Source organism: Alteromonas sp. 07-89-2, from assembly GCF_013113925.1.
GTDB lineage: Bacteria > Pseudomonadota > Gammaproteobacteria > Enterobacterales > Alteromonadaceae > Alteromonas > Alteromonas macleodii.
In genome coordinates this window covers 1-57,671 of the sequence record NZ_VTYM01000012.1, presented here as the reverse complement: position 1 = coordinate 57,671, position 57,671 = coordinate 1, and the positions used below count along the sequence as shown (strand labels likewise).

General features: G+C 45.1%; 47 protein-coding genes and 2 pseudogenes (1 of these 49 running past the window's edge). 31 read left to right on the top strand and 18 right to left on the bottom strand.

The genetic code is table 11. The features are described 5' to 3' along the window. The 3 genes and pseudogenes from gdhA to hmpA form a co-directional block, all read right to left on the bottom strand. A pseudogene (gene gdhA / locus F0261_RS09840) lies at positions 1-1,184 on the bottom strand (NADP-specific glutamate dehydrogenase) (it extends 168 nt beyond the left edge of the window). Between the two features lie 25 nt (positions 1,185-1,209). Continuing rightward, positions 1,210-1,611, bottom strand: coding sequence for a GreA/GreB family elongation factor (locus tag F0261_RS09835; protein WP_156078791.1), 402 nt, complete (start codon positions 1,609-1,611; stop codon positions 1,210-1,212). Positions 1,612-2,015: 404 nt separating this feature from the next. Continuing rightward, positions 2,016-3,206, bottom strand: a complete 1,191-nt coding sequence (gene hmpA, locus F0261_RS09830) for an NO-inducible flavohemoprotein (RefSeq protein WP_061095598.1) — start codon at positions 3,204-3,206, stop codon at positions 2,016-2,018. A 197-nt stretch (positions 3,207-3,403) separates the two neighbouring features. Here hmpA and norR point away from each other — a divergent pair, with 197 nt between their 5' ends. Together norR and F0261_RS09820 are read left to right on the top strand one after the other, a co-directional pair. After that, positions 3,404-4,984 carry a nitric oxide reductase transcriptional regulator NorR gene (gene norR, locus F0261_RS09825; RefSeq protein ID WP_171337859.1) on the top strand — a complete coding sequence of 527 codons (1,581 nt, stop codon included), beginning with the start codon at positions 3,404-3,406 and terminating at the stop codon, positions 4,982-4,984. 67 nt (positions 4,985-5,051) lie between these two features. Then, positions 5,052-5,957 carry an HPP family protein gene (locus tag F0261_RS09820; RefSeq protein WP_156078793.1) on the top strand — a complete coding sequence of 302 codons (906 nt, stop codon included), beginning with the start codon at positions 5,052-5,054 and terminating at the stop codon, positions 5,955-5,957. Between the two features lie 44 nt (positions 5,958-6,001). On the opposite strand, the pseudogene F0261_RS09815 reads toward F0261_RS09820, so the two are convergent. Further along, positions 6,002-6,341: pseudogene (locus F0261_RS09815) on the bottom strand (DDE-type integrase/transposase/recombinase); the annotation flags it as partial. Positions 6,342-6,415: 74 nt separating this feature from the next. Between F0261_RS09815 and F0261_RS09810 the strand changes: the two are divergent. The 3 genes from F0261_RS09810 to F0261_RS09800 all read left to right on the top strand — a co-directional run bounded on the left by F0261_RS09810 (position 6,416) and on the right by F0261_RS09800 (position 8,770). Beyond that, positions 6,416-6,595, top strand: a complete 180-nt coding sequence (locus F0261_RS09810; protein WP_053103825.1) for a transposase — start codon at positions 6,416-6,418, stop codon at positions 6,593-6,595. A gap of 223 nt (positions 6,596-6,818) precedes the next feature. Beyond that, on the top strand, positions 6,819-7,607 hold the full coding sequence (locus F0261_RS09805; RefSeq protein WP_171337858.1) for a lipase: 789 nt from the start codon (positions 6,819-6,821) through the stop codon (positions 7,605-7,607). An 89-nt stretch (positions 7,608-7,696) separates the two neighbouring features. Continuing rightward, positions 7,697-8,770, top strand: a complete 1,074-nt coding sequence (locus F0261_RS09800; protein ID WP_171337857.1) for an ADP-ribosylglycohydrolase family protein — start codon at positions 7,697-7,699, stop codon at positions 8,768-8,770. A gap of 84 nt (positions 8,771-8,854) precedes the next feature. On the opposite strand, the gene F0261_RS09795 is transcribed toward F0261_RS09800, so the two are convergent. Continuing rightward, positions 8,855-9,943, bottom strand: a complete 1,089-nt coding sequence (locus tag F0261_RS09795) for a Gfo/Idh/MocA family protein (RefSeq protein WP_171337856.1) — start codon at positions 9,941-9,943, stop codon at positions 8,855-8,857. A gap of 432 nt (positions 9,944-10,375) precedes the next feature. Then, complete coding sequence (locus tag F0261_RS19955; RefSeq protein ID WP_367613858.1) at positions 10,376-10,543, bottom strand: response regulator; 168 nt, start codon at positions 10,541-10,543, stop codon at positions 10,376-10,378. Positions 10,544-10,774: 231 nt separating this feature from the next. On the opposite strand from F0261_RS19955, the gene F0261_RS09785 reads away from it, so the two are divergent. The 4 genes from F0261_RS09785 (at position 10,775) to F0261_RS09770 (ending at position 16,304) form a co-directional block, all read left to right on the top strand. Then, complete coding sequence (locus tag F0261_RS09785; RefSeq protein ID WP_156086911.1) at positions 10,775-11,935, top strand: AI-2E family transporter; 1,161 nt, start codon at positions 10,775-10,777, stop codon at positions 11,933-11,935. A gap of 193 nt (positions 11,936-12,128) precedes the next feature. Further along, complete coding sequence (locus tag F0261_RS09780; RefSeq protein ID WP_171337855.1) at positions 12,129-14,297, top strand: TonB-dependent siderophore receptor; 2,169 nt, start codon at positions 12,129-12,131, stop codon at positions 14,295-14,297. A gap of 11 nt (positions 14,298-14,308) precedes the next feature. Further along, a complete protein-coding gene (locus tag F0261_RS09775) occupies positions 14,309-14,866 on the top strand; it encodes a hypothetical protein (protein WP_014950625.1) in 558 nt (185 codons plus the stop codon). 1 nt (position 14,867) lies between these two features. After that, positions 14,868-16,304: a PepSY domain-containing protein gene (locus tag F0261_RS09770; RefSeq protein ID WP_171337854.1), complete on the top strand. Its 1,437-nt coding sequence runs from the start codon at positions 14,868-14,870 to the stop codon at positions 16,302-16,304. A 227-nt stretch (positions 16,305-16,531) separates the two neighbouring features. Here F0261_RS09770 and F0261_RS09765 read toward each other — a convergent pair whose 3' ends face one another. After that, entirely contained in the window at positions 16,532-16,864 is a 333-nt protein-coding gene (locus F0261_RS09765; protein ID WP_171337853.1) for a DUF1904 family protein, read from the bottom strand. A 159-nt stretch (positions 16,865-17,023) separates the two neighbouring features. Next, positions 17,024-17,440 (bottom strand): Dabb family protein, encoded by a 417-nt coding sequence (locus tag F0261_RS09760; protein WP_171337852.1) that lies wholly within the window; start codon positions 17,438-17,440, stop codon positions 17,024-17,026. A 278-nt stretch (positions 17,441-17,718) separates the two neighbouring features. On the opposite strand from F0261_RS09760, the gene F0261_RS09755 reads away from it, so the two are divergent. From F0261_RS09755 to F0261_RS09745, 3 genes are all read left to right on the top strand, one after another. Continuing rightward, the gene (locus tag F0261_RS09755; protein ID WP_014950632.1) at positions 17,719-17,910 is read left to right on the top strand and encodes a hypothetical protein; all 192 of its coding nucleotides are present in this window, start codon (positions 17,719-17,721) and stop codon (positions 17,908-17,910) included. 324 nt (positions 17,911-18,234) lie between these two features. Next, positions 18,235-19,104, top strand: coding sequence for an MIP/aquaporin family protein (locus tag F0261_RS09750; protein WP_171337851.1), 870 nt, complete (start codon positions 18,235-18,237; stop codon positions 19,102-19,104). 71 nt (positions 19,105-19,175) lie between these two features. Then, entirely contained in the window at positions 19,176-20,039 is an 864-nt protein-coding gene (locus tag F0261_RS09745; RefSeq protein ID WP_171337850.1) for a DMT family transporter, read from the top strand. A gap of 18 nt (positions 20,040-20,057) precedes the next feature. Here the strand turns inward: F0261_RS09745 and F0261_RS09740 are convergent, their stop codons facing one another. Next, positions 20,058-20,501, bottom strand: a complete 444-nt coding sequence (locus F0261_RS09740) for a DUF6314 family protein (RefSeq protein WP_171337849.1) — start codon at positions 20,499-20,501, stop codon at positions 20,058-20,060. 10 nt (positions 20,502-20,511) lie between these two features. Beyond that, positions 20,512-22,398 carry a TonB-dependent siderophore receptor gene (locus F0261_RS09735; protein WP_171337848.1) on the bottom strand — a complete coding sequence of 629 codons (1,887 nt, stop codon included), beginning with the start codon at positions 22,396-22,398 and terminating at the stop codon, positions 20,512-20,514. Positions 22,399-22,701: 303 nt separating this feature from the next. Here F0261_RS09735 and F0261_RS09730 point away from each other — a divergent pair, with 303 nt between their 5' ends. Further along, the gene (locus tag F0261_RS09730; RefSeq protein ID WP_171337905.1) at positions 22,702-24,825 is read left to right on the top strand and encodes a TonB-dependent siderophore receptor; all 2,124 of its coding nucleotides are present in this window, start codon (positions 22,702-22,704) and stop codon (positions 24,823-24,825) included. A gap of 148 nt (positions 24,826-24,973) precedes the next feature. Here F0261_RS09730 and F0261_RS09725 read toward each other — a convergent pair whose 3' ends face one another. After that, complete coding sequence (locus F0261_RS09725; RefSeq protein ID WP_171337847.1) at positions 24,974-28,129, bottom strand: glycosyl hydrolase; 3,156 nt, start codon at positions 28,127-28,129, stop codon at positions 24,974-24,976. A gap of 244 nt (positions 28,130-28,373) precedes the next feature. On the opposite strand from F0261_RS09725, the gene F0261_RS09720 reads away from it, so the two are divergent. Both F0261_RS09720 and F0261_RS09715 read left to right on the top strand, forming a co-directional pair. Next, positions 28,374-28,931 (top strand): DUF1439 domain-containing protein, encoded by a 558-nt coding sequence (locus F0261_RS09720; RefSeq protein WP_014980232.1) that lies wholly within the window; start codon positions 28,374-28,376, stop codon positions 28,929-28,931. Between the two features lie 113 nt (positions 28,932-29,044). Continuing rightward, on the top strand, positions 29,045-30,748 hold the full coding sequence (locus F0261_RS09715; RefSeq protein WP_171337846.1) for a protein adenylyltransferase SelO family protein: 1,704 nt from the start codon (positions 29,045-29,047) through the stop codon (positions 30,746-30,748). Between the two features lie 26 nt (positions 30,749-30,774). On the opposite strand, the gene F0261_RS09710 is transcribed toward F0261_RS09715, so the two are convergent. The 4 genes from F0261_RS09710 to F0261_RS19950 form a co-directional block, all read right to left on the bottom strand. Further along, positions 30,775-31,980, bottom strand: coding sequence for a Xaa-Pro peptidase family protein (locus F0261_RS09710; RefSeq protein ID WP_171337904.1), 1,206 nt, complete (start codon positions 31,978-31,980; stop codon positions 30,775-30,777). Between the two features lie 188 nt (positions 31,981-32,168). Further along, positions 32,169-33,287 carry an adenosylhomocysteinase gene (locus tag F0261_RS09705; protein WP_171337845.1) on the bottom strand — a complete coding sequence of 373 codons (1,119 nt, stop codon included), beginning with the start codon at positions 33,285-33,287 and terminating at the stop codon, positions 32,169-32,171. A gap of 105 nt (positions 33,288-33,392) precedes the next feature. Then, positions 33,393-34,973 carry a diguanylate cyclase gene (locus F0261_RS09700; RefSeq protein ID WP_253819400.1) on the bottom strand — a complete coding sequence of 527 codons (1,581 nt, stop codon included), beginning with the start codon at positions 34,971-34,973 and terminating at the stop codon, positions 33,393-33,395. A gap of 18 nt (positions 34,974-34,991) precedes the next feature. Further along, positions 34,992-35,141, bottom strand: a complete 150-nt coding sequence (locus F0261_RS19950) for a hypothetical protein (protein WP_253819386.1) — start codon at positions 35,139-35,141, stop codon at positions 34,992-34,994. Between the two features lie 185 nt (positions 35,142-35,326). On the opposite strand from F0261_RS19950, the gene F0261_RS09695 reads away from it, so the two are divergent. Then, complete coding sequence (locus F0261_RS09695) at positions 35,327-36,259, top strand: AEC family transporter (RefSeq protein WP_014950661.1); 933 nt, start codon at positions 35,327-35,329, stop codon at positions 36,257-36,259. A gap of 144 nt (positions 36,260-36,403) precedes the next feature. On the opposite strand, the gene pedF is transcribed toward F0261_RS09695, so the two are convergent. From pedF to F0261_RS09680, 3 genes are all read right to left on the bottom strand, one after another. Continuing rightward, positions 36,404-36,901 (bottom strand): cytochrome c-550 PedF, encoded by a 498-nt coding sequence (gene pedF / locus F0261_RS09690; RefSeq protein ID WP_014980237.1) that lies wholly within the window; start codon positions 36,899-36,901, stop codon positions 36,404-36,406. Positions 36,902-37,195: 294 nt separating this feature from the next. After that, positions 37,196-38,983 (bottom strand): PQQ-dependent methanol/ethanol family dehydrogenase, encoded by a 1,788-nt coding sequence (locus tag F0261_RS09685; RefSeq protein WP_014980238.1) that lies wholly within the window; start codon positions 38,981-38,983, stop codon positions 37,196-37,198. Positions 38,984-39,283: 300 nt separating this feature from the next. Further along, positions 39,284-40,192: a transporter substrate-binding domain-containing protein gene (locus tag F0261_RS09680; protein WP_171337844.1), complete on the bottom strand. Its 909-nt coding sequence runs from the start codon at positions 40,190-40,192 to the stop codon at positions 39,284-39,286. Positions 40,193-40,376: 184 nt separating this feature from the next. Here F0261_RS09680 and F0261_RS09675 point away from each other — a divergent pair, with 184 nt between their 5' ends. From F0261_RS09675 to F0261_RS09605, 15 genes are all read left to right on the top strand, one after another. After that, entirely contained in the window at positions 40,377-41,726 is a 1,350-nt protein-coding gene (locus F0261_RS09675) for an ABC transporter substrate-binding protein (protein WP_253819381.1), read from the top strand. Further along, positions 41,723-42,706 (top strand): PQQ-dependent catabolism-associated beta-propeller protein, encoded by a 984-nt coding sequence (locus tag F0261_RS09670; RefSeq protein WP_171337843.1) that lies wholly within the window; start codon positions 41,723-41,725, stop codon positions 42,704-42,706. The genes F0261_RS09675 and F0261_RS09670 overlap by 4 nt, the downstream gene beginning before the upstream one ends. After that, positions 42,697-43,419 carry an ATP-binding cassette domain-containing protein gene (locus F0261_RS09665; protein WP_171337842.1) on the top strand — a complete coding sequence of 241 codons (723 nt, stop codon included), beginning with the start codon at positions 42,697-42,699 and terminating at the stop codon, positions 43,417-43,419. The genes F0261_RS09670 and F0261_RS09665 overlap by 10 nt, the downstream gene beginning before the upstream one ends. Next, on the top strand, positions 43,419-44,201 hold the full coding sequence (locus F0261_RS09660; protein ID WP_171337903.1) for an ABC transporter permease: 783 nt from the start codon (positions 43,419-43,421) through the stop codon (positions 44,199-44,201). The genes F0261_RS09665 and F0261_RS09660 overlap by 1 nt, the downstream gene beginning before the upstream one ends. Beyond that, positions 44,198-46,057: a leucyl aminopeptidase gene (locus F0261_RS09655; RefSeq protein WP_171337841.1), complete on the top strand. Its 1,860-nt coding sequence runs from the start codon at positions 44,198-44,200 to the stop codon at positions 46,055-46,057. Before F0261_RS09660 ends, F0261_RS09655 begins: the two co-directional genes overlap by 4 nt. A 104-nt stretch (positions 46,058-46,161) precedes the next feature. Next, positions 46,162-46,233, top strand: coding sequence for a pyrroloquinoline quinone precursor peptide PqqA (pqqA, locus tag F0261_RS20220; RefSeq protein ID WP_071953288.1), 72 nt, complete (start codon positions 46,162-46,164; stop codon positions 46,231-46,233). 72 nt (positions 46,234-46,305) lie between these two features. Further along, on the top strand, positions 46,306-47,226 hold the full coding sequence (gene pqqB / locus F0261_RS09645) for a pyrroloquinoline quinone biosynthesis protein PqqB (protein ID WP_171337840.1): 921 nt from the start codon (positions 46,306-46,308) through the stop codon (positions 47,224-47,226). Positions 47,227-47,228: 2 nt separating this feature from the next. Next, positions 47,229-47,984: a pyrroloquinoline-quinone synthase PqqC gene (pqqC, locus tag F0261_RS09640; protein WP_171337839.1), complete on the top strand. Its 756-nt coding sequence runs from the start codon at positions 47,229-47,231 to the stop codon at positions 47,982-47,984. Then, positions 47,984-48,373: a pyrroloquinoline quinone biosynthesis peptide chaperone PqqD gene (gene pqqD, locus F0261_RS09635; RefSeq protein WP_171337838.1), complete on the top strand. Its 390-nt coding sequence runs from the start codon at positions 47,984-47,986 to the stop codon at positions 48,371-48,373. Before pqqC ends, pqqD begins: the two co-directional genes overlap by 1 nt. Continuing rightward, positions 48,363-49,523 (top strand): pyrroloquinoline quinone biosynthesis protein PqqE, encoded by a 1,161-nt coding sequence (gene pqqE, locus F0261_RS09630; RefSeq protein ID WP_171337837.1) that lies wholly within the window; start codon positions 48,363-48,365, stop codon positions 49,521-49,523. The genes pqqD and pqqE overlap by 11 nt, the downstream gene beginning before the upstream one ends. An 87-nt stretch (positions 49,524-49,610) precedes the next feature. Next, positions 49,611-51,416 carry an insulinase family protein gene (locus F0261_RS09625; RefSeq protein ID WP_171337836.1) on the top strand — a complete coding sequence of 602 codons (1,806 nt, stop codon included), beginning with the start codon at positions 49,611-49,613 and terminating at the stop codon, positions 51,414-51,416. 121 nt (positions 51,417-51,537) lie between these two features. Next, positions 51,538-54,030 (top strand): TonB-dependent receptor, encoded by a 2,493-nt coding sequence (locus tag F0261_RS09620; protein ID WP_171337835.1) that lies wholly within the window; start codon positions 51,538-51,540, stop codon positions 54,028-54,030. A 282-nt stretch (positions 54,031-54,312) separates the two neighbouring features. Then, positions 54,313-55,542, top strand: coding sequence for a porin (locus F0261_RS09615; protein WP_171337834.1), 1,230 nt, complete (start codon positions 54,313-54,315; stop codon positions 55,540-55,542). A 200-nt stretch (positions 55,543-55,742) separates the two neighbouring features. Continuing rightward, positions 55,743-56,603, top strand: coding sequence for a hypothetical protein (locus tag F0261_RS09610; protein WP_171337833.1), 861 nt, complete (start codon positions 55,743-55,745; stop codon positions 56,601-56,603). A gap of 272 nt (positions 56,604-56,875) precedes the next feature. Continuing rightward, positions 56,876-57,535 (top strand): response regulator transcription factor, encoded by a 660-nt coding sequence (locus F0261_RS09605; protein ID WP_014950680.1) that lies wholly within the window; start codon positions 56,876-56,878, stop codon positions 57,533-57,535. The last annotated feature ends 136 nt before the right edge of the window (positions 57,536-57,671 follow it).

The following is a 57,671-nucleotide window of genomic DNA, read 5'->3' as shown; positions in this document are numbered from 1 at the left end:
CCATTTTTGCATACTGGCGTTTTGCGCCATTTCTAACTGACTTGTCGCTACTCCCCCGGCATTAGCGGCCTTACCCGGACCATAAGATATACCGGCTTTAAGAAAGTACTCTACCGCTCCTTGTGAAGAAGCCATATTTGCACCTTCACTAACCAATTTGCATCCATTAGAAACCAGTGCTTCGGCATCACGAGTTGTTAACTCATTTTGTGTCGCACATGGAAACGCTAAGTCTGCCTTGTATCGCCAAATAGTATGCCCTCCTGAAGGATATTCACTGATCGGAATGAACTGTGCCCTGGGGTGAGACTTTAAGTAACGTAAAAGCGAAGTACGTTCTTTTTCTTTGAGTTCCTTAATAAGAGACAGATCCAACCCTTGCGCATGATATAGCGTACCGGTTGAGTCACTACAGGCAATAGGAGTAGCACCAAGTTGATAAAGCTTCTCCATTGCATAAATAGCGACATTTCCAGCACCGGACACGAGGCAACGTTGTCCTTGTAAGTTTTCTCCTCGTGCATTAAGCATGTGATCTGCGAAATATACTGTTCCATATCCTGTTGCCTCCTTTCGCGCGTACGAACCACCCCAAAGCAAACCTTTTCCGGTAAGCACGCCCTCATATTTCCCGGTCAGTCTTTTGTATTGACCGAACATGTAGCCTATTTCTCTGGCGCCTACACCAATATCACCGGCAGGCACATCAGTATTGGGTCCAATATGACGATAGAGTTCGTTCATGAATGACTGACAAAAACGCATTATTTCGGCATCGCTTCGTCCTTTTGGATCGAAATTTGCACCTCCTTTGCCCCCCCAATTGGCAGGCCAGTTAACGCATTTTTAAATATTTGTTCAAATCCTAAGAATTTTATAATACTGGCATTGACCGAAGGATGAAAACGAAGTCCTCCTTTGTACGGACCAAGTGCCGAATTAAATTCAATGCGGTATCCCTTATTAATCTGTATATTTCCGCTGTCATCTTGCCAGGGCACCCGAAACATAATTTGTCTTTCGGGTTCAACTAATCGCTGTATAATTGAATGCTTCGCATAATAGTTGTTTTTTTCCAGAACAGGTTCCAGAGTTCGCAGGACTTCCTCTACAGCCTGATAAAATTCAGTTTGTGCCGGACTGCTTTGTTTTAGCTGAGAAATAGTAGTACTTAAATAATTCATAAATCAACCTGTAAATGATTACCTTTTAATCACAGACGAGATAACGGACTTTTCTTTTTACTTCTAATATATCAATTTGTTGTTCGCCACTTTTAGTATTCCAGCTAATTTTTTGACCAGCTCTTAAGCCTAGTAATGCCGAGCCAATTGGTGCGAAAATTGAAATGGCGTCTTCGTATTTATGCATATCCAATGGAAGGCAGAGTGTTTTAGTCAAGTATTTATCAAACTTACTTATTTTAAATGTAACCTGAGAACCTATTGCCACCACGTCTGGAGCAAGATCTTTAAGGTTAACAACTTTGGCGCGAACTAATTCTTTTTCTAATTCGTCATACCTTTCAGTCGGTAATTTAATTTTTCTTAGCTGTTCTTCAATATCACTCAAGTCTTCATATGAAATTGTGATGTTAGGTTTTCTTGACATGATAATCCTTCCTCTTTGAATTAAAAATCACGCGCAGGAGAGCCTTTCCTGTGAGGAAATATAAATTTAATCTATAGCTTTAATTTATTCCGGTACGGAATTTCTGGTTTTAGATAAATAAGAGGCGGCCGAATGCAGAACTGCATCCGGCTTAATTGGGTAAGGTGAGTAAAATGCTCTTGTTGAGATTACAGTGCTTAGTCATGATTTCCTCATTGCTGTCACTGATACTAATACTTAATAAAAAAATAACAAGAACTTTTAAGATTATAACGCTCCGTATTTATGGAATTAGCAGTGAAAAGTTCTGATTTTTTCGCCATGAGCAATATTTTATTCTTTAAAGTGTTTTTTTGGCTAATTTATCAAAGAGTTTATTGGCGTCAATCATCGTTGAAACTTGATTAAACTTCTTGATGCGGTCCGAATAATTCATAATTGATTCGCGATTGACTGACGCCCAAGGCTAATAATTCATGCTTGATAGCAAGCATAAATTGCAAAGGTCCACAGAGATAAAACTCGCCCTCTTTCAGTGGTAAAGAACCTTTAACGTCTTCTATTTTCATTCTTCCGGTAGTTTCATTTTTACTACTGCTAACGTCATTTTCATACCACGTGTGCGACTGCAGGTTGAGAGTATTCTTAACACTCTCAACATGTTCTTTGAAAGAATGCTGATTTCGATTTTTACATGCGTGAAGATAGGTCACCGGATGTGCGAAGTTCTCTTTTACTAAAGAATCTAACATCGCTTGCATAGGCGTCAGACCCACACCTGCAGAAATCAATATAACCGGAGTATCAAGTTGTTTTAGATAAAAGTCCCCGGCAGGGGGCATGACCAAGACTTCATCGCCAACATTTATTTTTAAATGAAGATAATTAGACATTACACCACACATTTCACCCAGGCCTTCCCGTTTAACACTAATGCGATAGGATTTTCCATTCGCGGCAGTTGATAGTGAATACTGCCTTATTTCATCATGCTCACTACCATGAGGATGCACCTTTATTCCTAAATACTGGCCCGGTTTATAATCGATAACACTACCGCCATCGACGGGCATTAAGGTAAAACTGGTTACGAGTTCGGATTCGGTCTCTTTTGAGACGACAGAAAAGGCTCTGAAGCCAGACCAGCCCCCCTTTACAGCAGCTCTTTGTTGATACAATTCACTTTCAACTTTAATGAAAATGTCTGCTAATTGACCATATGCAGCTGTCCATGCCTCTTCAACATCAGGAGTAAACGCGTCCGGAGCCAATTCTCTCAATGTCTCAATCAGATGATGTCCCACTATTGCGTACTGTTCGGGCTGGATATTAAAACTGGTATGCTTGTGTGCAATACGCATAACGGCATCTGTCAGTAGCTCTAACTGATCTATGTTGGCAGCGTATGCAGCTATCGCATTAAATAGAGCCGCTGGCTGACGACCTGTTTTTTGATGCGTCATGTTAAATATATTTTTAAGCTCAGGATTATGTAAGAACATTCGGGCGTAAAAATGTTCGGTAATTGCGGTTCCTCCCGAAGCAAGTAGTGGAATGGTCGCTTTGACAGTATCTATATGAGTTTGAGTAAGCATTAACATACCTTTAATGACGTTAAGTATTTGGTAGCTATGAGTAATGCGACTCGTGTGCCAAATTTTATTTCACTTAGTATCAATGTGTTACGAATAACACTTTAAGATATGTGTCAAAATGACTCATCACTTAATGAGCTAATTAGGATCGTTTGTGTCATAATGACCTATGCTTCGTGTTAATATAAAATGGTCTCATGAGTAAAATATCTCAATTTAGTTTGGTTAACTTTGCCCTTGATCTGTCCGCCGCAGTTTCGATGAATTGTTTTTATGAAAGTTTGATTTCTGCGGTTTGTGCAACTATTAAAGCAGATGCTGTAGCACTATTGATTTTTCGACACGAGACACTTGTTCCCGTTGCGCAAAGAGGGTTGTCCGATGACGTCATGGGGCGACGGTTTATTTTAGAGCAACATCCACGTTTAAAAGCAATCTGTAGCACGAGGGCGGTCACTCGCTTTTCAGCTGATTCGCCGTTACCAGACCCCTATGATGGAATGATTGCAAGTCATAACCATAATATGAACGTACATTCCTGTATGGGAATTCCTTTATATAAAGATGAAACGTTGCTAGGTGTACTTACTCTCGATAGCCTGGAACCTAATGAGTATGATGCGCTTGATGCCGCTTCAGTTGACACACTGTCCAGGCTGGCAGCCCGGCTTTTATATGCTGCGTTATATATCAGAGAGTTAAATAAACAGAAGACTCATACTCAGCATGTATTACGGACAATGAATGAGAATAGCTCTGAGCATCATCAGGGTGAAGAAATGATAGGAAATAGTGTTACGACAAAAAAATTAAAGCAGACCATTCGACTGGCAGCTTCGTCCGACCTCACAATTTTGGTGCAAGGTGAAACTGGTGTGGGCAAAGAACTTGTTGCCCGTGAGCTACATTATCAATCAAACCGGCGGAATAAACCGCTCGTATATGTAAATTGCGCTGCTATTCCTGTTCATCTGATAGAAAGTGAACTCTTCGGCCACGTGAAAGGTGCGTTTACCAGTGCCGCAAACGACCGCGATGGTAAGTTCTTACTTGCTGATGGCGGAACATTATTTCTGGACGAAATTGGAGAGCTTCCGCTTGAAGTTCAGGGTACATTGTTGAGAGTAATACAGAATCAGGAAATCCAGGTGGTCGGTCAGGATAAGAGTCGAAAAGTGGACGTTAGAATTATTGCTGCTACGAATAGAGAGTTAGAGCATGAAGTTCAAAATAAACGCTTCCGGGCCGATCTTTATCATCGTCTCATAGTGTTTCCGATATATGTCCCGCCTCTCAGAGACAGACAAAGCGATGTTCCGCTTCTGGCTGGCTATTTTGCAGAGAAAATGCGGCGAAGTCTGGGACTGCAAAAGTTGATACTGGCTAAAGAAGCAATTTATAAACTGACAGTTTATCACTGGCCGGGAAATGTAAGAGAGTTAGAGCACGTAATATCACGCGCAGCACTTTATGCTCGAGAGAAGAATCCAACCGGAAATACAATAATTGAGCCATCTGACATTACCGGTTTAACCGTGTCTTCAGACTCTTTAACAAGTAAAGACACAGATTCGTCCACCGTATGTTTCGAGACCGATAGCCATACCGACTTACGGGAAGCAACAGATAAATTTCAACGTCAACTCATTATCAAGGCATTGCATAACGCAGAAAACAACTGGTCTAAGGCAGCCAGATCTCTGTCAATGGACCGTGCAAATCTTGTCAGACTGGCGAAGCGCCTTAATATCACCCTAGTGAAAAAGATAAGAACGTAGCTTTTCGTTCACAGAAATTATAGATATTGTCTATACGTTTCCTATATCTGACCTTACAAAGGAATATATGTTAAATACACTAAAACGGTTTTGGGGTTTTCAAAACAACGTAGTTGTATCAGAAAAAGTCGTTGCCACTATCGGTGGAATGCTAGCTATATTTTTATGCTTTTTTCTTACAACATGGTTGCTAGGCACGGAGGGAGCAGCGGCAATTTTACCATCCATGGGAGCGTCAACGGTCCTTCTTTTTGCTGTTCCTCATGGCCAGCTATCGACGCCATGGGCATTCTTCGCTGGCAATGTTCTTTCTGCTATTGTCGGCGTTACAAGTGCACAATACATTGAAAATCTCTTTATTGCCGCTCCGGTAGCAGTGTCGCTTTCGATATTTATTATGCACCTATCTCGCTCATTACATCCTCCAGGTGGTGCTACCGCTTTGGCAGCTGTAATTGGTGGGTCTGCGATAACGGATTTAAGTTATTGGTACGTGCTCACTCCAACTATTATCAACTGCATGATTCTGTTTGCTGTTGCGATACTGTTCAACAATCTTTTTCACTGGCGGCGTTACCCGCAAAGTCTTATGCGATATAAGGGGATAGGCTATAACCCTGACACGAGACGTATAAAAATGCGACATATCCATGAGGCAATCAACCGGTCAGAATTGGTTATTGATGCCAGTGACGAGCAAATTAAACATATCATTGACTTAGCTGATACGATTTTACACGAAGAATTAATAGCCGGTTTTGAGCTCGAAATGGGCGCATTCTACACAAATAACCAACCTGGGCGTTTATGGTCTGTTCGTCAGGTTGTAGACGAAAGAAAACATAATTGCAAGCATAAGTACTTGCTTATATATAGGGTGGTTGAAGGTGATGGGAAGGGATTCTCCGATTGCTGTACCTATCAAGAATTTGCCGAATGGGCAAAAATGAAAATGACGCCATCGCAAGTTTAGCATGCTGGTTAATAATCAAACTGATACTTAGCTTGTAGTGGTCAAGTCATTTTGGCCACATCGTTGTAGCTATTCCAATAACGTTTCTCCGATTCATTCGGTGTTAGACCACCGTTGTATGAATGCGGTCTCAGTCGGCTGTAATAGCCATAAATGTAATCACCAATCTTCTGCTTTGCTTCAGCAAAATTCCGGTAACCAGTAGTTGGAACCCATTCGGTTTGAGACTTCTGAAAAAGCGTTCCATCGGGCTATATCCCAACAATTTCCCCTGCGACTCATACTTTGTGTTAAGCGATACCGCCAAATTAGCTGACGGAATTTTCGGCTCGTGTAATGACATCCCTGGTCGCTATGGAACATCACGTTTTTAGGCTTTCCCCGATACCCCCTGTGTCAGGATAGTTGTCGCCTCAGTTTTTCATAAAAATATAACAGGAGCGGTAAGTTAGTTATTAGTGAAGCATTATCCTGAAGACCATAAGAAAACCGTCATTAGAAAGCTGGTTGAAAGTGGCTTATCATTAAGCCAATTCGCAAAGCTAGAGAGTATCAACTTATCTATTTTGTATTCATGGCGAGATAAGTATTTACAAGCAGGTTCTAGTTTGGCAGGTAGCAATAGTTCAGAAGGTTAGTCACCAGAGCAAAAGTTCGCAATTGTTTTAGAAACAGCAGCATTGAGCGAGTTTGAGTTAAGTGAGTATTGCCGTGAAAAGGGGCTTTACTCTGAGCAAGTTAAAGAAAAATGACGCGCCCCGTCATAACACTGAAATAAACTCCCTGTAGCGTGAAGTATTCAGTGAAAGAGTCTTCAACGGCTCAGCTTCAAAAACGCTAAATGCTCCAATACGAGTTTTCATGAAGAAATTGAAACGCTATCAATATGAAAGATATGCCATTCTCTGCCAACTCGCCTACCCTGATGCCGACGAGCAATACCAAAAAATCTTAGATCCGTTTTATGAACGCCAGCTAGTCGATAAGTACGGCAGAATGAGCGTAAGAATCTTGTGGGTCGAAAATAAAAAAGAGGTCATTATCGTTTTTCGCGGCTCATTAGGAGTAAGAGATTGGCTAGCGAATTTATTCTTCATCCCAAACAAACTCAATCAGTTAAACAGAAAATTCTGGGTCCACTGGGGGTTTGCGCGGCTACTGGCTCAACCTATGTATTCCAGCACTAAGGCATCCAATGAAGCATTACCACTTAGAGAGCTACTTGTAAAAGTGCTTGAACCACTTAGGCAGCAAGGCAAGCGCTTTACATTCATTGGCCATTCGTCCGGCGGCGCAGTAGCGGTATTAATGGCTGATTACTTTGAGCGTTTATACGCAAAGTCAGTAAAAAGGGTAGTGACTTTCGGGCAGCCCGCAGTGGGCACGCGCTCTTGGTATAAGCACTACACGCTACACCAAAGAACGTATCGCATTTGCTGCGATTTAGATGTAATAACCTTTATGCCGCCCTTCCCTTTTTACTTCTGGCACGTTGGCAAGATGCTGTGGCTGCACGATGATAAAATTTACGAAAACACGCCTACCCATAAACGCTTTTTGATGTCGCTTCACAGCTGGTTGTTACGCCCAATTACCTATCACTACATGCGAAAATATATCCGCAACAAGTCGCTTTTCGATGAGCATTAGAACGATCATTTTCGACCTACAGTGCGTAATTTAAAGGTACTTGATTATTCAATCCCGCACAGTACTGCATAAGAGGTAGGCTTAAAGTAATGTCTTCACTGTCAATCAAACGAGCAAAAGCGGCGCTTAAGAACGCGTTTATCGGCGACGCCTTGGCTATGCCGGTACATTGGTATTACAACCCGGCAGATATATATAAGGCGTTTCCGTTAGGGGTAGAGCAATTTGAAGATGCGCCATCATTTCATCCGTCTTCAATAATGTCGCTACATTCCACGCAGCAAGGTGGGCGCGCGAATAAGGCATCTGCGAATCAAAAAGAGATAGTGGGCGACGTTATTCTCAAAGGTAAAAGGCAGTATTGGGGTAAGAACAACATTCATTACCATCATGATATGAAAGCGGGAGAAAATACACTCAATGCGCATTGCGCGCGTATCGTTTTATCATGCGCACTTAAAGGGTATGACGAAAACGAGTTTTTAACTCAATATATTAGCTTTATGCGCGCTGATGAACCCAAACACCCTGACACATACGCTGAGTCATATCACAGAGGCTTTTTTGCGAACTTAGAACAAGGTACTCCAGCACACAAATGTGGGGCGGCTACACATGATACGGCTTCAATAGGCGCTTTTGTGTCGGTAACACCTTTGGCGGTAGTAGAAGCAAGCAAAAGCACAGCCCTTGAGGACATCAAACGCCTGTGTCGTAGTCACCTTTATTTAACTCACCCGGATGAGTCTTTAGCATCGGTGTGCGATTTCTATGTTGAGTTAATCTACAAATTAGTGCATCGCGAAGGTGAATCACCCAAGGCCATTTTAGAAGATATTGCCCGTAAATCTGCGCACACGAATTTGGCTGAGATAGCGGCAAAAAACAAAAGCGATATCGAGATTGTTGGGCGTATGTATTCGCCAGCGTGTTATATCTCAGACGCGTGGCCCGCCGTTTTGTACTTCGCTTACCGTTATGCTGATACGCCTAAGAAGGCGTTGATTGCGAACACCAACGTGGGGGGCGACAACGTGCACCGCGGTTTTGTATTGGGGGCAATAATGGGGCTAATTCAGGCGACGGAAATATCCCAATGGTTTAGTGAATTAGCTGACAAAAAGGACTTGGAAGCGCTAATTAACCTTCTTGATGAACGGTAGCTAAGACACAAAAGTCTGGTAGACCCAGTCGCAAAATGAGCAAATGGCATTCCCTGTCCGGTAGCGTATTCGCGCAAAAGCGCCTTACAACGCTACCGTTTCCCCTGTTCTCGCCGCCTTAAATATAGCGTTCACAATGCGGATATCGGCCAGACCTTCATTGCCAGTCACCATAGGTTGTCGTCCATGTAATATGGCCAGTGCATCGTTATCCATTTGCAGCGTTTGCTGCATACCGTTTATAGGAGCCAGCGTTTTTCCATCAGACGTGGTGCCCGTTACCCCGCTGTAGCTCTGCATGGGTTTAAGTTGATACCAGCCCTTTTCACAATCAGCTTTAAAATGGTTAAACCCTTTCACTACACTGGTACCGCAATCGGCCACTAGTCCGTCGCCAAAATCCATCGTAAACAAGGTCGTTTCATCAACCTCAGTAAACGTCTCTGGAAAGCGCTGTGGTGGATGACTTCCCGTTACCGCTAATGGCTCACGGCCCGTTAAAAAGCGTGCGCCGTTTATCGCGTAAACGCCCATATCATAGAGTGCACCGCCGCCCATGTGCTTTTTCATTCGCCAGTTGTCAGGCGCTCTTCCTTGTCCTGCATAACCAGCGAAGCTCGATACCGCGGTCAAGTTTCCATACGGCTTAGTTTCAAGATACTGATGAAAAGTGCGAGTATTGGGTTCGTGCTGCATGCGATAGCCTATCGACAACTGCACGCCATTTTTGTTACACGCATCTATGATAGCTTGGCATTCCTCGCTATCCATAGCCATTGGCTTTTCACACCACACATGCTTTCCGGTATTTGCGGCTTGTACCGCAAAGTCCTTGTGTGTGCCAGTAGGCGTTACAACGTAAATAACGTCAATATCGTCATTGTTCGCAATATCTGCCATGGTGCTGTACGTGTACACATTACTGTCTTTAATGCCGTACTTTTGCTGCCACTGCGGGATCTTACTCTCGCTCCCCGTGATTATCCCCCGTAATTCACAGTGTTTAGTGTCCTGTAAGGCAGGGGCGAGTAAATTTGTGCTGTAATTGCCCAACCCTAACAGCGCCACGCCTATTTTCTTTTTCGAAGGCTGTGCCAGTAAATAAGGACTGTGCGCAACCAGCAAACCTGAACCTGCCAATTGAAGGAAGTGACGACGAGTAATGCGGGGCATTAGTACTCTCCATTAAGAAATTAATCCGTGCATGGTTTTAGTAGTACCTTTCTTACTCAGAAAGATCACAACACCGTTGCGATATTATCGAATGTGTTACCTGTAACACCATCGAAGGTTTATAGCTGACAACCAATACAGCTTTAAAGCTCTATGGCGCATCGTGCCGTTTGGTAACGCGAAACGATTTACAACAAAATCAGACGAAAAGCAGCTCACTTTTATCGACAACATAATTTACTGTTTGCGCTTTGCTCGCCAAGCTTCTGCCACGATAGGTTCAAGGTCGCTCAAATCCAAAGGTTTAACAAGGTGATGGTCAAATCCAGCTTCTTTCGAACGCTGGATGTGCGATGGTTGTCCCCACCCCGTTTGCGCCACAAATACAGCGTCAGCTAACGCACGATTTTGACGAAGTGCCGTACATAATTCTTAACCATTCATACCCGGCATGCCGATATCCAACAACACTAAATCGGGCGTGAAAGACGCGACAGCCTTTAATGCGGATGGCCCATCTTCCACTACTTGAACCTGACACCCTTTTGTCTCCAATATCCATCCCATGGTAATAGCGGCATCTTGATTATCATCGGCAATTAAAACGTTGAGCTTTTCAGCGGTAGCGTCTACTACGTCATGGGCCTTTTCCGGTTTACTGGCTAATTTGGGTACTCTACTTAAAACGGGTAAGCTAACGATTTACGTTAAGCAGTACAAAGCGACTTCTCTAGCGGTGCGGTAAGTGAACTTAAATGATTAAATTTTCGTAACACTTACGCTGTTACAAGTAAAAGCTCTACCAAGATCACTTTCTACCAAGGCTAAGACATGGACAACGCTGGCTCGAATCAAGATAAAGGGAACGGGAAGTATGCTGGGAAGTTCCCCAAAATAGCCCAACAAACCAGACTACTAAATATTCTTGTGATTTTTGCTGTCATTTATACGTTGTACCTTGCCAAGTCTTTACTTGTTCCTCTTTTCTTTTCCGCCTTTGTAGCTTTGCTTTTGAGCCCTCTTGTCGCATTCGCACGCAAGTTATTCATACCTCGCACACTGTCAGCAGGAGCCCTGATTGTTTTGCTGGTCGCGCCGTTTACATTTTTAGGTATAGAGCTTGCTGAGCCGGCAGAACGCTGGATGCAATCTCTCCCCAAAATTGCTGCCGAGATATCCAAAGAAATTGAAGAGATAAGCAGCAACATCGACGCTTATGCAACGCCTCCAGCTGAACCCGTTGAAAAAGAACGTTCATTCTTTAGCTGGTTTGGTGACGATGAAAAGTCACCTGAACTTTCTCCATCACAAGACAACACAAACTCTGTGACGGACAAAATTAAACAAAGCGGAATAGATATTGGGCTCACACTCTTCAGTAACGCGCCATTTTTACTGGCACAGGTGCTCGCCTGTATCGTTTTAATTTTCTTCTTGTTGGTTTTTGGGCCCAACCTATTCAATGTTTTTGTAAGAGACTTCCCCATTGTTACCAACAAGCGACGAACGCTGGTATTGGTAGATCAAATTCAACGGGAGCTGTCTTCGTATATCGTCACCATCAGCATCATAAACTCTTGCTTAGGGCTAGCTACAGCAGGCGTGTTTTACTATTTAGGAATAGATGATGCGTTACTTTGGGGAGCACTGGTTGCGCTGATGAACTTTGTCCCCTACTTGGGTGGTGTGGCGAGCTGCGTGGTATTGCTGGTAGTTGGGCTTGTGCAGTTTGGGCTTACCAGCAGTGCGTTTCTGCCTGCGGGTCTGTTTTTAGTATTGAATATTATTGAATCACAACTCATCACGCCTGCGGTGCTAGGAAGAAGTATGCAGCTTAACCCATTAATAATCATAATTTGGATAGCAATAACGGGTTGGCTATGGGGTGTGGTAGGCGTTTTACTCGCCGTGCCTATTCTAATGTGTTTTAAGATCATACTTGAGAATCTGGGCGTATTTGATCACTGGATAAGACTTCTCGAGTCAAAATAATTTCACTCTCTTCTCCCCCTCAACCACGTTGCATGGATAGCAGCGTGTGCGGACTTTTACCTAAAATCTAGGCACAAAGCACGATAGTCCTCTTCAAATAAAAGACGAAATGCATATTTTAAAGGAACATATCCTGCCTTTTTAAAATGAAAATAGTTATCATATTCGTTGTCTTTTGATTTTTGGAGCTCCCATGAATTTGCTTAAAAGTGCCTTGGCCGTGATGATCGGCCTGTCGTATGCAGGCGCGCCTGTATATGCACAAACAGAAAAAAATAATAATGATGACATTGAGCATATTACTGTTGATGCATCTCAGGTTGAATTACGAGATAGCTTTGCAGGAGGCCAAGTATCTCGCGGTGGTCGCGCGGGTATTTTAGGTAATCTCGACATGATGAACTCTCCATTCGCAAGCACCAACTTTACCGCAGACATCATAAGGGAACAGCAAGCAAGAAGTATCGCCGATGTGTTGCAAAACGATCCGGTGGTTCGTGTGGCAAAAGGCTTCGGTAATTTTCAAGAACTATACGTAATGCGCGGGTTTCCCGTTTATTCTGACGATATGACTTACAACGGATTGTACGGTGTTTTACCTCGCCAATATGTTGCTGCAGAGTTGTCAGAACGCGTTGAGGTTTTCCGTGGCGCCAGTGCATTTCTAAACGGCGCAGCACCGGGAGGGAGCGGCTTAGGTGGTTCGGTAAATATAGTGCCTAAGCGCGCGGGCGATGACCCATTAAACCGTGTAACGCTTGGATACGAGTCTCAAGGACATTGGTATGGCGCAGCAGATGTAAGCCGCAGATTTGGCGACGACAGTCAAAGTACAGGCATAAGAGCTAACTTTGTACAACGAGGCGGCGAAACAAGTATCGATAACCAAGATCGTGAATTGAGCGTTGCTGCTATTGGCATTGATCACGATAGCGATAACTTCCGTCTTTCTTTGGATTTGGGCTACCAAGACCATCAGGTTGACTCACCACGCCCTGCAGTCACTCCTGGCAGTGCAATTCCAGAAGCGCCTGACAGCGACACCAATTTTGCCCAAGAGTGGACTTACACTAACGAGCGTCAATTTTTCGGTGCGGTTCGTGGAGAATACGATTTTACCGACAATATCACTGCATGGGCGGCGTATGGTTTCAGATCGGGTGAAGAAGATAATGTCTTTGCTAACCCTAGACAGGCAGAAGCAAATGGCGACTTTTCAGCTTACCGTTTTGATAACGTTCGAAATGATGAAATTCGCTCAGGTGAAGTGGGCCTAAATATCGAATTCAAAACCGCAAGCGTGGGACACACGATCATTACGTCTGCATCAACCTTTTCTCTAGAATCTGAAAATGCCTATGCGTTTTCTGATTTTAGCGGCTTTGCTGGAAATATTTATAATCCGGTAACGGCAACCATGCCCGATGCTGACTTCTTTATTGGTGGCGATCTTAGCAATCCACTAATCACAGAAAAAACAGACCTTTCAAGTTTTGCTCTTGCAGACATGATTTCGTTTAACGATGGAAAAGTTCTATTAACCCTTGGTGGCCGTGTACAAAACATTGAAACCCGCACCTTTGATTACAATACAGGTGATGAGTTGTCAGGCTACGACGAATCTCAATTCACGCCGGTTGTGGGCATTGTTTATAAATCGTCAGAACAGGTGTCTTATTACGCCAACTATATCGAGGGACTGCTTCCTGGTGAGGTAGCGCCTGCATCAAGCGGTGGTGAACCAATTGACAACGCGGGTGAAGTTTTTGACCCATACAGCGCCGAGCAAATAGAAGTAGGTGTGAAATATGATGCTGGCCAATACGGTGGTTCATTGAGTGTTTTCAACACCTCAAAGCAAAGCTCAATTGTTGAAGACAATGTTTTCAGTACCGATGGTGAACAGCAAAACCAAGGGCTTGAGTTAAGCGTATTTGGCATGCCAACTTCAAATTTACGTGTTTTGGGCGGATTCACTTGGCTCGATGCGGAAATGACGAAAACTCAAGACGGTACACTAGATGGCAAAACGGCCATTGGTGTTCCTGATTTACAAGCAAACATTAATCTTGAGTGGGATGTTGATGCCCTTCCAGGGCTTACTGTCGATGCACGTGCGGCCTATACCTCGAAACAATATGCCAGTGCCGACAATAGCCTTGAAGTCGATGCATCTAATCGTTTCGATTTAGGCGTTCGTTACAGCTTCCTTGCAGGAATGACCGACATCACACTTCGCGCTCGTGTAGATAACGTCTTTGACAATAATTACTGGGCGTCGGTAGGCGGCTTCCCTGGCTCAAACTACCTTGTATTAAGTGAACCTCGGACATTCAGACTGTCTGCTTCATTCAATTTTTAACGGATTAAGTTATGCTGCTGTCAATCGCTGCCTTTTTAGGCAGCGCATTGGCGATAGGTTTGTTTTACCGCGCTTGGCAAAGCACACAGATCGCCTTTAAACGTATAGCTAAACTCTCGGCATTGTTGTTAATGCTGGCGAGTTTAAGCCTTTGGGTTACAGAGTACGGCCCTGAATTAGGTACCTGCTACGCCGTGGTCGCTTTCTCGTTACAAGCATGGAGTTGGATTTATCTCGCCCGACAACGAATAAGTAAAGATGTAAAGCGCGTCGATTTACCGTTCGCATCTGGATTGACTACCCCGTCTACCGCTATTGCTTTTAACGCTCTTGTAAAACTACTTGGCAGTGTGTTTTTAAGTGCTATTTGCGCCATGTTAGTTACCGTAGTGTGGACAACAGCGCTTAGCATGAGCAAAGTAAACCAGATTGCACTGGGAATTTACACCATGCCTCTATTATGGGGATGTGGCGCATACTGGCTGTGTGCAGACAGTAAACTATGGCGCCCGGTTGGGGTGTTGAGTGTACTTAGCGCGTTAAGTTACTTCTACTTGTATAGTATATAAAATGAGTATTTCTATTTCTCCCAGCGCAAATAAAAGCGCCTTAAAAAGTCACGCTTGGTTAGGACTAGCCGTTAGTGTGTTGATGTATTGGGTGTGCTTTTCAGGCACTTTATCTGTTTTCTCTCAAGAACTTCTGCGGTGGGAACAACCCCATATTGCAGATAATCTAGATTACACCCCTGGCAGCATTCAAAATGCTTATGAACGCTTTCTCACAATAAAAGAGGGTCAAACACAGGGAAACATTGTCATTCGCTTGCCTACGCACGATTTGCCACGCGCACGCATTAGTGCAGACGGTGAGTATTGGAATATTTCTCCAATCGGTGAATTAAGTGAACCATCCACAACCCCTATTACTGATTTAATCGTTGATTTACACACCGCCCTGCATTTGCCAGAAGACATCGGAATGATGGCCGTCAGTGTTTTGGGTGCTATTTTGAGTGCATTGATTATCTCTGGCATTGTTGCTCACAGACGTATTTTTAAAGATGCCTTTCGCTTGCGAACAGGCAACAACGAGCAGCTTACACAAGGCGACTTACACAATAGAATGAGCGTGTGGGGCTTACCTTTTCACTTGATGATTGCGCTAACCGGCGTTTATTTTGGTTTAGCGTCGTTTTTAACGTCCATTTATGCCGATACCTTATATGAAGGAAACAAGCTTGATCTGTTTGCCGACATCTATGGTTCATCAATTCAGCTTGAACATCAGCCAGCCATTGCGAATATAGAAAAAGCGCTGACCGACATAATGAAAATGGAGCCCAATACCCAGCCCATTTTTGTTACTTTGGAAAACGCGACCAAAGACAATCAGTATATTCTGCTCGGCTCGCAGCACTTGGATAAGCTCATCTATTCAGAACAATACCGCTTTGATGCCGGTGGACAATACATCGATAAAGTCGGTTATTCAGATGGTGATGCTGGCCAACAAGCGATATTTTCTGTATATCGCATACACTTCGGCCACTTTGGTCCAGAAGCAATGAAGATATTCTTCGGATTAATGGGGTTCGCGTTAACCATTATTTCTGTCACCGGCATAAACTTGTGGCTGGCAAAACGCGCTAAACAAGATGCCTTAAACCAGCTTTGGCTGGGTTTCGTGTGGGGCACGCCTATCGCATTTATTTGGGCTGCATTGTTAGAATTAACGCTGGCGCTGCCCACAAAACCTGTTTTCTGGGTAACATTGACAGCTATTCTTATCGCTTCAATAATGCAAAAAGTGCTTATGAAAACTCACCTGGTGCTGTTGAATTGTCTCGCCGCCTTGTTAGTTGTATTGGCAATTACTCACTTTGCTGTTCACTACCCTAGTTCGTTAGTCATGAACTCGCTCATTATAGACAGCGCGTTTATCGTTTTTGCCCTGTGCGTATGGCGCTACCTGTACTCGCGATTAAAGAAAGGCTGGAATGTATAGGCACATTGGTTCTAATGGGAACTGATGGAATTGAGGCAAAGTGAACATGCTTAGTTAGTCTATTTTTCAGCGTGGTCAACAGTAAAAAGCCACGTTTAAAAACAGTGGACGATGTGAAACGCGCTCAAAGAACATGATGAACCTTTAAAAAGATGGAAAGAGATAAGTAGCAATGAAGAAGGACTAGATAATCTTGCTCTGCAGGAGCTTAACGAGACATACAAACGCTAGAAATGTTCGCGATTCTCGTAATAATCGTTACCGTTGAGATCTTCAAATAAAACGGTGATGTCCTTATCCTCTCCTACGAAGGGGCGAAGCGCAGTATTGATAACGTGAGCCACTGCAGTTTTGACATCCTGCCCGCGATCAAACCACAAAACTTCTATAAACGGATAAGCCGAAGAGGCTCCACCGGCCACAATGAAATGGCTCGCAATGTGCTCTACTGTGAAATGATCGTTAGGGGTGTCGGTCAGTTTGGCAAACTGTTCAACGATAGAACCTGCAACCTCTTCTAACACTGATTGCTCGATACCTCTTGCGCGAATGTGCGGCATTTTTTGTCCTTTAATAGCTCTTTAGTTTGTGTACCGGAATTTTCTAAGCGGCATCATACCACGCTTTAAAAGCGTCTAGACTGAGGACTCGCCTTTAGTACGCGATGAATGCCATACTATTCGGTAAAAGGGTAAAAAGTTCTCACGGCAAATTAAGAATTACACCGAAACAGAATCTCGCACCACCACTTCACGCCATAAATGAGAACACTCTTCCACAAACTTTTTGTGAATAGGATGACGCTGGTACTCATCTTGCGCTTCAACACTTTCAAATAGCATAAGTTCAGACACGTCAAACGAGTTATCTATCACGTCACGCTTTAGTGTATTGGCAGGCACACCAATGTGAAGCGAGTGAACTTGTGGGATAGCACGCAACGTTTGCAAACCAGCAATGAGCTTTTGCTTATCTTCTGTTGACGTTGGATCTTTCAGCCAGAAGTAAACCATATGAAGGATAGGTGGTAACTCAGCGTTTGTGATGCGGGACGAATGCGCCATAGCAGGCAATGCAGATAGCGAAGCAAACGCTCCTGCGGTTGCTAAAAATTGTCGTCTTTTTGTATCTGCCATAATAGAGCCTGCTTACCTTAGCTGTAGATTTCTGTCATAAACATTGAACATGCTGATGTTTCTACAATGACATTGGATCTCAATTGAAGCAATAAGAACCCGTTCATCTTCGCGTAAACACACACTTGTGAGCTCCGCCTTCACTGCAAAATAGATCTGAACTCAATTAGCAAGGCAAGAAAGCGCCAGGAGTTTAATATTTTGCATGTTGGCAAGCAACTTGAAAGATACTTAAAGAAACTGAATTTTAAACATGTAAACAACGAGATTTTGACGCTATGCGCTTACCTACCAAACAGCTTATCAATAAAATTGAAAACTTATCTAATGGTCTAACGCCAGAGCAGCTAGCAAGCTTCCTCGATATTATTGACGCTATGACGGCACTGGTTGAAGAAGCTGGAGAGTTAAAAGGCGATAGCGACAACAAAAATGCTAGCCTCAGTACTGAGCTATCCGTACTCCACTAAGACTGGCCTTTTTTAGTATTACCGCTCTGAGGTAACAGCGGTGCTGCTATACCAAGCTGAATACCAGTATCAACACCAAGAACGACAAATATTCGTTTTTGCTCATTTGCAGTTCGTTTATGTTCGTTTTATGATGCATTCCTATTAAATGTACATGGGAAGCTGCATCAGAATTAGAACCTAACGGCCTGTTAGTTGAATGAACGGTTAATGCACTAATGCACCAACATAAAACGGTTTCAGCTTTCATTCTTCATGACATAGCTCTGTCGCTTCTTTTTCTGATCAATGCGTTGTACTGGTTAAAGATTAAAAGGAAGAATTATGTTACCTCTCACGGAACCAACGCTTTTCCGCCAGTGTGTTGCTGAATTCATAGGCACGGCAATTCTGATATTCTTCGGTGTTGGTGCCGTTGCAGCATTGGTATTAACAGGCGCCTCGTTCGGTCAATGGGAAATCAGTATTGTCTGGGGGTTTGGCGTCGCTGTTGCCATTTATTGTACTGCCGGCGTTTCCGGTGCACATATCAACCCAGCGGTAACTATTGCGCTTGCACTTTTTCACGGTTTCGAAAAGCACAAAGTTGTCCCCTTCATTCTTTCCCAGCTTTTTGGGGCATTCGCTGCTGCTGCACTTATCTACGGGTTGTATCATCAACTTTTTATAGATTATGAACTTACTCATAACCTTTCGCGCGATAGTGTAGACGCTCTGACAACGGCAAGTATTTTCTCTACTTTTCCCCACAAAGCCCTTTCATTTTGGGGAGCCTTTGGCGTTGAGTTCGTTATCACTGCAGTTTTGATGTTCGCAATACTGGCATTGGGAGATGAAAATAACGGCGCATCCCGTGAAGCCATGAATCCGCTACTAATTGGTATTGTCATTGCTGTCATTGGCTCTTCTTTAGGGCCATTGACCGGTTTTGCCATGAACCCAGCTCGCGATTTTGGTCCTAAGCTTTTTTCCTATATTGCGGGATGGGAGTATGCGCTTGATGGGGCGAAAGACATCCCCTACTTTATTGTGCCTATTGTAGCGCCTATATGTGGAGCATGCTTTGGCGCTTGGCTGTACCCTGTATTAATAGGTCATTCCCTTTCGCCAGAAAGTCGCGCCTGCACTATTCCAAACGATTGCGAAACTTCCGCTGTTACACAAACTTCTGAAGCGAGTGTTGATAGAGGGTAAGCTAACTATTGATATACGAGCGGCGATGGCCTATTTTACGCTGCGGTTGAACTTACAAAGAAGCATAGCGTGTGTTTTATTTAATAGCAGTTACTGTCCTGTGGGCATTTTCCTTTTCGCTCATAGGCGAGTTTTTGGCTGGCTCAGTAGACAGTTATTTTGCTGTTTTGACACGCATTGTGCTCGCCACACTGGTCTTCCTTCCTTTCCTTAGGCCGGCATTATTGAACCTTAAACAAAAGGTGATTCTGGCCAGTTTAGGTGCTGTGCAATTAGGGCTGATGTACATCTTCTTCTATCACGCATTTTTGTTTTTAAGCGTGCCAGAAGTGTTGCTTTTCACTATTTTTACGCCGCTTTATGTCGCCATTTTGAACGACGCCCTGTTTAAGCGGTTTACCCCGTTTTATTTATTGTGCGCACTTATTGCCACCGCAGGTGCAGCCATAATTCGCTTTGATGGCGTGACTGATAACTACTGGTTTGGTTTTGCTATTGTTCAGGGTGCTAATCTTTCCTTTGCATTAGGACAAGTGGGTTATAAAAAGCTGACCTCGACTTTTACAGCTCAAGTACCCTATCACAACGTATTCGCGTGGTTTTATTTAGGCGCGTTAGTTGTAGCCTTGCCCGCTTTTTTCCTTTTCGGCAACCCAAGTCAACTACCGCAAAATACCGAGCAGTGGGGAGTGCTACTGTGGTTGGGTATTGCGGCATCAGGGCTTGGATACTACTTTTGGAACCAGGGGGCGCTAGCCGTTTCTGGTGGTACGTTGGCTATTATGAATAACGCACTTATTCCTGCGGGGCTTGTGGTTAATTTACTGCTTTGGCAAAAAGACACCGACTTTTCTCGCCTGCTTCTTGGCGGTGTCATCATTGCTATTGCACTTTGGATGTCTCATCAACACGCTGAGAAGCAGAAACAATTATAAGCCTCAAAAAGGCCAAAACTACGCAGGACTATACTTACTCACCATGGTGTAGTCTTTGCGCGGCCCAATGACCTGCCACGTAGAGCGCCACACAGGCCACGCTGTGAAGTCATAGCGCACCACGTAATTATCATCGCCGCACAAGTGCTCAGCGTTTGGGTTGGTCGCACTGAAAGAATGAAAATAACGTTCATCGTCGAACAACACTTCAAATAAACCCGTTTGAGGCTGCTGCCAGAAATACCGACGTTCTGCGGGCATTACGCTTTCGTTAGGCGCAGTTACTTCGCCTTTTTCGTAATACGCCAAGCCGCTTTTTTCTTTTTGTACACTGCCTTCCAGCGAGCTGAATTCAGCCTCGCCAGAAAAGGTAAATACATCGCCATTTCGCTGGATGATTTTGCGCGTTAGCGTCCATCGTCCAGCAAAATCGTCCAAGGTATGAGGAGAATTAACTGTCATTGCGCCGTCCTTACCAAAAATAGGTAACAGTGGCAGAATATTGGTCGCCGCGACCCGGCGTTCCTGGGATTTCTTCAAAGCGCTCATCCCACAAGTTATCGACTGCCAATACCAGGCTTAACCCTTCAACCTGAGCAGGTGAATATGTGAAAGTGACATGTGAGAAAAACGCAGAGTCATCGCCGTTTCTAAGCGCATTGGTTTCTTGTTTCCGCCACTCGTTGTCAATGCGCACTTCAACCGTATCGGTTGCAAACCACACCACCCCAAGGGTGGCGCGATGCGGCGGATAGTTAAGCGCGTAAAAGCTCGCGTCTACCTCATCAATTCGATAGTCTTCAGACTTATCTAAATAGGTGTAGCTGGCCACCACATCTGCGCTCTCAAAGCGTTTAATGGCAATCACCTCAACACCTAGGGTTTCGATATCGACCGGGTTTGCACTGCGAGCTGAAGTAGCATCGAAGCTATACGTCCAATCTGTCAGTTCGTTATCCCAGCGATAGAATACGGCGGTATCAACTTTGAAAGAGGATTTATCAAATGACGCCCCAAACTCTAGGTTTTTGCTGACTTCTCGCTGTAACTGGTTGTTACTTCTAAACAGACCGCTTGTGGTGCTGCCGCCTACAGCAGTGTAGCCAGCCACCTGCGTCGCCTCTGCATACGAAAGATAGAGTGTACGCGAGGCACTCCTCTCTGCTTGGGTAAGCCAACTGATATCGCCCACAAAAGACAGTCGGTCGTCGTCGCGATTTGTATCGTCAAACGCCCCACCTAAACGAACGGTAAGCGATTCATTGCTGTTCAACTGAGTTCGATACTCGGGCACTACGCTTATTTTGTAGTAGTCGCGAGAGGTGAAATTGTTCTCTAGCGTGGTTGATGTGATATCGTCTGCAGTAAGCTGTACAGCGTAGTTAATACCGAATTCCTGCGAAACATTATGAGTACCGGAAAATGCCAATGACGTCACTTGGGTTTCATGAAACGCCTGAAACGCTTCAGGATTTTCACGTGAGAATACGTAATGGTCGTCATTCTCTCTGTAGTAAGCAGAAACTTCAAAGGTATTTTTCATGCTCTCTTCGCCGTAGCGCTGTTTGTGATTTAGCATGACCAAACGGGTTTGAATGTCTTCTGTTTCGTTTACGTTGAAAGGCGTGTACAAGTTAGGCCAGCCAAAAAACTTTTGCTGAAAGCCATAAAACACGTCGGTTTGTGAGTCATCACTTGCCAGCTGAATACGCCCTGACGCGCGTTCGAAATTATGATCGCCATTAGCAATAGTGCCATCACTTTCAGAGCGAGAATACTCCCCTTCAACCCCAACAGACCAACCGGGTAAAACACTAAGCGCGTACTTTACTGCACCGTGTACACGCTGCAAATTGAAGTTGTTATTACCTACTCCCACTGACACACTGCCTGCTGTTTGGATGGGACGCCAGCCATAAGACACCGTACCTACAGAGCTATTTACACCGTAAAGCGCGTTATCGATCCCCGTGAAAATACTCGGCTTCGTCAACATTTCTGGCGCAATCGGAATTTCAGCGAAATAGTGCCCTGTTTGCGGGTCGATAAGCGTTGCGCTTCCTATGCGAAAACCCGTATTTTCAAATATACCGCCGCGAATAGTCACGTCAGCCTGCGCTTCTGCCATGTTCCTTGATTGCAAATCGACTCGCGGATCGTACTCTAAGTTAGATATAGGTGAATTAAACGTCCCTACCGGCTTGTTGTTCGCCGTCGCCGCCCCTTCAATCGTAATTTTTTCTACGCCTTTTTCGTTGCTGTTCACGCCAGAGTTAGCGTTAGATGCATCAACACTTTCAGCGGCGATGGCGGTAAAAGGTAAAGTACAAAAGAGCAAAGATAGGATTGTGTGACGCATTCAGTGTCCTAGTTAAAAATTTAGGTTCAGCCTGCAGGCAAGAGTAATAAAAACGCGAAGTGTATAGCATTAGTAGACCGAGGAAAACGCTGCGCAGGTGAGTTTAGACCAGTAAGTTTATTTTTACTCACAGCTCTGCACATTTCCATTTATCAATATAAACAGCCTGTATGTATCTGTAGCAGCCCGCAATAATCATCAATCTCACCTTATTGTCTGCTTACCTTCCTTGCCAAAAGAAACGAGATAACATAACATTCGCGGCCTTTACAAAACTTGCCAAAGATACGTGATACCTTGCTTATGCCTGACCTTAAAAGACCGTTTATATTTTCTTTAGTTGCATTATCAGTAAGCGCCGCTGCGCAAAGTGATGAAAGCTCCCTTCAAGGTGCTCATGATGAACTTGAACACATTGAGGTAAAAAGACACTTTCAGCCATACCGTGGTAATGTACCGCTAATCGACACCCCACAAGCAATCGACCGAATTACTGCTGATACCTTAGCGAATGAAGGGATCACGCGCTTCATCGATGCGCTAGATTTTGCGCCCACCATTGTTAGACAAAACAACTCTGGCGGCATGTTCGATAGCTTTGCGATCCGAGGTTTTTCTGGCGATGAAAATAACCCATCGGGTTATTTAATAAACGGCTTCAACGTGCGTGGCTATAGCGGTAATAGAAGCACGGTTAACATTCAAACCATAGAAGTAATGAAGGGTCCGGGATCAGCCTTATATGGTCAAGGTGAACCTGGCGGTACCATTAACGTTATTACCAAAAAACCTCAGTTCGAAGAGCAAGGCTACATCCAGGGTACCGTAGGTAATTTTGATAAAAAACAAGTAGAGTTCGATTACACGAACGGCATTGATTCAGACATGGCGTATCGTGTTAACGGTTCATACGAAGACTCTGATACTTATCGCGATAACGTGTTTTTCAAGAATTTGAACCTTAACCCTTCATTCATTTGGAACATTTCTGATCACACCAGCTTAAGCTATCAGATGGAAATACTGGATCAGGAAAAGCCGCTTGATCGCGGTGTGTTCATATTAAATAACGACTTTGACGCCGTAGATGCCGAAGACTTCTATGGTGATGTTAGAGACGGAGCCCATGAAGTTAAAGCCTTCGGACATCAACTAGTGTTAAATCACGAATTGAATCACAACTGGCATTTACTCAGTGGCTTCGCCTACAGAGACTCTTCTTTTGAAGGGCAGTCTTCAGATACTGAACTGTCAGAAGGCCGTCAGCTTTTGTATACCGACCCATCGATACTTTCAAGGCAACGCAGAACCCGTGACTATCAAGCGCAAGACTTATCACTACGCTTTGAATTAAGTGGCGTGGTAGACGTGGCAGGCTTCGTAAATAACGTCTTGTTTGGTTTAGACTATTACAACTACCACATCGATACAGACTATCGTCGTTGGCGTACTGCGTGGGGTGCGGGTGATACCACTTATAGCATCGACCCTGAAAATCCAGACTACACTATTTTCAGACCTGACGTTGCGCCCACTACACTCACGGCTGAAAAGCAAAAAGGGTTAGGTTTCTACGCACAAGATGTTATTGAACTTACTGACGCCACCAAACTTTTAGTTGGCTTTCGTGTGGACAAGTTCGAGCAAGACATTTTCAATAAGTTAAGCAATGAAGGGCAAAAACAAGATCAAACGGAAGTGACGCCGCGCTTTGGCTTCGTGTATGAATTCAATGATTCTGTAAGCCTTTACACTAGCTATGCAGAAGGTTTCAGACCTAATCCTGGACTTGATTCAGACCGCAACGCTTTTGACCCAGAAGAAACCACCTCTTTTGAGGTAGGTGCTAAGTGGGAAAACATTGCTGATATGTTCTCAGGCAGCATTGCTATTTTTGATGCTGAAAAGACTAACATGCTAACCGCTGAACCTAACACTGGCTTTTCAGCCACGCTCGGTGAAGTTGAAAGCCAAGGCGTTGAATTTCAGTTAACAGCTGATCTTACTTCAGACATTCGTCTTGATATGGCCTACGCATACATAGATGCTAAAACCGCTAACGAAGTCAATAACTTGGATTGGGGCGTGCCTATACCTAAAGGGTCGCGATTAATCAATATCGCCAAGCATTCGGGGTATATCTCGCTTAACCATTTCACCAGCGTATTTGAAAAAGAAGCGTTCTTTGGTGTGACCATGCGTTACGTGGGCGATCGCTTAGGACAAACCACCGATCCAACATTCATTTTGCCGTCTTATACCCTTGTGAACTTAGCAGGGTCGGTGAATATCAGCGATGCACTTTCTATGAGATTTGACGTGAATAATCTGTTCGACAGAGATTATTTTGAGAACTCATACCATCAGCTTTGGACTATGCCGGGCTCTCCGACTAACTATACTGTGAGCGTTAAGTATCAGTTTTAGGATTCCGTTTCGAAAACCTCTGTTTCGGTAAGTTTTTCAAACTGCGCTTGAAGCGCGCTTAAAACCGAAAATAAAAGCCGGAAGCGTTTTTATCGCTTCCGGCTTTTAAATTTTATAACTCCAGCAAATGTAAGGTTTGTTTGCCTTGTTATAAACTCTCTAAATCAAACGCGCCTTGCTTTGAGAGCTTTTCGTTCAATGGTTTCACTTCTTCACCAAATAAGGTTTCTAGCTGTACTTTATACTGCTGCCACTTTGCGTCTAAGTCTTCCAACCGTTTTAGTGCACCAGCTTGTGCAGGCGCGCCCGTTCTGTCGAAGTTATCCATTAAGAAACGTACTTGTCTGTCGAGCATATTCGGCCAGTTAATGTCATCCTCAAAAGTTTGATGTTTTGGCTGAATAACCAACGCTTCCCAGTCGTCGATTGCACTAACAATGCGCTCGATTGAAGCCGATACATCGCTTGCCAGCATGACGTTATCTTCAGAAACATCACTTAACTGCGCGCGCACATCACGGGCTTTTTGCAGGTGAGCAAACAAATCATTCAGTAAGGTTTCTGTAGCCTGAATGCTCTTTTCAACCACTTGTAGCTGCGCTTTATCTGCTTCTTCCCTTGGGTCTGGAAGCACTTTAAACGCACGGGTTTGCGCCTGTTCACCTACTGTGATTTTCGCTTTGTAGTCTCCAGGCATAACACGGGCGCCATTCCAGCCGCCAAACAGTTTTACATTCTCGATGCAGTTCAACGGCTCACGTCGAAGATCCCATACAAATTCGTTGTAACCCGCTTTTGTTGAAGGGTGTTTAAATTTAACAGGGCTGCGAACGTCTTCGTTCCCCTTAGCGCACTTCTCAAATGCACTAGGCGCAGATGACAGTGTGCGAACAAGCTCGTTATCGGCATTAAATATGTCAATGCGTAGCGTTTGCTCTTCTTCTAATGCGTCTTTCAGATAATAACGGAAGGTGGCGCCACGTGGAGGATTTTTCGCTTGAGGCTGGTCAGTCATGCCACCGCCAGATAGCAAGCGAATGCCATCTACGGGCTCAAACTGAAACAGCGCTTCGCCATCTAGCGACTTGTGCACTTCACGTAGCGGGCTCATGTCGTCTAATATCCAAAAGCCTCGCCCTTGGGTTGCAATGACCAAATCATCACCTTTAACCTGCATATCGGTAATCGCCACAGGCGGCAGGTTTAAGTCTAGTACTTGCCAATGTTTACCGTCGTCGAAACTAATAAACATGCCGCTTTCTGTACCCGCGAACAGCATGCCTTCGCGCTCTGTATCTTCACGCACTACACGAACAAAGGCGTCCTCTGGTAGGCCTTCGTCAATACGCTTCCAGCGCTTGCCGTAGTTGTCGGTTTTATAAATGTAAGGTGTGTAGTCATTTAACTTATAGCCTGCTACCGCAACGTAAGCTCTGCCTTCTGCATGAGGGCTAAGTTCAATGGCATTTACCTGCGCTTCTTTTTTGTGAGGGGTAATATCTTTCCAGTTTTTACCCTCATCGCGGGTGATATGCAGCTTACCATCATCGGCTCCAACCCAAAGCTCGCCTTTGTTAACCGCTGATTCGGCAATATAGAAAACCGTATTGTAGTATTCAGCTCCAGCTTGCTCGTTGGTGATCGGCCCGCCGTTTAGCCCCTGCTTTTCAGGCTCGTTACGGGTTAAGTCTGGGCTGATTTCTTGCCAATTCACACCCCGGTCGGTGGTTTTTAAGATCATCTGCGTGCCATAGTACACGGTGTCAGGATCATGCTTTGATACTATCACTGGAGCATTCCAGTTGGTGCGATACTTTTGATCCCGTGCGTTTCTGCCAAACACATATTCAGGGTAAGGCATAATGGGCCGCGTTAGCCCAGTATCGCGGTTGTACTCTGTTAACGTTCCATTGATGGTAGTGGCGTAGATCAGGGTTGGATCTGCAGGGTTAAACGCAATATGCGCGCTTTCACCACCGCCCACGGCAAACTGGTCTTCTATTCCCATGCCGTCCCCCCAGGTTTGAGAGGGCGTTGCCATGGTCGAGTTATCTTGCTGTCCGCCATAAACATAGTAAGGGTTTAAGTTGTCGGTAATTACACGATAAAACTGCGCCGTTGGCTGATTGTAAATGCTTGACCACGATTCACCGCCGTCGAAGGTAACAGTTGCGCCACCGTCGTTAGCGTTGATCATGTTTAAGCTATTTTCAGGGTTTATCCACATATCGTGGGTATCGCCATGGGGCAGTGATTTAATTTCGAAGGTTTTGCCGCCATCAATGGATTTATGCAGCTGCACATTCATCACATAAAGGGTATTTTCGTCGTTAGGGTCTACCTTGATGTGGTTGTAGTACCACGCGCGGGCTTTAAGAATATTGTCGCCGTTCATCAACGACCACGACTTACCCGCATCATCACTGCGATATAGGCCACCCTCATCAGCCTCGACAATGGCATACAGGCGCTTCGGGTTAGATGCGGCAATATCTACACCGACTTTACCAATAAGCGTAGGCAGTCCTTTTTCTAACTTGTCCCAGCTTTCACCGCCATCTGTTGACTTATAAAGGCCACCGCCCTCACCGCCCGATTTAATAAACCAAGGCGTTCTGCCGTGATGCCACATGCTGGCATAAAGAATTCTGGGGTTAGATGGGTCTATTGCTAAGTCAGCGGCGCCAGTATCGGCGTTCACTTTTAACACATGCTGCCATGTTTTACCGCCGTCTGTCGTTTTGAATATACCGCGCTCTTCATTAGGCCCCCAAATATTGCCCTGTACTGCAGCCCAAGCTATATCAGGGTTGGCGGGATGTATACGAATTTTGGGGATTTGGCCGCGTTTATCTAAACCCACAAGCTTCCAGGTTTCACCGCCGTCTGTAGATTTATAAACACCTTTTCCGTGACTAGTGGTTACACCTCGAATAGGGCCTTCACCAGTACCTACGTAAATAACATTAGGATCTGAAGGAGCAACCGCGATAGCGCCAATACTACCTACTTTAAATGTTTTGTCGGATATGGCTGTCCACGATAAGCCGGCGTTTTCAGTTTTCCAAACACCGCCACCTGCGGTGCCCATAAAATAAAGGTTGGTATTACCTTCAACCCCTGTAACCGCCACCGAACGCCCACCGCGATAGGGCCCAATAAATCGATACTCCATTTTATCGAAAAGCTCAGGATTAACGGTATCTTCAAGCGCGAATGCAGAATGCGAGAAACTAGAAAGCGCGCTTACGCAAATAGCAAAAGCTGCCACCATTTTCCCAGAAACCAGTCTCTGTGAAACCATAGAAAGTGCCTTGTAGTGTTTTTATTTTTTATAAGAAGAATTTCTTATACTGCGTTGTTGAGGGCGTTATGGCAAAAGTTTTTGTTTGTGGTGCCTACATGCATTGTTCGCAGCATTTCGTTAACGATTTCATTGTTCATCCCTTTCCTCAGCCCGTACAATAGAGGCACTTCGTTGTTGCAGCGCCAGTGTTTCTGGCTCGCACTGTGTAATTCGACAACTCATTGCTAAAAGAGACTTTTTTATGAGAATTCTACTTTCCATTGCCTTCGCTACCATTCTTGCAGGCTGCGCTACTCTCTCTCAACTGGCGGTTTACACTATATCTAATGCCGAGTTAGAACAAGTGCTTGATAGCCAAGTGAGTAAGTTGCAAAAGCAAACCTCACTCGCTGGTATTCCTCTTTATTTAGATGTGGAAGATATGACAGCAACCATAGGCCCAGATGGCAGAGACGTGGTTCAGCTAGGCGCTATTGCCACTGCGCGTATTAGTGCATTTGGGTTGAACTACCCTGCAAAAGTAAGTCTTGCTTTAGAAGGCACGCCTTATTACGACAGTGAAGAAAAAGCGATTTTTGTGCGCTCATTATCTCTACTTGATAGCACAATTGATGCTGGCGGCTTTAAGGGTAATTTAGCCCCTGTAAGTGGCGAATTCATGCAGCTCATTAACGGCTATTTGGCGACTAACCCCGTTTATCGCTTAGACCCTGCGAACAAAGCAGTAAGCATGCTTTCAACGGTACCTTTACAGCTAACTGTAGAGCAAGGGCAGCTTGCACTTCGACCTAAACAATAATCATTGAAAAAACGTATGAAGTGTCGAGATTGTTGATGGTTAAAGGTGCAAAAGTAACCTGAGCCTCGATGCTCGCAAACAGATTTTCCCATTCAGTGAAATAGGCAGGCATAGTGACAGAACGTATCAAAACACTAGATGAATTCGCAAAGCACGTAGATTACTCTTTGCTGAATACCCTTACCCCAGACCCGCAGTCGACGTGCGATGGTGACGACCATGACCCGCGCCAAGTGTTCTCAGGTCACTATGTGCCAGTTACTCCGACCCCATTAACTGCACCGACGTACGTTGCTCATAGCGAAACGCTGTTTGCCGAATTAGGCTTAGACGATAGCTTGGCAACATCAAAAGATTTCACCCAGCTGTTCTCAGGAGACATGTCGGATGTACCTGCTCCAATGAAGCCCTTCGGCTGGGCAACCGGCTACGCACTTTCTATTTACGGCACGGAATACACACAGCAGTGCCCGTTTAGAACAGGTAACGGCTACGGTGATGGCCGCGCAATCTCTATTGTTGAAGCGGTATTAAACGGCAAGCGTTGGGAGATGCAGTTAAAAGGTGCTGGTCGCACGCCTTATTGTCGCGGCGCAGACGGGCGCGCCGTATTGCGCTCTAGCGTGCGCGAATTTTTAGTGCAAGAGCACATGCATGCGCTTGACATCCCAACATCACGCTCACTTAGCTTGTTTTTGTCTGAATCAGACACCGTAGACAGACCTTGGTATCGCGAAGGCTCTCATTCCTATGAGCCTGAAGTAATGGTTGAAAATATCACTGCCATATCCACCCGTGTTGCCCCTTCCTTTTTGCGCGTAGGGCAAATTGAGCTTTTCGCTAGGCGAGCTCGCTGTAACGAACACAGCGAAGCGTTAAACGAACTAGAAGCCATTGTTAAGCACCTTATTAAGCGAGAGTACTCAAGTGATATTGACACAACCACGTCGTTTGAAGAGCAAGTGGTCACGCTGGCTGCACTATTTCGAGACCGGCTAACGCGTCTTGTTTCTGGTTGGGTTCGAGTCGGTTATTGCCAGGGCAATTTTAATAGCGATAACTGCGCCGCAGGAGGCTTTACGCTGGATTATGGACCATTCGGCTTTTGTGAATTTTTTGAAGCAGACTACCAACCTTGGACAGGCGGCGGTCGTCACTTCTCGTTTTTAAACCAGCCCATTGCTGCGCAAAAGAACTTTGATATGTTCTGTCGCTCACTGATGCCGCTACTTGAAGGCAACAGTGAACAGCTCTCTAAGCTTAACAAGATCAACGACGGTTTTTCTGGCGTGATGGAACGCGCCATGGAAAGTATGTGGGCAACAAAGCTTGGCATTGCCAGCTACAACCACGACTTGCTAATTAAGCTGCTGCAATTAATGCTGCGCACAGGCGTGGACTACAATCTGTTTTTCCGAGAGCTATCGTCAATGCCTGAAGATATGGCGAGCTTGACGAAAAGCTTTTACTACCCGCCTAAAGCAGAGGTCATGACAGAATGGGAAGCCTGGCTACAAACGTGGCGTGAGCACATTGAAAAGGACGCCGAAACACAAGGTGATGTTACAAACGCTATTGCTGCTACCGCAGAGAATATGCGCAAAGCAAACCCTAAATTCACATGGCGCGAATGGTTAATTGTGCCTGCCTATAAAGCCGCAGAGAAAGGTGACTTTACGCCAATTCGCGAACTTCAGAAGATACTTACTGCGCCTTATGATGAGCAATCAAAAGAGGTAGAGAATAAGTACTACCAGCTGCGCCCACTTGAATTTTTCAGTGCGGGCGGGGTCGCGCACTACAGCTGCTCTTCGTAACAAAGAGCAGCTTTATTTTAGTTTACTTACAAAGAGTCGATAGAGTCACTAGGCTCAGTAAACCACACAGGGCCATCTTCGGTCATATAAAAGTGATCTTCTAAGCGAATACCGAACTCGTTTGGTACTACGATCATAGGTTCGTTACTAAAACACATACCAGATGCTAGCGGGTGAGGATTGTCTTTCACCAAATAAGGCCATTCGTGAATATCCATACCAATGCCGTGCCCGGTTCGATGGGGCAAACCTGGTAAGTTATAGTCTGGTCCTAAGCCATCTTTTGCTAAGCTGTCTCGCGCGGCTTTATCAACATCGCCACAGGAAACACCAACTTTTGCAGCGTTAAATGCGGCAAGCTGCGCGCGCTTTTCGCTTTCCCATAGTGCGCGCTGTTTATCGGTTGGATCACCGAAGCAATAGGTTCGAGTGATATCAGACAGGTAGCCGTGAACTTTACAGCCCGTATCAATCAATACAAGATCGTTTTTCTTTAATACTTGCGGGTCTTTAACGCCGTGGGGAAACGAGGTCGCTTTACCAAAAAGCACAATACAAAAATAGTTACCGCTGGCCCCCACTTTCTTATGCGCATCGTTAATAAATGCTTCAACTTCTGTTGTGGTAATGCCTTCATAAAGCATACTGGCAGTGGCTTTGTGCACAGCAAGGGTCATGTCCATGGCCCGCTGAATTAGCGCTAGTTCACTTTCAGATTTGTGCATGCGACAGTGTGCAGTTATCTCTGCACCGTTAATAACCTGCCACGGCTGTTCAAGCTCTTTATTAAAACCATCAACAATAAAAAATTGTGTAGACTCATCAACACCCAGTTTATCGCCACCAGCGGTATTTAGTTTATCTAGCATAGCTATGACAAGCGCATATGGGCTCTCGTGCTCTTGCCAGCCAATTATGTCGCCTTCCACTAATTTGCGTTCGTTTAAAGAGTCGATTTCAAAGGTAGGAGCTAGATATACAACGTCACCTTTTGCAGGCAAGAGCGCACCGACTAAACGCTCACTGGCGTACCACTGCATTCCGGTAAAATACGCTAAGTTAGTACCAGCGTTTAAGTAAAGCGCACCAATGCCATTTTCCTGCATATAATGCTGCGCCTTGGCAATGCGGGCTTTGTATTCAGAGAGCTCTATGGGGCGCAGATCGCCTGTCATGTTGACAAGGCTATCTAAAGCCTGCTGTGGTGTTTTTGTACCTATTATTTTGCCCATTTTTTTCGTCCCTACACTGGCGTAAGGCCGATTGTCTATTGGAATGATCATCAGCCCGCCTTAAATATGAATTTATTAAAACGGGCTCACTGTACAACATTCAATAGGAATGTCGAGATAAGCAGAGGTGGCTAGACCTTTTGTACTGCGTACTAAAAGATAAACACTCTCTTATGATTCGCAGCGCTTTAAAGCGCACTTTTCCACGCAGCCTCTGGCAACAAGTACAAGCCTTTTTCGCTTTTTGCACCTTCATTCACGATATAGCCGATGCCCGCAGCCATGACAGCCAAAGTTACGTCAAAGGCATTAATGCTGTCGCCATAGCCCGCAGTTAAGTTAAACATAGAACCATCGGCTAGAAGATACAGTGTTTTATCGCCCAGTTTATAAGCATTTACATAAGGCATTGGCTCACTGTGAGTAGCGTTGTTTTTAAGATACGGCACATCAATTTCTTGAGCTACATGGCCTACATTTAAAATAAACGTTCCGTCCTTCATGTTGTCTAGATGATTCGAATTCACTACGCCATACGCACCAGTTGCAGTGGCAATAACATCAGCTTGACTAGCAGCTTCATTTAAATCGACCACTGGCCAGCCGTCGTATTTCGCTTGAAGCGCTCTTGCTGGGTCAAGTTCTGCAACTTGAACCTGTGCTCCGAACGCTTTAGCCGAGGCAGCAACGCCCTGCCCTACCAAACCGTAACCAATAACAACCACTACTTTTTCGTGCAGGGTTAGATGAGTGGTTTGGAAGAAGGTTTGCCATGCGCTTAAACCCACCATGTGCCTATTGTGAAGCCCTTCTTTTACTGGCAAATCATCCCAGTTAAAAATTGGGTAGTTTGGCGCCATACCGTTTAAGCGGTTGATGCCAGAACCCGTCGCTTCTAAGCCCGATATAATGCTTGGAACTGGCTTGTTTGCTTTTATATTTTCATGAAGTCGGGTAGTCAGATCGGCGCCCATTTCACACAAATGGGTGGGTTGCCATGCCAGCGCTTTATCGAATGACTCAGACCAATCAGCATCGCTCATATCACGCCATGCATGAGCCGTTGCACCTTTGTCTACAAGGTAAGACACCACATCGTCTTGCACCGTGGTGGGGTTGCACGTGGTAAGAAAGATATTGCATCCTTTTGAAAGCAGCCTCTCAACTAACGGCGCCATTTTCAAATCCAAATGCATGTTACATGCAAGTTTAACGTTAGACAGGTCAGGGAGTGTGTCGATAGCCTTACGAGTGCGGGGCATGTGAAGGCTAGCCCACGCCAACTCTGCTTGAAAATCTTGGTACATGAAAAGGATACTCTGAGAAAATGAAAAGCAGAATCATACGTGAGAATGCTGTATTTATAAATCAGCTAGATACTTCCCTTTATTTCTCCTCTTGGTTATTTCCTCTTATTCTGAATCTTCCTCCCAAAGCACCACTTTGTTTCGACCTTTTGCTTTCGCTAGGTACAAGGCTTGGTCTGACTGTTTAATGAGAACATTAATATCCTCTTCGCCTGGCGAGGTTCCTGCCACACCTATACTTACTGTCACTCGTATGAATTTGTTGATGTCGTGGGTGAAAAGGTGTACGCGGAGATTCTCGGCAATTTGCTTGGCGTAATGCACCCGAGTATTGGGCAAAAATACCAAAAACTCTTCGCCGCCCCAGCGAAAGGTAATGTCAGAGCCCCTAACTTGCCCTTTAATTTCTTCAGCGACTTTTTTCAGCACCTTGTCACCCATGTCATGACCATATTTATCGTTGATACCTTTAAACCAATCAATATCAATGAGCATAACCGACATGAACTTATTACTGCGCTTTCCCATCTCCCAAATAGGATAAACCAAGTCTTCAAAAGCTCGCCGATTATATAGCGACGTAAGCGGATCGAGCCTTGCGTCACGCTCGGCGTTTCTGCGCGCTTGCTGTACTTGTTTGTAGTTAAATGCCAGTGAGATAGATAGCAAAGACATTTCCAACACCATACCGATTTCAATGCCTCTGAATGCCCATTTCGAGTATGGAATAAGCCCCCATGTGGCTAGACTCGACACCATCGCACCGCCGGCTCCGCATAAAATGGCTGGAAGGAAAAATTTAGCTAATGTGTCGCCATTACGGTAGGCAAAAATTCCTATCAACAACATCCAAATCGCTATTGTTGTTAAAACGGCAAGCTGCGACATCACCGCGAAAGAGCGACTTCCAATCAGCACAATGATGACAGCGAGTGCGCCCAATGCGCCATAGATATACTTCCTACACCGATAGAGCTTTGGTAGATAGAGTTGGGTATTAAGAAACTCGATGGTGAATCTTACCGCACTGAACAAATACAAAAACATTAGCGCGGGCAAAAGCCACTGTTGAAGGAATATCGATTCTGACCAAAGCCACCAGAAACCATGACCGGTATAAGTGAAGTTAAATAGCAAAAACGAGAGAAGGTATAAGGAATAAAGCAGGTAGCGCCGTTCTTTAATATAGGAGTATAGAACCAAGTTGTAGACCAATAAAATAACGAGTGCGCCGTACAACGCGCCATAAAAATACGCATTCTCCGTTGTCTTGTTTTTGGCAACTACTGGTGGCCCTACATATATGGGGATCGTCATAGGATCTTCAGAGGAAAATTGAAAAACCACCAGCGTTTCAGGTTGGGTAAATCGATAGAATACGGAAGGCATTCTTGCGTCTTCAAAGCGAGCACTATGCACCTGATTATCACCAAGTTTTACATGACGCTTTCTTTGACCGTTTTCGAAAAAATAGAGGTCGATATTGTCTAGCCACGCATTATCTATTTCTATTTTCAGAGGAAGAAAAGGTACGTTTATTGGGCTATTTTTAGCAATACGAGTAACAAGAACACCATATGCATCTAATTCAATAGCCAACACACCCCAAACCGTGTTACCAGTGAACCCATAACTAACGCGCCCATTAGTATTTTTTATAAGTGTATTCTGCTGATATTTAGCCAGGATGTCTTCAGCAGTAAGCTAACTACCTTCCTCGTAATACATCCACAGCTTGTCGTTAACTAACTGCATTTTATCTAAAGACGCAGTACTTTTAGCGTAAGCGTGAGAGAGCCCGCCCCACAAGCAATTAACTATTACAAAACCAATAAATAAAAGAAGTGCTTTCATACATCAATTCTTTTGAATAGGGGGCTTTAAAACACAGGGCTAGCTTTTGTATCGGCAACCCTTTCTTATATAAATATTAAGTTACGCTTATCAAAACCGTTTGTGAATAGGTTAAATTCATCAATATTCTACAAATGCGTTTTTATGTTGTTTCGTTTCCACATGTAAAGGCTTACGTATCTTTTATGCTTAGTTTTATTACCAGCACGCTGATTCCTGTTTTGATCCTTCTGTTAATGGGATGGCTATTTTTTCGCATTAAATGGCTCAATGAAGGGTTTATAGAAGCTGGATCTAAACTGGTATTTAACGTTGCACTCCCTGCGCTGTTGTTTTTATCGATAGCGCGAGCAGACTTTTCTAAAGCCGCCAACCTATCGCTGATAGGCGTTGGGGTTATGGGCACGCTCATTGTTTTTGCCGCTCTGATGATTACCTCTCATCTGACCGTACATCCGTACAAAGCCAGAGGTGTGGTTGTACAAGGCGGTTTCAGAGCCAATATGGGCATTATTGGCCTTGCTTATTGTGCCAATACCTATGGGCAAGAAGGGCTTGCTGTAGCCTCGGTCTATATGGGGTGTATTACTATATTGTTTAACGTATTGTCTGTCTTTGTTCTTAATTTTTATCAAGGCACGTCGCGTTCTTTGTTGGGTCAAGTTACTGGCATGGCGAAAAACCCGCTAATTCTTTCTATCGCGGCAGCGCTCCCCTTCTCTTACTTCGAATGGCAATTGCCCACCACCTTGATAAAAACCGGTGAATACTTTGCGCAGCTAACACTGCCACTTGCACTTATTTGTACCGGTGCTTCCCTACAGTTCCGCTCATTCTCCAGTGACTGGTTTAACATTGTGCTTAGTACAACCAGTAAATGCGTGGTTTATCCCACCATATTAGTCGCGTTTGCCTATGCTTTTGGATTTAGAGGTATGGAGCTGGGCATTGTTCTTCTTCTCGCCATTTCACCTACTGCTGCAGCAAGCTATGTCATGGTTAGAAACTTAGGCGGTGATTATCGTTTGGCGGCAAGTATCATCGCAGTGAGCACATTGGCATCTCTGCCTATTACCGCCCTCGCCTTTGGAATATTAAGTAAACTACAGCTGGTGTGATGAAAATACGTCGTTGTTAAGCGCATTTTAAGTTTATAAACAGTGAAGAGTGAGGCTATTGATGTGTTGTTAGACGTTATTGGAAACGAAAAGCGCCGGGTAACTCGACGTTAACCCGGCGAAAAAGGCGTAACAGACGTCGCCCTAATCTGCTTCTATCTCACCCTCTTCAATGGCCACAACGCGACGTGCTTCAACGTAGGTTTTAATAGCCCAAAGTGTCTCTTGGTCTAAGATAGGATCGGTTTGACCTTCAGGAATACCGCCAAGTGCAGGCATGCCTTTCGCCGAGCCAAAACGCAAGCGCTCAACGAACCATTCGTCGTCTTCAAAACTTTCTGGGTCGAGTTCACGAAGGTCTGGGTTTATTCCGCCAGACTGCGCGTGCAAGCCGTGACAACCTGCACAGTTATTTGCATAAGCTGACTCACCAAACTTGATGACCTTCGTTTTGGTTTCTTCATCAAGGCTTCGATATGGGTTTTCAAACACCCAGCCATTTTCAGACTCATCGCCATCAGTGATTGGCGGCATAGCTGAGCTATCTGCTCCTTGAGGGATAACATTTCCATGTGCAAACACGTGGCCAGACAAGCCAGTTACCACGAGTGCAGCAAACAACATCGATATTTTTGTTTTCATAATTCATACATCCTCAAAAGACTATGAATCAAGTATACGTACGAGGAAATAAGGGGTAACTCTACTTTGGTTTTGAAAGGCTCCTCCTTTGGTAGGAGACCACAATGATAGCCACTGAAAGCGCAAGCTTTACCGTTGCTGCTTCAACGTTAGTACTAAAGTCAAAGTCGAAATAACGCCCATAAGAATGATAAAGACTTACCTTGCCAACAGGTTAATGAATAGGTGATGAAAAAAGGCCAGCGCACGTAGGCGCTGGCCATGTATTAATCACTATTTACTGCTTAGCTAAGGTTAGTTTTTTGCCACCTGCTGATAGCGCTTGGGCAATTTAAACGTCCACACGGTGCCGCCTTGGTTGAAGTGCTTCACGCGTTTTGCAACTTCACCGCCCCATAATGGCACTGCGCCGCCCCATCCAGATAGTACAGAGATGTACTGCTCACCATCCATTTCCCATGTCACTGGAGAGCCAACAATACCTGAGCCAGTTTGGAACTTGTAAACCATTTCGCCAGTTTTGTCGTCAAAGGCCATAAGATAACCTTCAGGGTTACCGGTCCAAACCAAACCACCACCTGTAGTTAACACGCCGCCCCAAAGTGGAGAGAAGTTGTTATAGCGCCAAACGGTTTTACCTGTTTTGGGGTCAATCGCTTTAAGTACGCCAATAAAGTCCTCATTCACTGATTTAATGGTGAAACCAGCACCTAGGTACGCTGCACCTTTCTTGTAAGAGGTAGGCTCGTTCCAAATATCCATTTCCCATTCGTTTGAAGGCACATAGAAGAGTTCAGTATCCTTTGAATAGGCCATTGGCATCCAGTTTTTACCGCCTAAGAACGCAGGACGCGCTACGACCTGTTCACCTTGTTTACCATCAGCTGATTGCGCTGGGCTTCCTGGGCGATTTTCTTCAATGTAGATAGGTCGACCTTTTTCATCCAGTCCCTTTGCCCAGTTTAATTTGTCAACAAACGGGAAGCCGCGGATAAAGTCACCGTTCTCGCGATTAAGGACGTAGAAAAAGCCGTTTCTGTCGGCGGTTGCCGCCGCTTTCACTGTCTTGCCGTTTTCCTGGTAGTCAAACGAGATAAGCTCGTTTACGCCATCGAAGTCCCAGCCATCGTGCGGCGTGGTTTGGAAGTGCCACACAATTTTTCCTGTATTAGGATCAATAGCTAAGCGCGACGACGAGAAGTAGTTATCGCCCGGACGTAGGTGAGAGTTCCACGGTGCAGGGTTACCCGTACCGAAGAATAGCAAGCCCGTATCTGAGTCATAAGTGCCGCCTAGCCACGTTGCTGCACCACCGGTTTTCCATAAATCAGCAGGCCATGTTTTGCCTGGCGCACCGCCTGAAATTCCATTTTCGGTTTTCTTACCGTCTTTCCATAGATACCCCATGTGCCCTTCAACGGTAGGTCTAACCCATAGCTGTTTGCCAGACTTCGCGTCGTAAGCATACACTTTACCGACGATACCGAATTCACCACCGGAAATCCCTGTAATGACTTTTCCGTCAACAACAATAGGCGCTGCAGTAATGGCGTAGCCCGCTCGATAGTCTTCAACTTTTTTCTTCCAAACGGTTTTGCCCGTGTCTTTATCCAGTGCGACTAACTTGGCATCCAAAGTGCCAAATATGACCAGATTATCGTAAAGCGCAACGCCACGGTTTATCACGTCACAGCAAGGCATAATGCCGTCTGGCAAACGCGCTTCATATTGCCATAATTCTTCACCCGTTCTCGCATCGATGGCCCACACACGAGAGTAAGATCCCGTTACATACATCACGCCATCTTTTACCAGTGGCTGCGATTCTTGCCCTCTCTGCTTTTCACCGCCTAATGAGAACGCCCACACAGGACGTACTTCTTCTACTGTATCGCGGTTAATGGCGGTTAGCGGGCTATAACGCTGTGCTTTTAAGCCCATTCCGTACGTCACTATATCGTCAGTAGTATTGTGGTCATTTTGAATATCTTTGTCGGTGACAACAGCATGGACAGGAGTTAACGCACTTGCACAAATCAGCATTGATAGGGCAAGTTTTTTAATTGGCATATTATTATTCATAACGGTTCCTAGTTGCATGTAGGCCATAAATGGTCTGTTTCAGACTATTCGTTAGGATTAGCATAGCTAGGGGTGATGTCGATGCCTATGCAACAGCGGAGTGATTTGACTCCTCCTTTAGGAGGAGGAATGAAGGGCTATTTTCCCTTTTGTTTAACACCTTTACGCTTTCACGTCTTTTTAAAGTAATGGGTGACTGATAACGGCGCTAGAGGTAAGAAGGCAATTGGCCATAGAATTATTGCCTAAAGTACTATCGCTCTGAACGCTATTGGTCACATGCTTTTATACTGAATTATCTTATTCTGAACTTTCATTCCCTGCAAAATAAGGCGGCATCTCATAAAGGGTTTTGTATTTCTCAAATAGCCGTTGCATATCGCCCTCTACCACCATTCGCGTAATTACATCACCAATTTCATAGCCAAGCGCGCGATAATTAGTATGAACAGCAAGTCCTATATCCCACTTTTGCTTTCCAATAAGCGGAAACGCGTTGCTTGCAAGGCGATATTGCTCATTATCAACAAACTGACTGAGGTAGGATATTTGCGAGCGCAATCCCATTACCGCTTCGACGGTTCCCGCTTTCATCGCGTCAATCGCTTCTGCGTTTGAGCCATAGTGCGATGTTTTTTCTCGCAATCGGCCGCCAAACGCTGATGTTAAGTAAAAGTGGGGAATGCTGTCTATTTCCGCACCAATCGTGTGATACTGAAACATGCCCATGGTTTCCACTTCGGGCAAGGTTTGCGTGTTGTGAATGATTTGCCAGCTTTCACGCTGATAGGGGGCAAACATATGAACAAGCTCATTAACTAACAAGCCCACGTCGTCGCGTTTTTGAGAAAAACTGGGGTCATAAGGCGCGCGCATCATCACATCGGCCTTAATGCGGTGAATAATATGACCCTTCCATAGGTAATTCCTAAAATCGTCTTCTGTCGTTTCACCTGGTGTCATCCATATCAGTTCTAGCTCAACATCAAGGGCGCTCGCGATTTCACGGGCGATATCAATATCAATACCTGTGGGGCTGTCGTTTTTGATAAATGAAAATGGAGGATAGTCGGTGTACACCGCAATTCTAATTAAACCGCTGTCTTTAATATCGTCTAACGATCTTGCTTCCCCGAACGCAGAAAGCGCAGAACCCGTTATCAGGCAGAGTAAAATGAAAATAACTCGAAAAGGTTTAACTAACTGCACAGCTTACCCACTTATTCAATCGAACTTCTTAAGCATACTAAGGGGTTAGCGTGATTTTACTAATGCTACTTTAGCGCCATAGCATTCCTCCTTTAGGAGGATGTTCTTCGGGAAAATTGCCATATACCCTTATGTCAGACAAACAGATATCAGCAAAAGCATGCTGCTGAGCTCGGGGTGATATATGGCAAAGGGTGTAAAAAGCACGGTTGAAACACGATTAACCGGTAAGCGCTATCAAAAGTGTGTAGCGTCTCTTTTTTGCTGCGTTCTGTTACCGTTTTTAAACAGCGCGCTTGCGTTTAATGAAGCGCAATCTTCTCAGGCCCAACAAGCTGCACCACAGGCCTCTTTTGCCACTATTGTGGTCATTTACATAAAAATTGCGGGCACACCTCCACCAGGCACACCAGACTATTTAAAGTCCCCCAGCAATGAAGGGACAGCTGGCGCAAGTGTGGCGATAAAGGATGCTAATATCACGGGAAAATTTCTTGGTTATCAGTTTGAGCTAACTGAAATCAGTGTGCCTTCTATCGGCGAACTGCAAGCTTCTTTAGCTAAAACACGCCAGCACTCTGCTTCAGGTGCTAACGCAAATCACAAAGAAATAAGCAGCAATCAGCAAGGCAACATTGCACCCATTGTACTGCTGGACATGCGAAGCAGTGATAAGGTAAAGGCAGCCTCAATTAAGCCGTTGATTACCACTATTCAAAGCACGCTTCCTAATGCCGTATTTTTTAACGTAGCTAATAGCGATGATTTGCTGAGACAAAATTCTTGTCGCCTGCCCTTGTTTCATACGATCCCCAGTTATCAGATGAAAGCCGACGCGCTAGCCCAGTGGTTTCGCACTAAGCGTATTGACGAGATATTTGCAGTTTACGGAAAAACCGCTAACGATGATGCATACCTAGCCGCGTTCAAACGCAGCGCTAAAAAATTCAAGCTTTCACTGGTTGAAACTAAACAGTGGCAGGACAGTTTTGATTTACGCAGGGCTGCCTTTGCTGAAATCCCGCAATTTACGCGAACAACAGAAACCTATCAGGCTGTTTTTACCGCCGATAGCGCGGCACAATTCGCGTATAGCCTACCCTTTAACACCTATTATCCCGTACCTGTGGTAGGCGCTGCAGGCCTAAAAGCACTGGGTTGGCATTTTACCCACGAACAATGGGGCGCCCGTCAGCTTCAAAGCCGTTTTAACGACGGGTTTAACAGACACATGAATGAAGTCGACTTCGCTGCGTACCTTGCGGTAATGGCCGTAGCAAATGCTGCGCAGCAAGGAAGCGATTTAAAGCAGCAGGGAATTCTTAACACCTTGCTTAGCGACCACTACACACTGGGGGCTTATAAAGGTCGCCCTCTTTCTATTCGCCCCTACACCCACCAATTTCGCCAGCCTATTGCGCTGGCCCACGAAGACGCACTGGTGACTCATGCGCCCCTTGAAGGCTTTTTGCACCAAACCAACGAACTGGACACATTAGGCGCAACACACACTACCTGTAAGGACAAGTTATGAGCTATCGCTTTGCACTCTTGCTTGGCAGTTTAATGGCAACCTTTGCCTTAACACTTCCTCAAGCCTTTGCTCTTCCTCAAGCGTATGTCACCAACGAAAAAGACAACACGCTATCTGTCATTGATATGACGACATTTGATGTGGTTGAAACTATCGAGGTTGGAGAGCGACCCCGAGGGTTTATTTTAAGTGCAGACCAGTCCCACGCGTATATCTGTGCCTCTGATGCTGATCGCATTCAAATTATGGATTTGTCTACCCACTCTATAGTGGGCGATCTTCCCTCAGGTGCAGATCCTGAAACCATAGCTTTACACCCTAACGGCACCACTATTTACACGGCTAATGAAGACGATGCCCTCCTAACTGTTATCGATATTCCAACGGCTCAGGTCATTTCTCAGATAGATGTAGGCGTAGAGCCTGAGGGGCTGGCTGTGAGTCACGACGGCAGCATGATGGTCGTTACATCAGAAACCACTAACATGGTGCACTGGATAGATACCAAAACTCACGAAAATATTGCAAATAGCTTGGTTGATGCAAGACCCAGAGATGCTCACTTTACCAAAGATGACAAGTACCTTTGGGTAAGCTCGGAAATAGGTGGCACCGTTAGTATTTTCGATACTGCTACTAAGCAAAAAGTGAAGACCCTTTCCTTTGCTATTAAAGGCGTTTATCGCGACAAGGTTCAGCCAGTGGGTATTGTGCTTATGAAAGATAAGCCCTACGCCTTCGTGGCGCTTGGCCCAGCAAATCGCATAGCGGTCATCAATACCGATACCTTCGAAGTGGAAGACTACATTTTGGTTGGGCGACGAGTGTGGCAATTAGCGTTTAACCAAGATCAGTCTTTATTGCTGACCACTAACGGTGTGAGCGGTGATGTTTCTGTCATCAATACCAACACTTTAAACGTAGAGCATACGGTAAAAGTGGGGCGTTACCCTTGGGGCGTGGCGGTTAAATGGAAATAGCGGTTCAAGCGGTTTCACATCAGTACGGCAGCCACCACGCGCTAAATAATGTAAGCCTTTGTTTAAAACCAGGCTTAACCATGCTGCTTGGGCCAAATGGCGCAGGCAAAAGTACCTTATTTGCGCTAATTACGGGCCTTCAAAAGCTCATGCAAGGTAGCATTACCTTTGATGGTGCAAGCCTGTCTCAATCTCGCACAAACATTATGGCGAAAATGGGCGTGGTATTTCAGCAAAATACTTTAGATATCGACTTATCAGTAAAACAAAATTTATCCTACTTTGCTTCGCTCCACGGCATAAGTACCGCTAGCGCGCTATCTCATATTCAAGGCCTGCTCGACGAGCTCGACCTTACGACCAAGCTCAACACAAAAATTCGAAACTTGAATGGCGGGCACAGACGGCGGGTTGAGTTAGCTCGCTGCCTTATTCACAAGCCAACCTTGTTGCTATTAGACGAGCCAACCGTTGGCTTAGATATAGAATCCCGTCATCTTATTTTGCAGGTAGTACAAGCGCTCGCTCATTCCCAAAACGTAAGCGTACTGTGGGCCACCCATTTATTTGAAGAAGTGAAGCACAACAACAATCTGATAGTCTTATCAAAGGGGCGAGTGTTAGCCCACGATAAATGTGAAGCATTGTTAGCCAAATATCATCAACAAGATATTGAGCACCTTTGGCAGCATTTGATGCAGAAAGGCTCCTGATGTATTGGCGCTGTTTTGTGGGCGTACTTACCCGAGAGATGCTGAAGTTCTGGCAGCAACGCACACGCCTGTTAAGTGCATTGGTGCGCCCCCTGCTTTGGCTATTTGTTTTTGCCGCAGGGTTTCGTTCGGCGCTGGGTCTTTCAATGACCGAGCCTTACGAGAGTTATATTTTATACGAAGAGTATATTGTACCCGGGCTTGCCGCCATGATTGTGCTTTTTAATAGCATGCAAAGTTCATTGTCCATGGTGTACGACAGAGAAATGGGCAGCATGAAAGTATTGCTGTTAAGCCCGGTTCCCCGCCCTTTTCTGCTAGGCAGCAAGCTTATCGCCAACACCTTGGTAAGCGCTATTCAGGTGTACATCTTCTTTGCCTTTGCGCTTTTACTAGATGTACGCCTATCTGCGTTGGGATACGTTTATGCGTTGCCTGTTATTGCGCTACTGTCATTGTTTTTAGGTTCGTTAGGATTATTACTGGCAAACTATATTAAGCAACTAGAGAACTTTGCCGGGGTCATGAACTTTGTCATTTTCCCATTGTTCTTTCTATCAAGCGCCCTATACCCGCTTTGGAAAATGCGTGAGGCCAACGAATGGCTGTTTCAGATTTGCGCCTTTAACCCCTTTAGTAGCGGCGTAGAATTACTGCGATTTGCGCTCTATGAAAAACTCGAACACAACGCGCTTGCCGTTGTACTTTGCCTTACGGCTATCACTTTTATTTTCGCTGTGAGAAGCTTTCGCCCCAAAGCCTCAAAAGGGCGCTTCTCGTGATAAAAGCAAACCTAATCTGGGCTAATGAAAGCAATAAAATTGAAACGTTAAACGATAGTGACTGCTTACTTATTTTAACTACTCCCGAGTTATTAGCGAGCCAACTCTTTCACTTTTCAACACCCGCTAAGACATACATTGAGCAGGTTTTTGACGATGAAGGTTTTGCAGGAAATAAAGGCGAATGTGTATTCGTACAAGGCCTTAAGGCGTTTAAAGCAAGTTACATCCCTGATACTGAAAACAGCGGAAAAAACAAAATTAGCCAACAATTAGCTGAAGTAAAACGGGTGCTGTTTTATGGTGTCGATTTTGCGCTTTTTGAAGCGTCAGATGCCCACAACGTCTCTAGCCGTTCCTCGACTTTATCTAAAACTAATGACCCTTCCATGGTTAACCGCTCAAGCTACGCTAGCGATTCAAATTCTGCGTTTAATTCAAAAAGCAGCAGTGACTTGAGCCAAAATGACGCGCCAGCATTTCGCTACGTAGAACAGCAGTTCGATGCATTGTTTAAAAAGCTTAAAAGCGTGTCGGTAACCTTGGAAAAACTGTCGTTTATGGCGCTTTCTAGCACTGAAACAGTAAGCAGCGACCCTGTTAACTCCATTGCGAGCCACTCACAGTTTCTGAGTGCGCTACTTAGAAGCTATTTCAAGCATGGCTATCACTTTAAGGGCTATAAGACGAATAATCGTTCGTTTTCTAGCAGTCGAGCCCGCGATGGCAACAACACCGCAAATAGTGTTGAAAAAAACGACGCAAACAATGGAGCAATTAACCAAGCACTTGAGAATAGGGGCACGCTGTCTCTTGCATTAGATGCCAAGCATTTTAATACCGCGCAAAAGCATCTCGTTTCACACACTATAAGCTATGAAACGGCCCTGAATGACGCGATGACCTGGGCTAAAGATCTCGCCCACATGCCAGCCAGCTTATGTACGCCAGATTATCTGGCCGAACAAGCTCAGCATCTGGCGCAAACCTTTAAGACGGTTTCTTGCGATATCCTCAATGAAAGCACGCTAAAGCAGTTAGGTATGAACGGGTATTTAGCGGTAAACGCAGGCTCACAGTTCGCCGCTACCATGCCTATTCTTTGCTACACAGCCAAAGGTTTAGAGAATTCACCGCCGGTAGTGTTAATTGGCAAAGGCGTTACGTTTGACAGCGGCGGCATAACGTTAAAACGCAGCCCTGATATGCGCCATATGATTTACGACATGGCGGGGGCCGCCTGCGTATTGGGCGTCATTCAGGCTGTCGCCACACTGGGGTTAAATATAAATATTATTGGTATTGTGGCTAGCGCAGATAATGCGATTGATGGCAAAGCCTATCGCCCGGGTGACATTATCACCATGCACTCAGGAAAAACCGTGGAAGTCATGAGCACCGATGCAGAAGGGCGTATGCTTATGGCCGATGCAATCAGCTACGCGAAACAGTTCTCCCCCTCGGTTATTATTGATATTGCAACCCTAACCGGCGCAGCCATTAGCGCACTGGGGCACAAAGCCACTGCGCTTTTTAGCAACGCTCCAGCGCTCGAAAATGCGTTAGTTGAAGCGGGTGAACAGGCTAACGACAGGTGCTGGCCTTTCCCACTTTGGCCAGAATATCAAGACGCTATTACCTCTCAGCACGCGGATATGATGAATACGGGCATAAACTCTCCCGGTGCTATTTCGGCAGGCTGCTTTCTCTCTCGTTTTGCTGACGGCACGCCGTGGGCTCACCTCGATGTGGCAGGAACCGCTTTTACCTACACCAAATCGTTATCGGCAACCGGCCGCCCTATTCCTTTGCTGTTATCTTACTTAAGCCGCTGCGCTATCAAAAATAATCAATAAATCATCAAAATTCATGACAGTTCTCCTCCCTTAGGAGGATATCTGTTAACACATATTCAACATATACTCATTCATGCGTTTAATCATAAAAAAGAGGAACAACTATGTGGACTAAACCCCAATACACAGAAATGCGCCTTGGTTTTGAAGTAACTCTTTACATCAATAACCGCTAGGCAACGCCCTCTGGGATGATGAACAAAAAGGCTGCCTACGCAGCCTTTTTTTACTTGTAGTATGGAGTTGTTATGCACGTATTGATTCTTGGTGCTGCCGCCGGGGGTGGATTTCCGCAATGGAATTGTCACTGCCCCAATTGTAAGGGATTACGGGAAGGTAAAATAAAGGCGAAAGGCAGAACACAGTCGAGCATTGCTGTCAGTAGCGATGGCAACAACTGGGTTCTCATTAATGCCTCCCCCGATTTAAGGGAGCAGATAAATAGCCATCCGCAGCTGTGGCCCGACGCCCATGTGTCTCGCGGCACACGCATAAGCGCTATTGTGCTTACCGACAGTCAAATAGACCATACTACAGGCCTGCTAACATTGCGCGAAGGCTTACCCCTTCCCGTTTATTGTACCGATGTTGTGGCCGAAGACCTAACCACCAGCTTCCCGCTTTTTACCGTATTAAAACACTGGCACGGCGGACTGCAACAGCATTCAATTAATACCGATTATCATCAACGCTTTGTACCAAAGGGGGCAGAAGGCCTGACTTTCCAACCTGTGGTATTAGAGTCTAATGCGCCCCCTTATTCGACGTATCGCGACAACATTGTGCCGGGCAACAATATTGGCCTAAAGATAACTGACGACACCACGGGCAACGTGCTTTTTTATGCGCCGGGCTGCATGCAGGCAAACGACACAGTAAAACAAGTGATGCGTGAATCTCACTGCGTGCTATTTGACGGTACGCTGTGGGCCAATGAAGAAATGATAGATCACGGTTTCAGCAACAAGCTGGGCACGGATATGGGCCACATGCCGGTTAATGGAAAGGGCGGAGCCATAGCGCTTTTAAATGAATTTAACGTTGAGCGTAAAGTGCTTATTCATATCAACAACACAAATCGCGTGCTTGACGAAGACTCCAGTGCTTATCACAGCCTGTGTGAGCAGGGTATTGAATTGGCTTACGACGGTATGGAAATTGAGGTGTAGTAATGACAGAACACGCATGGTCGAGACAAGAATTCGAACAAAAACTGAGAGAAAAAGGCGCTTACTACCATATTCATCACCCCTTTCATAAACGTATGAATGAAGGACGCTGCAGCGTTGATGAAATTCAGGGCTGGGTGGCCAACCGACTGTATTATCAAATGGCGATACCGGTTAAAGACGCGGCAATTTTAGCGAATTGTGAAGACCAATCGGTACGCAGAACCTGGATCCAACGAATTATTGATCACGATGGACGGGAAGGTGAAGACGGACTGGGCGGCATAGAAGCCTGGTTGCGGTTAGGCGAAGCAGTAGGCTTGAACCGCAGTGAATTGCTTGATGAAACCCACCTGTTGCCAGCGGTTAAGTTTGCAGTAAATGCCTATGTGAATTTTGCCCGCCGTGCGTCATGGGAAGAGGCTGCCTGCTCATCATTAACTGAAATGTTTGCCCCTGAAATACATCAAAGCCGACTAGATACCTGGCCTTTGCACTATACATGGATTGATAGTGAAGGCTTTACCTACTTTCAAATGCGGTTAAGTCAGGCGCGCCGTGATGTAGAGCATGGCCTGCAGATTACCCTTGACCACTTTATTACCCGACAACAGCAAGAACATGCGCTCAATATACTGCAGTTCAAAATTGATATTTTGTGGAGCATTGCTGATGCCATTTGCTTTGCCTATGAATATAAGAGAAAGCCGTTTGATGGTATTGCCGACCAGCGGGTGTGCCATAAAGGGAGGTTTTAATGATGTCGAAATTAGAGTCGCAAACCCAGCACCACTTAGATGCTGATAGCGTCGGTGCTGATAACGTGGAAGGTAACATTGAAAATAGCAGCAGTCACAACAACGAGGGCGGCCGAAAAAGAGACAAAACAGCTTCTTTAAACCCGCTTTTTCGCATGCAGTACGAGAACGCTCAGGGTTGTTATGTTTTGTTGTTCCCCGAAGGAATGATCAAACTTAATCCTTCTGCGGCAGAAATTCTTAAGCGAGTAGATGGCCGAAATACGGAAGATGCTATTTGTGCTGAGCTTCGCCAGGCGTTTCCAGATGCACCTGAAGATTTAGAAGAAGATGTTCACGCATTTCTACTTCATGCCGAGCAAAAGAAGTGGATCCGCTATGACGAATAATACAGACGTTGAGTTACAAACCGACGTACCAAATACCATAACGCCTCCGCTGTGGCTCCTAGCCGAAATTACTTATCAGTGCCCATTGCATTGCCCCTATTGCTCAAACCCAGTAAATATGGAAGAAACATTTAATGAGCTCTCTACTGAGCATTGGGAGCGTGTACTGCGTGAAGCGCGGGAAATGGGCGCCGTGCAATTGGGCTTTTCTGGCGGAGAGCCATTGCTTCGAAAAGACTTGGCGCACTTGGTCGCTTATGCGCGGGCTTTGGGTTTTTACACCAACTTGATCACCTCTGGCATTGGCATGACAGAAAAACGTATTGCCAAACTCAAAGAAGCCGGCCTTGATCACATTCAGTTGAGCTTTCAGGCAGCCAATGCCGAAGTCAACGACTTAATAGGCAATAAGCGCCACTCATTTGAACAAAAACTTAAAATTGCGAAGCTGGTAAAACAATACAACTACCCTATGGTGCTCAACTTCTGTATTACCGCGCAGAACATTCACGAAATAGAAGACGTGATGGTGCTCAGCGAGCAGCTGAACGCTGATTTTGTCGAGCTGGCAACCGTACAGTATTATGGCTGGGCCTATGAAAACAGAGACCATTTGCTGCCTACATCACAGCAGCTACAGGAAGCTGAGGCCGCAGTGAACCGCTATCGAGCACAGCAAAACGGCAAGGGGCCAACCTTCATATTTGTGTCGCCCGACTACTACGAATCTCGCCCAAAGGCGTGCATGAATGGCTGGGGTACAACGTTTTTAACCGTAACGCCAGATGGCAGTGCCCTTCCTTGTCACAGCGCAAAGATATTGCCCCTTCGTTTTCCTAATGTAAAAGAACGCTCGTTGCACGATATTTGGCACCAAGACTTTAGCTTCAATCATTTCCGTGGCGATAGTTGGATGCCATCCCCCTGTAAAGACTGCGATGAAAAAGACAAAGACTTTGGCGGCTGCCGGTGCCAGGCCTACCTGCTAACAGGTGATATGTATAAGACAGATCCGGTTTGCAGTAAGTCGCCTGATCACCATTTGATGAAAGGCATTACCGATAAAGCAGGTACTGCACCGTCGAAGGCACTTCAGTATCGGAAGGTGGAAAAGCCGATTCCCATTCTAGAAGTAAATACATCAAGCTAAGTGTTTGGGATAAATACTATGTGGCGAGTACGAAGTGGTGAGCGCTGAGTGGTAAGAGAGACTGTAAACCCGTAATGATAAAAGTGTATGTCTGAATTTCATTTCATTGATGCCGGTTCTTGGTCAAAAGTGCATAGCGTTGTTTTTGCGCTAAGAACCCCTGCAGCAGGCCACACTGGGTTGTCTCATTTAGCTGAGCACATGAGCTTTCGACGCTCTCACCACTACCCCGCTGCCCACGAGCTTTTTACGGCCAATACACTTCTGCCCGTCACTATTAACGCTACCACGCTCGCCCAGTACACCTTCTTTTTCGCCTCGTCTGATAAAGCGAATGTACTGCTTGATGCTATACATTACCTGTACTGTGGCCTGCTTAACCGGGATTACGGTACCGATGAGGTTACTTTGGAGCGTGACGGGGTTATTTTTAAAGAGCTCGCCATGTTAGAGGCAAACAGCGACTATGCGTTAAACGCCGCTATTCGATTAGCCGATACCGATAAAAATGCCTATCAACACGCAGGTGGTTTTACACAAACCATAGGCAGCAACAGTATTCAAGCGCTTCAAGACTACAAACGCCTGTGGTATCAGCCAAACAATATTACTACGCTGGTTTACAGCGATTCCCCCCTATTATTTGAACAGTGCAAAGAGGTGGTCACAGCCCTGAGCGCAACGAAAACCCTGAGCGAAAAAACAGCCCTGAGCGCCGAAACAGCCTTGAGCGCGGAAACAGCCTTGAACGAGAAAGCGGCTTTAAGCGAAGGTCCAACCCTGAACAGAGACGCCCCTCTGAATCAGCACTCACCTCAACGCGAACACTCACATTTAGACAATGAAGCCACTCTTGATGCGCAAACGACAAAAGGCGAAAACGAATCAATAAGGCATGTATTAACCTGGTGGTTTCCTCAGTGCTTTCTAAATGGTTTACAGAAGCAAGAAGCAACGCTTAACACTGTAGCAGGCCCTGAAAACACCTTATTTATTGACCCCGAAATTAATCAACAAGGTAACTTTGCAATTCGCCTCGTCACAAAAGAAGCGATTAAAGAAGAAGCAAGAGAGTTTTCAAGAGAAGCTGCACCAAGGCTTTTAAAAAAACTGACACATAAGCAGACAAAGGGTAGTAATAATCAAGAGTTGGAACGACCAAAAGATGTCGTATCCACGTGTCTCGCCTCATTAGATATCGCGCCTTCAAACCCGATGCCAGACACTGATAAACACGCAGAAGGTGTAGGTGTAGCCATTCGTTATTTTGCGCAATTAACGAATGGGTTGTCTTTGAACGAGCGTGCCGCCAAAGATTGTGCCACCAAAAGCGCTTATTTGGCGAGTGCTAATAAGGTATCGCACTCCTATTTGGGGGCTCTACCTTCACCTGAAAAGTCAATCGCTCTCGAGCGGATTAGAAAGGCACGCAAAGACTTTTCCGCGCGAGCCAGCGCTCCCAATATCGACCAAGCGCTTTTCCTACCGCGTCTTGTCTCCAAGTACCAACATTTTATTACTTTAGAGAACTTGCCTTCGCTCCCACGGTTGTTACACCCCCTCGCTAGAAACACCACTGCTTTAGCGCAATTTAACGCTGAGCAAATTGCTTCGGACTTAGCACCATTTTTAAACCCGTCCCCCTCCACAACAGTAGAGTCAGTGCCTCTAAATTCAGCCTCGCACTGGGTGTATCGCATTGCTTTCTATCAACAGGCAAGACTACACAAGGTATTGGCACACCACCTTTTCTGGCAACCAAGAACCTCGGGAGAATGCTACGCACTAGGCGCTGCGACTTATGAAAATAACCTGTATTTGTTTGGTGCAAGCGATACAAATATCAAAGAGCGTAAAAGCTGGTGCAATACGATTTTGTCGATGCCCATATAGGGAAATTCGGGAAAAAACACTGCTACCAATTTATGATACTTCCTCCCTCTTAAGGAGGATATTTTTAGGGAATGGTTAGGGCAATACTAAAGCTATAATCAATAACCAAGCAGTCAATAGCATGCCTACGCGAATTTCAACAAACAGCTCTAGCCAAAACGTTTCACAACTCCCAACACATCAACTTGCCCGTTCACCATTTGCTCTTGCGATTATTGCAAGCGCGATAACCTATGCGTTTAGTTCCACTGCGGGCGCTACCATTGCACTAGATCGCTACGAGGTTATAGAGGTGCAGGGAGCGACGCCGCTTAGCGCCAACAACAATAACTCCGCCGTATTTGGCAACGTTCAAACACTCACTCAAGATGACATTGAAGGGAGCGTTAACCGTTCACTACCAGAGCTACTCAAAACTCAGCTGGCAAGCGTGAACCTAAACGATGTTCAAAACAATCCGTTCCAACCCGACCTGCAATATCGCGGGTTTACTGCCTCTCCGCTGCTTGGCCTACCTCAGGGCATTTCGGTGTACCTAAACGGCGGTCGGGTTAATGAAGCGTTTGGCGATACCGTGCATTGGGACCTAATGCCGCTAGATGCTATCGATACCGTTTCTTTATACTCGGGTTCAAACCCGATGTTTGGCCAGAACACGCTAGGTGGCGCCCTTGCGCTAACAACGAAAACAGGGTTTAGTTTCAACGCCAATGAAATCGATTTACAAGCTGGTCAATTTGGTCAGAAAGCCGCGTCTGTGGAATCAGGTGGTCACAACGATCACTGGGCATATTATGTGAACCTGAATCACTATGAGGAAGATGGCTGGCGTGACTATTCGCCATCTGAAGTGCAGCAATTATTTACGTCCCTTGCTTATAAAAGTGACAAGATGCATCTCGACATGAACCTGTTTATGGCCGATAACGAATTACTTGGCAACGGTGCATCACCTATTGAACTGCTGGATATTGAAGGCAGAGAAGCGGTCTACACCCACCCCGATCAGACCAACAACGAACTTACGCACGTTAATATCACTGGTGATTTTGTTCTAACTGACACCCTATATTTAACCGCCAATATGTTTTATCGCGACACACAAACTCAATCAATCAACGGCGATGACAGTGATTTTGGTGCCTGCCAGTTCGCTGATGGACGCGTAACACTGTGTGAATTTGAAGATGATGACGACGATGATGATGCTCCGCTTAATAGTGATGATGATGGCGACGACGATGATGACGATGATTTGCCTGTTGTAGGAGAAGGCGACGATATAGAAGCGGTTGAATTTATTGGCTTTGATGACGACACCGCGCTTGCCGAAATATCAGATGTGGACGCAGATGAACTTGATGGTACATACAATACGGGCCGCACAGACGCCAAAGCGACTGGGTTATCTTTTCAGCTAGCAAAACAATATGCCTTAAGCGGCTTCAGTTCAGAGTTAATTGTTGGTGCCAGCTACACCAAAGGAGATGTTAACTACGCCGCTGATACTACATTTGGTATTTTGGAAAACGAATCTGCACAAGACTCACGCACCGTTTTACCCATCGACGGGCTCATGGCACAAGAAGCCAGGGTTAGATTAGATGTAGACACCACCGCATGGTCGCTATTTTTCATGAATAGTACACAGCTCTCTTCAGCCGTATCACTCAATCTTGGTGGACGTTTTAACCGAGACCATATTGTTATGGAAGACCTGATTGATGACGGTGAAGGTTCATTGGACGGTAATCACCGTTTTACCCAATTTAACCCAGCGGTAGGTGTAGACATTACTATTGATGAGCAAAGCCAGCTTAATCTTGCAATCAGCCAGTCTTCAAGAACGCCAAGCCCAGCAGAGTTAAGCTGTGCAGATGAAGACGACCCGTGCCGCTTACCGAACGGTTTTGTGGCCGATCCTCCTCTTGATCAGGTGGTCACCCAAACTATTGAAGCGAACTACACCACACGCATTGATAACATCGACCTGATGCTAAATGTTTTTCATAGTAGGAGTAAGGACGACATTATCTTCCAACAAGCTGGCTCTGTTGCCTCTCGCGGATACTTTATTAACGTTGATGAAACCCAGCGTCAGGGCGTTGAATTCAGCGTAGGATCAACGTGGGAAAAACTAACCTACCGGTTAAACTACAACTATCTTAACGCAACCTATGAATCGACATTCACGTCGTTTAGCCCCTTTAACCCTCAGGGTCCAGACAGACTCGTAACGCCAGGTGACAAAATTCCAGGCCAGCCAGAGCATTTAGTCAAGCTCTACGCAGATTACGCCTTAACGGATAAAGCGCGTTTAGGGGCAGAAGTTATTTCAGCATCTAGTCAGTACTTTAGAGGCGATGAGGCTAACGAAAATGAAAAGATTGACGGATACGTTATTGCAAACATTTATGCATCGTACCGTTTCAACGACACATTTACCGCATCGCTACGTGTGAACAACCTGTTTGACAAAGACTATGAAACCTTCGGCACTTATGGCGAGGCGGATGAGGTATTAGAAGACATTTATCCCGACGTAGAAGGTGCAGAGTTCGTGGGCCCCGCACAACCGCGAATGGTCAGTGTAAATCTAAAAGCGAGATTCTAATAAGGTAGCAGTTGTTACTACACGCGCTTTTATTCACACAAAAGCTGCAAAAAAAATCAAAAAACGCGACTTACTTTTTCACAGTAGTCGCGTTTTTTATCATTTATACATTTAATTTTCCCGCTACTAAAGAAGGAGATTAACACGCCTTACGGCCAATGGTTCAAAATTCAATAAAACCTATTATCAATTTACTGGACACCGAAAAGCATTAAAACCAGTCGAAAATAACAACAAAAAGCCACTGTAATTAATCAACACTACCAATATTGGGACAGTAAAATGAAAAAGAATACATTTACAAAAACCTGTTTATCTATTGCCATTTTAAGCACAGTCAGTAGCCATAGTTTTGCCCAGGACGAGCCCTATTCATGGAATATCTCTGGGTGGATAAACGAAGGCTTAACCTATTACGACGACGGTGTGGGTAGTGATGTGGCACAACTGTCAGACAACGGTACAACGCTAGGCAGCCGTATTACGCTTTCAGGAAACTATAAACTGGAAGAACAAGGCATGGACGTGGGCTTTGAGGTCATTATTGAACCTCTTTCAGGCGCACCCAACTACGCCGGTGGTGGCCATCAAACCCCGCTTTTGTTTGCCAATCAGGATAACTTAGACACCTTCAACGGCGGCGACATAGGCCTGTTGGGCAGTAGCCTCTACTTTGGTGGCGACTGGGGTAAAATCACCATTGGTTTACAAAGCCTTCCCACCGATAACATTGCCGTTCTAGCCGATCCTTCTGGCACAATCTGGTCGGGAATTTCTCCATTATTTAGAGCTAATGGCTTCTATATTCGAGGCGTAGAAGAAGGTTCAACCAATGTCGCGTGGGGTCAATTTGCTCAGTGTCTGGCAACACCTGGTTTGGGTATAGGGCTAGATTGTAACGGGATTTACCGTAATGGCGTACGCTACGATCTTCCTCAAATGGGCAATGTGAGTATTGCAGTTGGTTATGCAAACGACGAAATCTACGATATTGCGGTTAAATATGCTGCTGAACACGAAGGCTTCAAAACTAACCTTCACGCAGGTTACTCAGTGAATAAAGATGGCGGTAGCAATGTTGGGGGCAACAGTTCAACTACGCTGCAACTGCAAACTGGCGTCATGCATCTTGAATCAGGAGTATTTGGGGTAGCCACTTATCAGATGGAAGAAGCTGACGACGCGATTGTTGGCTCGGGTGACGATACGGATGCCTATTACTTTAAAGCAGGCATAAGAAAACAGTTTAATCGCTTTGGTGATTCTGCTTTCTATGCTGAATATGCAAGTTATAACGACCAATACGGCATGGCGCATTTAGATGGCGTTACCGGCTCAGAGCTTAGTCAGTGGGGTGTTGCAGCAGAACAATATTTTGGCTCGCGCTTCTTGGTGTACGCGAAATACGAAAATCTAAGTTTAGATATTGATGGTTCAGAATCTGCGCAAGGAATTTATAACAGCGCAGAAGACTTAACGCTAATTCAACTAGGTGGCACTGTGTTCTTTTAATTGAGAGTTAAAAATCAGTCATATTTTAACATTGAACTTATATCTAATTATTCTGAAATTTAAAAATTACTCGATTCATTTAATCAATGATAAAAAACTGATTAATTTTACACTTAAATAAGAAATTAAAATTAAGCTAAAAGATATGACATAAAAAAGCGAGATTCACTCTCGCTTTTCCTATTGAAAAAGGAAAGATCATGAAAAATATATCTCTATTTTCATTACGTTCAGCTCGACCCATTCTGTTAGCCCTACTTTTCATAACGACAGTACATATCGCAGACGCACAGGTCATATTTCAGGAGGACAAAAACAATTTCATTCGCCTTGTTGAAAAGCCCAGCGAAGCAGACAGTGACATGCGTGCCAACCAACACCCTTTTACGATGCACGAGCAGGATGTATCCGCCATACTTAGCGCTATTCAGGTGGTTAAGAACAAAAATACGTCAACACCGCTTTTTTCCAACGAACAAGTTACGTTACTTGCAGCCTATCTGCCTGAGGCGCTGCGAACAGCGACTGCTCAGCAAGACGTAATTTTTGCCCTTAGTAAAGAGAAGCGCTATTTGGCAGGCCTTAAAACACAAACGTATTACGTTGCAGGCAGTATTTTCATCACAGACGATCACCTCAATATTCTTATTGGCGAGTTCGACAAAGTAGCCAATAAAGCCTACGAAATGGCTTATGATCCTACTTCTCAGGGCTTGGTAAAATACGACTTTGATTTTGGTAATCGGAAACAAGCAAAGTTCTCATTCGATTCCCCACTCTCTTTTTCCGCACCTGGTATAGAACTGAAAATGAAAAATCGCTTCGATTGGGTGGTCGCACCGACTCAGCTGGCATTTGAAGCACCTGTAGAAAAGGAAACACTTTCCCCAGCGAATAGGGAAAACACACCCAGTAAGAAAAACGTAGCTGGCTCAGCCCCCTCACCAGCAGAAAACGATATCGTTGCTCGTTTTAAACGGTTAGATGCACTAAAAAAGGCAAACCTAATTAGCGAAACAGAATACGCCGAAAAAAGAAGACAGTTACTTGACGAGTTATAGAACGAAAGTCCCGTCAGTACTGGTCTTACGTGCTTTTTTATTATAAGCCATTGGTCTTATTAGGCCTGATTTAATGTTATATTAATGTTAACATTGTAAACACGTGAAGTGACTGTTTAGCTTTTAATATTTCGGGGAATTTGGTCACTTTGAATCGTTTCATTTACGCCACAATTTTGTCTTACTAAAAGGCTTATGTGTGAATAAAACGCCAGCCCAAATAAGTCACAAGGCCAGCGGCAAATGTCGCTTTTTTAGCTGAGGGAAAGACCATGCACCGTATCTTGATAATTGACGACCACCCTATTTTTCGTCACGCAATGATTACTATCTTAGGGAAAAAGTTTCCCGACTCAGAAACCCTCGAAGCCAATTCAATTTCTGAAGCGTTAACGTTACTAGAGCAAGACGCGAAGTTCGACTTAATCATGCTTGATTTAAATATGCCTGAAACCTGTGGCCTAAACGGACTTTTGGAAATTCGAAACCAACACCCTAACGTACCTGTAGTGATTATTTCCGCTGAAACGGAAAAGCAAAATATACTGCAAACCATTTCTTACGGTGCCGTTGGCTTTATTTCAAAAAGCAGCAAGATTGAAGAAATAGCCACATCTATCGAGAGTATTTTTGAAGGGAACGTGTGCTTACCATCAGAGATATTGAGAACGCCGTCTACCAGAACACGCATGACCAATGACAACGGTATTTCGCCGGAGCAAATTCGTTCATTAACACGAAAAGAGCTGACCGTACTGAAATATCTAACTCAAGGGTTAGCCAATAAAGTGATTGCCTATGAGCTTAATATTTCTGAAACCACGGTTAAGTCTCACGTCTCATCTATTCTCAAAAAATTAGGCGCCAGCAACCGAGTAAAGGTTGTGGCCAGTGCCGCGAATATCGACTTTAACCAATACGTCTTTAATTAAGACCTGTTGCTCTTTGCTATGCATCAAAGATTAACGATGGAATGGTCTCCCCCCTCAAACGGCATCGCAATGTGCCAAACTTGGAATTGAACAATCAAGTTAACAAGGTGAGGAGACCCAAATGGATATTACAACG

What these genes read in the sequence shown, in the direction of transcription:
- F0261_RS09835 (WP_156078791.1), bottom strand. Translation starts at nt 1,611, where the DNA reads ATGTCAAGAAAACCTAACATCACAATTTCATATGAAGACTTGAGTGAT.
- hmpA (WP_061095598.1), bottom strand. Translation starts at nt 3,206, where the DNA reads ATGCTTACTCAAACTCATATAGATACTGTCAAAGCGACCATTCCACTA.
- norR (WP_171337859.1), top strand. Translation starts at nt 3,404, where the DNA reads ATGAGTAAAATATCTCAATTTAGTTTGGTTAACTTTGCCCTTGATCTG.
- F0261_RS09820 (WP_156078793.1), top strand. Translation starts at nt 5,052, where the DNA reads ATGTTAAATACACTAAAACGGTTTTGGGGTTTTCAAAACAACGTAGTT.
- F0261_RS09805 (WP_171337858.1), top strand. Translation starts at nt 6,819, where the DNA reads ATGAAGAAATTGAAACGCTATCAATATGAAAGATATGCCATTCTCTGC.
- F0261_RS09800 (WP_171337857.1), top strand. Translation starts at nt 7,697, where the DNA reads ATGTCTTCACTGTCAATCAAACGAGCAAAAGCGGCGCTTAAGAACGCG.
- F0261_RS09795 (WP_171337856.1), bottom strand. Translation starts at nt 9,943, where the DNA reads ATGCCCCGCATTACTCGTCGTCACTTCCTTCAATTGGCAGGTTCAGGT.
- F0261_RS09785 (WP_156086911.1), top strand. Translation starts at nt 10,775, where the DNA reads ATGGACAACGCTGGCTCGAATCAAGATAAAGGGAACGGGAAGTATGCT.
- F0261_RS09780 (WP_171337855.1), top strand. Translation starts at nt 12,129, where the DNA reads ATGAATTTGCTTAAAAGTGCCTTGGCCGTGATGATCGGCCTGTCGTAT.
- F0261_RS09775 (WP_014950625.1), top strand. Translation starts at nt 14,309, where the DNA reads ATGCTGCTGTCAATCGCTGCCTTTTTAGGCAGCGCATTGGCGATAGGT.
- F0261_RS09770 (WP_171337854.1), top strand. Translation starts at nt 14,868, where the DNA reads ATGAGTATTTCTATTTCTCCCAGCGCAAATAAAAGCGCCTTAAAAAGT.
- F0261_RS09765 (WP_171337853.1), bottom strand. Translation starts at nt 16,864, where the DNA reads ATGCCGCACATTCGCGCAAGAGGTATCGAGCAATCAGTGTTAGAAGAG.
- F0261_RS09760 (WP_171337852.1), bottom strand. Translation starts at nt 17,440, where the DNA reads ATGGCAGATACAAAAAGACGACAATTTTTAGCAACCGCAGGAGCGTTT.
- F0261_RS09755 (WP_014950632.1), top strand. Translation starts at nt 17,719, where the DNA reads ATGCGCTTACCTACCAAACAGCTTATCAATAAAATTGAAAACTTATCT.
- F0261_RS09750 (WP_171337851.1), top strand. Translation starts at nt 18,235, where the DNA reads ATGTTACCTCTCACGGAACCAACGCTTTTCCGCCAGTGTGTTGCTGAA.
- F0261_RS09740 (WP_171337849.1), bottom strand. Translation starts at nt 20,501, where the DNA reads ATGACAGTTAATTCTCCTCATACCTTGGACGATTTTGCTGGACGATGG.
- F0261_RS09735 (WP_171337848.1), bottom strand. Translation starts at nt 22,398, where the DNA reads ATGCGTCACACAATCCTATCTTTGCTCTTTTGTACTTTACCTTTTACC.
- F0261_RS09730 (WP_171337905.1), top strand. Translation starts at nt 22,702, where the DNA reads ATGCCTGACCTTAAAAGACCGTTTATATTTTCTTTAGTTGCATTATCA.
- F0261_RS09725 (WP_171337847.1), bottom strand. Translation starts at nt 28,129, where the DNA reads ATGGTTTCACAGAGACTGGTTTCTGGGAAAATGGTGGCAGCTTTTGCT.
- F0261_RS09720 (WP_014980232.1), top strand. Translation starts at nt 28,374, where the DNA reads ATGAGAATTCTACTTTCCATTGCCTTCGCTACCATTCTTGCAGGCTGC.
- F0261_RS09710 (WP_171337904.1), bottom strand. Translation starts at nt 31,980, where the DNA reads ATGGGCAAAATAATAGGTACAAAAACACCACAGCAGGCTTTAGATAGC.
- F0261_RS09705 (WP_171337845.1), bottom strand. Translation starts at nt 33,287, where the DNA reads ATGTACCAAGATTTTCAAGCAGAGTTGGCGTGGGCTAGCCTTCACATG.
- F0261_RS19950 (WP_253819386.1), bottom strand. Translation starts at nt 35,141, where the DNA reads ATGAAAGCACTTCTTTTATTTATTGGTTTTGTAATAGTTAATTGCTTG.
- F0261_RS09695 (WP_014950661.1), top strand. Translation starts at nt 35,327, where the DNA reads ATGCTTAGTTTTATTACCAGCACGCTGATTCCTGTTTTGATCCTTCTG.
- pedF (WP_014980237.1), bottom strand. Translation starts at nt 36,901, where the DNA reads ATGAAAACAAAAATATCGATGTTGTTTGCTGCACTCGTGGTAACTGGC.
- F0261_RS09685 (WP_014980238.1), bottom strand. Translation starts at nt 38,983, where the DNA reads ATGAATAATAATATGCCAATTAAAAAACTTGCCCTATCAATGCTGATT.
- F0261_RS09675 (WP_253819381.1), top strand. Translation starts at nt 40,377, where the DNA reads ATGGCAAAGGGTGTAAAAAGCACGGTTGAAACACGATTAACCGGTAAG.
- F0261_RS09670 (WP_171337843.1), top strand. Translation starts at nt 41,723, where the DNA reads ATGAGCTATCGCTTTGCACTCTTGCTTGGCAGTTTAATGGCAACCTTT.
- F0261_RS09665 (WP_171337842.1), top strand. Translation starts at nt 42,697, where the DNA reads ATGGAAATAGCGGTTCAAGCGGTTTCACATCAGTACGGCAGCCACCAC.
- F0261_RS09660 (WP_171337903.1), top strand. Translation starts at nt 43,419, where the DNA reads ATGTATTGGCGCTGTTTTGTGGGCGTACTTACCCGAGAGATGCTGAAG.
- pqqB (WP_171337840.1), top strand. Translation starts at nt 46,306, where the DNA reads ATGCACGTATTGATTCTTGGTGCTGCCGCCGGGGGTGGATTTCCGCAA.
- pqqC (WP_171337839.1), top strand. Translation starts at nt 47,229, where the DNA reads ATGACAGAACACGCATGGTCGAGACAAGAATTCGAACAAAAACTGAGA.
- pqqD (WP_171337838.1), top strand. Translation starts at nt 47,984, where the DNA reads ATGATGTCGAAATTAGAGTCGCAAACCCAGCACCACTTAGATGCTGAT.
- pqqE (WP_171337837.1), top strand. Translation starts at nt 48,363, where the DNA reads ATGACGAATAATACAGACGTTGAGTTACAAACCGACGTACCAAATACC.
- F0261_RS09625 (WP_171337836.1), top strand. Translation starts at nt 49,611, where the DNA reads ATGTCTGAATTTCATTTCATTGATGCCGGTTCTTGGTCAAAAGTGCAT.
- F0261_RS09620 (WP_171337835.1), top strand. Translation starts at nt 51,538, where the DNA reads ATGCCTACGCGAATTTCAACAAACAGCTCTAGCCAAAACGTTTCACAA.
- F0261_RS09615 (WP_171337834.1), top strand. Translation starts at nt 54,313, where the DNA reads ATGAAAAAGAATACATTTACAAAAACCTGTTTATCTATTGCCATTTTA.
- F0261_RS09610 (WP_171337833.1), top strand. Translation starts at nt 55,743, where the DNA reads ATGAAAAATATATCTCTATTTTCATTACGTTCAGCTCGACCCATTCTG.
- F0261_RS09605 (WP_014950680.1), top strand. Translation starts at nt 56,876, where the DNA reads ATGCACCGTATCTTGATAATTGACGACCACCCTATTTTTCGTCACGCA.